The sequence below is a fragment of the Bombella sp. ESL0378 genome, from assembly GCF_009725845.1.
In the GTDB taxonomy this organism is placed as follows: domain Bacteria; phylum Pseudomonadota; class Alphaproteobacteria; order Acetobacterales; family Acetobacteraceae; genus Bombella; species Bombella pollinis.
Genome location: NZ_WNIF01000005.1, coordinates 230,687 through 288,357, shown reverse-complemented (window position 1 = coordinate 288,357; position 57,671 = coordinate 230,687). Strand labels below are relative to the sequence as shown.

At 54.3% G+C, this 57,671-nt stretch carries 46 protein-coding genes and 1 tRNA gene (2 of these 47 running past the window's edge); 22 read left to right on the top strand and 25 right to left on the bottom strand.

Features of this window, described 5'->3' with window-relative positions; all coding sequences use genetic code 11:
* Nucleotides 1-2,701, top strand: the 3' portion of a protein-coding gene (locus tag GM556_RS02910; protein WP_230873258.1) for an ATP-dependent DNA helicase. Its footprint begins 242 nt before the window's first position; 2,701 of the gene's 2,943 nt are visible here — the last part of the coding sequence; its start codon lies off the left edge, out of view; its stop codon occupies nucleotides 2,699-2,701.
* A 119-nt stretch (nucleotides 2,702-2,820) separates the two neighbouring features.
* Here the strand turns inward: GM556_RS02910 and groL are convergent, their stop codons facing one another.
* Together groL and groES are read right to left on the bottom strand one after the other, a co-directional pair.
* On the bottom strand, nucleotides 2,821-4,482 hold the full coding sequence (gene groL, locus GM556_RS02905; RefSeq protein WP_099026047.1) for a chaperonin GroEL: 1,662 nt from the start codon (nucleotides 4,480-4,482) through the stop codon (nucleotides 2,821-2,823).
* A 57-nt stretch (nucleotides 4,483-4,539) separates the two neighbouring features.
* Nucleotides 4,540-4,830: a co-chaperone GroES gene (groES, locus tag GM556_RS02900; RefSeq protein ID WP_099026048.1), complete on the bottom strand. Its 291-nt coding sequence runs from the start codon at nucleotides 4,828-4,830 to the stop codon at nucleotides 4,540-4,542.
* 297 nt (nucleotides 4,831-5,127) lie between these two features.
* Here groES and GM556_RS02895 point away from each other — a divergent pair, with 297 nt between their 5' ends.
* Nucleotides 5,128-5,916 carry an SDR family oxidoreductase gene (locus GM556_RS02895; RefSeq protein WP_155579199.1) on the top strand — a complete coding sequence of 263 codons (789 nt, stop codon included), beginning with the start codon at nucleotides 5,128-5,130 and terminating at the stop codon, nucleotides 5,914-5,916.
* A 100-nt stretch (nucleotides 5,917-6,016) separates the two neighbouring features.
* Here GM556_RS02895 and GM556_RS02890 read toward each other — a convergent pair whose 3' ends face one another.
* The gene (locus GM556_RS02890; RefSeq protein ID WP_155572997.1) at nucleotides 6,017-6,913 is read right to left on the bottom strand and encodes an S-methyl-5'-thioadenosine phosphorylase; all 897 of its coding nucleotides are present in this window, start codon (nucleotides 6,911-6,913) and stop codon (nucleotides 6,017-6,019) included.
* A gap of 309 nt (nucleotides 6,914-7,222) precedes the next feature.
* Between GM556_RS02890 and hemF the strand changes: the two genes are divergently transcribed.
* Complete coding sequence (gene hemF / locus GM556_RS02885; protein WP_155572996.1) at nucleotides 7,223-8,128, top strand: oxygen-dependent coproporphyrinogen oxidase; 906 nt, start codon at nucleotides 7,223-7,225, stop codon at nucleotides 8,126-8,128.
* A gap of 26 nt (nucleotides 8,129-8,154) precedes the next feature.
* Here hemF and GM556_RS02880 read toward each other — a convergent pair whose 3' ends face one another.
* The 7 genes from GM556_RS02880 to GM556_RS02850 form a co-directional block, all read right to left on the bottom strand.
* Nucleotides 8,155-8,931 carry an ABC transporter ATP-binding protein gene (locus GM556_RS02880; protein ID WP_155572995.1) on the bottom strand — a complete coding sequence of 259 codons (777 nt, stop codon included), beginning with the start codon at nucleotides 8,929-8,931 and terminating at the stop codon, nucleotides 8,155-8,157.
* The gene (locus GM556_RS02875) at nucleotides 8,932-10,008 is read right to left on the bottom strand and encodes an iron ABC transporter permease (RefSeq protein ID WP_230873257.1); all 1,077 of its coding nucleotides are present in this window, start codon (nucleotides 10,006-10,008) and stop codon (nucleotides 8,932-8,934) included.
* A 7-nt stretch (nucleotides 10,009-10,015) separates the two neighbouring features.
* Nucleotides 10,016-11,155, bottom strand: coding sequence for an ABC transporter substrate-binding protein (locus tag GM556_RS02870; protein WP_304488801.1), 1,140 nt, complete (start codon nucleotides 11,153-11,155; stop codon nucleotides 10,016-10,018).
* A gap of 151 nt (nucleotides 11,156-11,306) precedes the next feature.
* Nucleotides 11,307-11,879, bottom strand: a complete 573-nt coding sequence (locus tag GM556_RS02865; RefSeq protein WP_266137669.1) for a Smr/MutS family protein — start codon at nucleotides 11,877-11,879, stop codon at nucleotides 11,307-11,309.
* A 21-nt stretch (nucleotides 11,880-11,900) separates the two neighbouring features.
* Nucleotides 11,901-12,725 carry a site-specific DNA-methyltransferase gene (locus GM556_RS02860; RefSeq protein ID WP_155572992.1) on the bottom strand — a complete coding sequence of 275 codons (825 nt, stop codon included), beginning with the start codon at nucleotides 12,723-12,725 and terminating at the stop codon, nucleotides 11,901-11,903.
* Entirely contained in the window at nucleotides 12,722-13,945 is a 1,224-nt protein-coding gene (locus GM556_RS02855) for a murein transglycosylase A (protein ID WP_155579198.1), read from the bottom strand. The genes GM556_RS02860 and GM556_RS02855 overlap by 4 nt, the downstream gene beginning before the upstream one ends.
* Nucleotides 13,946-14,031: 86 nt before the next feature.
* Nucleotides 14,032-14,727: a Tim44/TimA family putative adaptor protein gene (locus tag GM556_RS02850; RefSeq protein ID WP_196424762.1), complete on the bottom strand. Its 696-nt coding sequence runs from the start codon at nucleotides 14,725-14,727 to the stop codon at nucleotides 14,032-14,034.
* Between the two features lie 329 nt (nucleotides 14,728-15,056).
* Here GM556_RS02850 and secB point away from each other — a divergent pair, with 329 nt between their 5' ends.
* Nucleotides 15,057-15,575, top strand: a complete 519-nt coding sequence (gene secB, locus GM556_RS02845) for a protein-export chaperone SecB (RefSeq protein ID WP_155579196.1) — start codon at nucleotides 15,057-15,059, stop codon at nucleotides 15,573-15,575.
* A 46-nt stretch (nucleotides 15,576-15,621) separates the two neighbouring features.
* On the opposite strand, the gene GM556_RS02840 is transcribed toward secB, so the two are convergent.
* Together GM556_RS02840 and hemC are read right to left on the bottom strand one after the other, a co-directional pair.
* Nucleotides 15,622-16,305, bottom strand: a complete 684-nt coding sequence (locus GM556_RS02840) for a uroporphyrinogen-III synthase (RefSeq protein ID WP_155579195.1) — start codon at nucleotides 16,303-16,305, stop codon at nucleotides 15,622-15,624.
* A 2-nt stretch (nucleotides 16,306-16,307) separates the two neighbouring features.
* Nucleotides 16,308-17,357: a hydroxymethylbilane synthase gene (hemC, locus tag GM556_RS02835; RefSeq protein WP_099026060.1), complete on the bottom strand. Its 1,050-nt coding sequence runs from the start codon at nucleotides 17,355-17,357 to the stop codon at nucleotides 16,308-16,310.
* Nucleotides 17,358-17,426: 69 nt separating this feature from the next.
* On the opposite strand from hemC, the gene tsaD reads away from it, so the two are divergent.
* Genes tsaD through murJ form a run of 4 tightly spaced genes read left to right on the top strand, consistent with a single transcriptional unit; the run spans nucleotide 17,427 to nucleotide 21,624 of the window.
* A complete protein-coding gene (gene tsaD, locus GM556_RS02830; protein WP_155579194.1) occupies nucleotides 17,427-18,542 on the top strand; it encodes a tRNA (adenosine(37)-N6)-threonylcarbamoyltransferase complex transferase subunit TsaD in 1,116 nt (371 codons plus the stop codon).
* Nucleotides 18,539-19,510, top strand: a complete 972-nt coding sequence (locus GM556_RS02825; RefSeq protein ID WP_155579193.1) for an NAD(P)H-dependent glycerol-3-phosphate dehydrogenase — start codon at nucleotides 18,539-18,541, stop codon at nucleotides 19,508-19,510. Before tsaD ends, GM556_RS02825 begins: the two co-directional genes overlap by 4 nt.
* A gap of 56 nt (nucleotides 19,511-19,566) precedes the next feature.
* Nucleotides 19,567-20,064, top strand: a complete 498-nt coding sequence (locus tag GM556_RS02820; RefSeq protein ID WP_099026063.1) for a glutathione peroxidase — start codon at nucleotides 19,567-19,569, stop codon at nucleotides 20,062-20,064.
* A gap of 3 nt (nucleotides 20,065-20,067) precedes the next feature.
* Nucleotides 20,068-21,624: a murein biosynthesis integral membrane protein MurJ gene (gene murJ, locus GM556_RS02815; RefSeq protein WP_155572985.1), complete on the top strand. Its 1,557-nt coding sequence runs from the start codon at nucleotides 20,068-20,070 to the stop codon at nucleotides 21,622-21,624.
* A 4-nt stretch (nucleotides 21,625-21,628) separates the two neighbouring features.
* On the opposite strand, the gene GM556_RS02810 is transcribed toward murJ, so the two are convergent.
* Nucleotides 21,629-22,102: a GAF domain-containing protein gene (locus GM556_RS02810; RefSeq protein ID WP_155579192.1), complete on the bottom strand. Its 474-nt coding sequence runs from the start codon at nucleotides 22,100-22,102 to the stop codon at nucleotides 21,629-21,631.
* 179 nt (nucleotides 22,103-22,281) lie between these two features.
* On the opposite strand from GM556_RS02810, the gene mutS reads away from it, so the two are divergent.
* Nucleotides 22,282-24,978 (top strand): DNA mismatch repair protein MutS, encoded by a 2,697-nt coding sequence (gene mutS / locus GM556_RS02805; protein ID WP_230873256.1) that lies wholly within the window; start codon nucleotides 22,282-22,284, stop codon nucleotides 24,976-24,978.
* Nucleotides 24,979-25,018: 40 nt separating this feature from the next.
* A complete protein-coding gene (locus tag GM556_RS02800; protein WP_230873255.1) occupies nucleotides 25,019-27,811 on the top strand; it encodes a [protein-PII] uridylyltransferase in 2,793 nt (930 codons plus the stop codon).
* Between the two features lie 64 nt (nucleotides 27,812-27,875).
* Here GM556_RS02800 and GM556_RS02795 read toward each other — a convergent pair whose 3' ends face one another.
* Complete coding sequence (locus tag GM556_RS02795) at nucleotides 27,876-30,113, bottom strand: TonB-dependent siderophore receptor (protein WP_155579190.1); 2,238 nt, start codon at nucleotides 30,111-30,113, stop codon at nucleotides 27,876-27,878.
* Between the two features lie 203 nt (nucleotides 30,114-30,316).
* Here GM556_RS02795 and GM556_RS02790 point away from each other — a divergent pair, with 203 nt between their 5' ends.
* Genes GM556_RS02790 through GM556_RS02760 form a run of 7 tightly spaced genes read left to right on the top strand, consistent with a single transcriptional unit; the run spans nucleotide 30,317 to nucleotide 38,186 of the window.
* A complete protein-coding gene (locus tag GM556_RS02790) occupies nucleotides 30,317-31,789 on the top strand; it encodes a PepSY domain-containing protein (protein WP_155579189.1) in 1,473 nt (490 codons plus the stop codon).
* On the top strand, nucleotides 31,786-32,064 hold the full coding sequence (locus GM556_RS02785) for a hypothetical protein (protein ID WP_155572980.1): 279 nt from the start codon (nucleotides 31,786-31,788) through the stop codon (nucleotides 32,062-32,064). The genes GM556_RS02790 and GM556_RS02785 overlap by 4 nt, the downstream gene beginning before the upstream one ends.
* A 27-nt stretch (nucleotides 32,065-32,091) precedes the next feature.
* Nucleotides 32,092-33,129 carry a hypothetical protein gene (locus GM556_RS02780; RefSeq protein ID WP_155579188.1) on the top strand — a complete coding sequence of 346 codons (1,038 nt, stop codon included), beginning with the start codon at nucleotides 32,092-32,094 and terminating at the stop codon, nucleotides 33,127-33,129.
* A gap of 26 nt (nucleotides 33,130-33,155) precedes the next feature.
* Nucleotides 33,156-34,553, top strand: coding sequence for a threonine synthase (gene thrC / locus GM556_RS02775; RefSeq protein WP_155579187.1), 1,398 nt, complete (start codon nucleotides 33,156-33,158; stop codon nucleotides 34,551-34,553).
* Nucleotides 34,554-34,601: 48 nt separating this feature from the next.
* Nucleotides 34,602-35,870, top strand: coding sequence for a pitrilysin family protein (locus tag GM556_RS02770; RefSeq protein WP_099026071.1), 1,269 nt, complete (start codon nucleotides 34,602-34,604; stop codon nucleotides 35,868-35,870).
* Nucleotides 35,867-37,213 (top strand): TldD/PmbA family protein, encoded by a 1,347-nt coding sequence (locus tag GM556_RS02765; RefSeq protein ID WP_155579186.1) that lies wholly within the window; start codon nucleotides 35,867-35,869, stop codon nucleotides 37,211-37,213. Before GM556_RS02770 ends, GM556_RS02765 begins: the two co-directional genes overlap by 4 nt.
* Nucleotides 37,214-37,220: 7 nt before the next feature.
* The gene (locus GM556_RS02760; RefSeq protein WP_155579185.1) at nucleotides 37,221-38,186 is read left to right on the top strand and encodes a Tim44-like domain-containing protein; all 966 of its coding nucleotides are present in this window, start codon (nucleotides 37,221-37,223) and stop codon (nucleotides 38,184-38,186) included.
* Nucleotides 38,187-38,384: 198 nt separating this feature from the next.
* Here GM556_RS02760 and GM556_RS02755 read toward each other — a convergent pair whose 3' ends face one another.
* From GM556_RS02755 to GM556_RS02745, 3 genes are all read right to left on the bottom strand, one after another.
* Nucleotides 38,385-39,305, bottom strand: a complete 921-nt coding sequence (locus tag GM556_RS02755; RefSeq protein WP_155579278.1) for a heme o synthase — start codon at nucleotides 39,303-39,305, stop codon at nucleotides 38,385-38,387.
* Nucleotides 39,306-39,357: 52 nt separating this feature from the next.
* The gene (locus tag GM556_RS02750) at nucleotides 39,358-40,587 is read right to left on the bottom strand and encodes a hypothetical protein (protein ID WP_155579184.1); all 1,230 of its coding nucleotides are present in this window, start codon (nucleotides 40,585-40,587) and stop codon (nucleotides 39,358-39,360) included.
* Between the two features lie 64 nt (nucleotides 40,588-40,651).
* Nucleotides 40,652-41,311 (bottom strand): class I SAM-dependent methyltransferase, encoded by a 660-nt coding sequence (locus tag GM556_RS02745; protein ID WP_155572973.1) that lies wholly within the window; start codon nucleotides 41,309-41,311, stop codon nucleotides 40,652-40,654.
* A 188-nt stretch (nucleotides 41,312-41,499) separates the two neighbouring features.
* Between GM556_RS02745 and GM556_RS02740 the strand changes: the two genes are divergently transcribed.
* Nucleotides 41,500-41,808 (top strand): hypothetical protein, encoded by a 309-nt coding sequence (locus tag GM556_RS02740; RefSeq protein ID WP_155579183.1) that lies wholly within the window; start codon nucleotides 41,500-41,502, stop codon nucleotides 41,806-41,808.
* Between the two features lie 12 nt (nucleotides 41,809-41,820).
* Here GM556_RS02740 and gshB read toward each other — a convergent pair whose 3' ends face one another.
* The 4 genes from gshB to uvrB all read right to left on the bottom strand — a co-directional run bounded on the left by gshB (nucleotide 41,821) and on the right by uvrB (nucleotide 46,419).
* Complete coding sequence (gene gshB / locus GM556_RS02735; protein ID WP_099026077.1) at nucleotides 41,821-42,807, bottom strand: glutathione synthase; 987 nt, start codon at nucleotides 42,805-42,807, stop codon at nucleotides 41,821-41,823.
* Nucleotides 42,808-42,869: 62 nt separating this feature from the next.
* A complete protein-coding gene (gene greB, locus GM556_RS02730) occupies nucleotides 42,870-43,370 on the bottom strand; it encodes a transcription elongation factor GreB (protein WP_099026078.1) in 501 nt (166 codons plus the stop codon).
* A 5-nt stretch (nucleotides 43,371-43,375) separates the two neighbouring features.
* Nucleotides 43,376-44,281, bottom strand: a complete 906-nt coding sequence (locus GM556_RS02725) for an aldose 1-epimerase (protein WP_155579182.1) — start codon at nucleotides 44,279-44,281, stop codon at nucleotides 43,376-43,378.
* 2 nt (nucleotides 44,282-44,283) lie between these two features.
* Nucleotides 44,284-46,419, bottom strand: coding sequence for an excinuclease ABC subunit UvrB (uvrB, locus tag GM556_RS02720; protein WP_155579181.1), 2,136 nt, complete (start codon nucleotides 46,417-46,419; stop codon nucleotides 44,284-44,286).
* 167 nt (nucleotides 46,420-46,586) lie between these two features.
* On the opposite strand from uvrB, the gene GM556_RS02715 reads away from it, so the two are divergent.
* Nucleotides 46,587-46,943: a hypothetical protein gene (locus GM556_RS02715; protein WP_099026081.1), complete on the top strand. Its 357-nt coding sequence runs from the start codon at nucleotides 46,587-46,589 to the stop codon at nucleotides 46,941-46,943.
* A 63-nt stretch (nucleotides 46,944-47,006) separates the two neighbouring features.
* Here GM556_RS02715 and GM556_RS02710 read toward each other — a convergent pair whose 3' ends face one another.
* The 4 genes from GM556_RS02710 to GM556_RS02695 all read right to left on the bottom strand — a co-directional run bounded on the left by GM556_RS02710 (nucleotide 47,007) and on the right by GM556_RS02695 (nucleotide 56,301).
* Nucleotides 47,007-48,365, bottom strand: coding sequence for an AarF/ABC1/UbiB kinase family protein (locus tag GM556_RS02710; protein ID WP_155579180.1), 1,359 nt, complete (start codon nucleotides 48,363-48,365; stop codon nucleotides 47,007-47,009).
* Nucleotides 48,366-48,412: 47 nt separating this feature from the next.
* Nucleotides 48,413-50,233, bottom strand: a complete 1,821-nt coding sequence (locus GM556_RS02705) for a M3 family oligoendopeptidase (RefSeq protein WP_155579179.1) — start codon at nucleotides 50,231-50,233, stop codon at nucleotides 48,413-48,415.
* A 72-nt stretch (nucleotides 50,234-50,305) separates the two neighbouring features.
* Nucleotides 50,306-54,868 carry a glutamate synthase large subunit gene (gene gltB, locus GM556_RS02700; protein WP_155579178.1) on the bottom strand — a complete coding sequence of 1,521 codons (4,563 nt, stop codon included), beginning with the start codon at nucleotides 54,866-54,868 and terminating at the stop codon, nucleotides 50,306-50,308.
* A complete protein-coding gene (locus GM556_RS02695; protein WP_155579177.1) occupies nucleotides 54,868-56,301 on the bottom strand; it encodes an NAD(P)-dependent oxidoreductase in 1,434 nt (477 codons plus the stop codon). Before GM556_RS02695 ends, gltB begins: the two co-directional genes overlap by 1 nt.
* Nucleotides 56,302-56,520: 219 nt before the next feature.
* Here GM556_RS02695 and GM556_RS02690 point away from each other — a divergent pair.
* From GM556_RS02690 to GM556_RS02680, 3 genes are all read left to right on the top strand, one after another.
* A tRNA-Leu gene (locus GM556_RS02690) sits at nucleotides 56,521-56,607 on the top strand.
* 60 nt (nucleotides 56,608-56,667) lie between these two features.
* Nucleotides 56,668-57,318: a ribonuclease D gene (locus tag GM556_RS02685; protein WP_155579176.1), complete on the top strand. Its 651-nt coding sequence runs from the start codon at nucleotides 56,668-56,670 to the stop codon at nucleotides 57,316-57,318.
* Between the two features lie 12 nt (nucleotides 57,319-57,330).
* On the top strand, nucleotides 57,331-57,671 hold the beginning of the coding sequence (locus GM556_RS02680; protein WP_155572965.1) for an SIS domain-containing protein. Its footprint extends 637 nt past the window's final position; the window shows 341 of its 978 coding nt (coding positions 1-341); the start codon lies at nucleotides 57,331-57,333; the stop codon falls past the right edge of the window.

Sequence of the window (57,671 nt, the reverse complement as noted above, 5' to 3'; positions counted from 1 at the left end):
TTTCCTTTTCATTCATCCTGCGCGTAATGTTACCCCTACCGCCCGTGGCCTCGCCTTAGAGCTTGGCCTCATCGCCCCCGAGGATACACAGCCCCTCCAAGCTGATAGCCTTTATGAAATCGCGCAGAAGCTGCTTGATGACCTCCCCGCGCGTCCACCTCATCACCTTGCCACAATTCGCCTCCTTCTTCCCTCCCTAAAGCAAGCAGGGTGGAGCTGGCATGACATCGTCACGCAGGCCCTTCCGCCATCGCCTGACACAACACCCCCCAACCGCGCGCAAGAGATTGATGCGCTGAAGATATGGAAACGTCTCCCCCAATGGGAGGAGCGCGCGCCTCGTCCCCAAGCCGCTAGCCAACCGGTGGACCCGCAAGAGGCCCGCAAACGCCTCGCCACCTTGCTCGGTCACACGGCAGAGCCACGGCCCGGCCAAGCGGATTTTGCCTCTGCTGCCAGCTATGCTTTTGCCCCACGCGATATTGCCAACGCCCCCAACATCATGTTGGCCGAGGCTGGAACAGGCACAGGCAAAACGATGGGCTATATCGCCCCAGCCAGCTTATGGGCGGAAAAGAACGATGGAGCGGTATGGGTCAGCACCTATACACGCCATCTACAACGCCAAATTGAGCAAGAACTCGCCCGCCTCTATCCCGACCCAATAGAGCGGCGGGAGCAAGCCGTCATCCGTAAAGGACGTGAGAATTATCTTTGCCTTTTAAACTTGGAAGACCTCACAAATGCGTGGCTTAACCGCCCCCCGCATGAGCAACATGGCCTTATCCCGCTTATCTTTCTTGCCCTTTGGGCTGAACATACGCAGGATGGTGACCTCATGGGGGGCGACCTCCCCGGCTGGTTTGGGGAGCTGTTTCAACGTGGTTTATTAAATATGCTGGCAGACCGGCGCGGTGAGTGCATCCATTCGGCCTGCCCACATTATCAAAGCTGCTTTATTGAGCATGGCATACGCCGTGCCCATCATGCCCAATTCGTCATCGCTAATCATGCGCTCGTCCTCTCCCAAGCGGCATGGAATGCCCTCCTCCCCCAAGAGCTTGCCCCCGGCAATTTGCCCGATGAAAACGGCATCCCCTCCCGTTATGTATTTGATGAAGGCCATCACATCCCCGATGCTGCCGATAGTGCCTTCTCCCTCACCTTCTCCGGGTTAGAAACCGCAGAGCTACGGCGTTGGATTCTCGGTGCGGAAGGGAGCCGCTCTCGCGCACGCGGCTTATTACGCCGGATGGAGGACCTCATAGAGGCTCTCCCTGCCCTAAAAGACCCCTTCCAAAAACTGGTCTATGCCACGCAGCAAGGCTTACCCCGCCCCGGTTGGAGCGACCGGCTCCATGAGGCACGGCAAAACCGCCTCAATGCTCCTATTATGGAAGCCGAGCATGAAGCCAACCTAGATGATGCCGCAGCACAACAGCCAGCAGAGGCTTTTCTTCAATCTCTTGATACCCATCTTGATGCCCGCTTGGCAGAAATCAGCCTACAAACACGAGGCGAGCATGGAGCCTATGCACGGCAAGAATGTGACCTCCACCCCATTCCCCCGACTCTGAAAGACCAAACCGAGGCCCTCCTTACTGCTCTGCAAGCGATTGTCACACCGCTTGATGACATCCTGCGTATTCTTCGTGAGGCGTTGGAAGACCAAGAGGAGCTCGACACCGCTTTTCAACAACGGATAGAAGGCGCAATACGCAGCCTCTACCGCCGTGCCCTCTCCCGTTTGCAGGGGTGGATTAGTATGTTGCGCTCTATCCTTGCAAGCTCTCCCCTCAGCCCAACACTCCCCACCTTTGTGGACTTCATCCATCGCGAACCCTTACCCACGGCACGCTTTGGGCAAGAGGGGCATGATATTGCCCTCAACCGCCATTGGTTAGACCCTACCATCCCCTTTGCCAGCACACTGCAAAGCACCACCCACGGGCTGCTTATTACCTCCGCAACATTGCGGGACCGCAAAGCTGATGATGATGAAAAAGACGGCTGGGAACGCGCTGAAAGGCGGCTAGGGACGACGCATTTCCTCAAGCCGCCTATGCGGGCTTCTTTAATGAGTCCCTTTGATTACGCCCATCAAACCCGCGCTTACATCATTACCGACCTCGCCAAAGGCCCTGCCGCGCAGGCGCAAGCCTTCCAAGCCCTTTTTGAAGTTGCTCATGGCGGCGCGTTAGGGTTATTTACCGCCATTAATCGGCTTAAAGAGGTTCATCGCCGTATTCATGAACCTTTGGGGATGAAACACATCCCCCTCTATGCCCAGCATATTGATGCGATGAATAACGCCACCTTGGTGGATGTTTTCCGCACCGAGACCAATAGCTGCTTACTCGGCACAGATGCGATGCGCGATGGCGTGGATGTCCCCGGTGAGGCCCTGCGTATGGTCGTGTTAGAGCGCACCCCTTGGCCACGGCCCGATATCCTCCACCGTGAACGCCGCCGCCATCTCTCCGGCGGCAGGCCTGGTGATTATGACGACCTCATCACCCGGATGCGCCTACAACAAGCCTTTGGGCGGCTTATTCGCCGTGCGGATGACCGCGGGGTGTTCATTATTTTAGACCGCCGCATGCCCTCCCGCTTACTCTCCGCCTTCCCCGAGGGAGTGCCCATCCAAAGACTCCCTCTTGCTGAAGCGTTGGAGGATATTAATGGGTTTCTTAACCCATAACGCACAAAAACAACGCATAAAAAAAAGCCCCGCTCCGGCAAGGAACGGGGCTTTTCTTTTGACCTGTCGTGACAGGTGGCCATCCCGGCCACATGACCGGGATGGGGAAGGATGAGCGATTAGAAGCCGCCCATACCCCCCATGCCACCCATTCCGCCCATGCCACCCATACCGGCACCAGCAGCATCATCGGACTTCTTCTCCGGACGCTCGGCAACCATAGCCTCGGTGGTGATGAGCAGGCCAGCAACGGAGGCTGCATCCTGCAGAGCCGTACGCACAACCTTTGTCGGGTCGATAATACCAGCCGCTACGAGGTCCTTATACTCACCCTTCTGAGCATCAAAGCCCTCGTTATAATTGCTCAGCTCCAGCACCTTACCAGCAATCACGGCACCATCTTCACCCGCATTATGGGCAATCTGACGCAGCGGAGCTTGGAGAGCCTTGCGCACAATATGGGCACCAGCGCGCTGATCGTCATTCTCGAAGGAGAGATCATCAAACAGCAGGCTTGCACGGGCCAGAGCCGTACCACCACCGGGGACGATGCCTTCCTCAACCGCAGCGCGGGTTGCATGCAGGGCGTCATCCACGCGGTCTTTACGCTCCTTCACCTCAACCTCGGTGCTACCACCAACGCGGATGACAGCAACGCCACCAGCAAGCTTAGCCAAACGCTCTTGCAGCTTCTCGCGGTCATAATCGGAGGTTGTGGCCTCAATCTGAGAGCGGATTTGTGCACAACGGCCCTTGATAGCCTCTGCCGCACCAGCACCCTCAACGATGGTGGTGTTCTCTTTATCGATATGCACCTTCTTGGCTGTGCCAAGCATATCCAGCGTTACAGATTCCAGCTTGATGCCAACTTCCTCAGAGACAACCTGCCCACCTGTGACGATGGCGATGTCCTCCAGCATAGCTTTGCGGCGGTCACCAAAGCCCGGAGCCTTCACAGCAGCAATCTTCAAGCCACCGCGCAGCTTATTGACAACCAGGGTTGCCAGAGCCTCGCCATCCACTTCCTCAGCGATAATGAGCAGCGGACGGCCAGACTGAACGGCACTCTCCAACAGCGGCAGCATCGGCTGAAGGGAAGAAATCTTCTTCTCATGAATCAGGATGTAAGGGTTTTCCAAATCAGCGGTCATCTTCTCCGTGTTTGTCACGAAGTACGGGGAGATATAACCGCGGTCGAACTGCATGCCCTCAACAACATCAAGCTCGGTATGCAGACCCTTGGCCTCTTCTACCGTGATGACGCCCTCATGGCCGACTTTCCCCATAGCTTCGGAGATCATCTTACCAACTTCGGACTCACCATTGGCAGAGATTGTGCCGACCTGAGAAATCTCATCCTGAGAAGAAATCTTCTTAGTGCGGTTTTTCAGCTCCTCTACAACGCGCAGAACGGCTTTATCAATCCCGCGTTTGAGGTCCATCGGGTTCATGCCCGCAGCGACAGCTTTAGCCCCCTCACGGATGATAGCCTGAGCCAGAACTGTAGCTGTTGTGGTACCATCACCAGCAACATCATTGGTCTTAGAGGATACCTCACGCACCATCTGCGCGCCCATATTCTCGAACTTATCAGCAAGCTCGATCTCTTTAGCGACAGAGACACCATCCTTAGTGATGCGCGGGGCACCGTAGCTTTTATCCAGCACGACATTGCGGCCTTTAGGGCCGAGTGTCACCTTCACAGCATTGGCGAGAATATCCACACCACGGAGCATACGCTCACGAGCATCTGCACCAAATTTTACGTCTTTAGCAGCCATAATAATATCACTTCCTTAAACAAAGGTCAGAACAGGATTTAAAGAGAGGGCGCAGCCTTAGCCAACAACGCCAAGAATGTCGCTCTCTTTCATGATCAACAGGTCTTCCCCATTGACCTTCACCTCAGTGCCGGACCATTTGCCAAAGAGGACACGGTCGCCCACTTTAACATCCAACGGCACAACCTGGCCTTGCTCGTTACGGGCACCAGAGCCAACAGCGAGAACCTCGCCTTCCATTGGCTTTTCCTTAGCGGTCTCAGGAATGATAATGCCACCAGCGGTTTTTTCCTCACCATCGAGGCGGCGGACCACTACACGGTCGTGAAGGGGACGAAATTTCGTCATGGATCACTCCATTCTAGGCTGGCCCTTCTCATAAAGCAGCGCAGCCGGGTTATTGCGCTCAATCTAGCAGCGCACCAAGAAAACTCCCCATTTTGTGGGGCGAATGAGAAATAGTGATGCCCTCTAGCAGCGTCAAGCAGGAGAGAGGCGTCCTTATGATGTTTTTTAATCGTTATTGCCTTTTAATATCTATTATTCATTAGATTTTCTTATTCTATGTCAAACACCATCTCCCTCTTGCGCTCCTCTCCGAGAGGATGAATGGTGTGAAGGTCTTTTAAAAGGGGGAGCCAGATTATGGACCTACATCTTACGCGCCGCTCGGCCATTATTATGGGGGGTAGCCAAGGGCTGGGACTAGGGGCCGCCCTAGCCCTTGCAAAAGAAGGGGTACGCCCTTATCTCCTCGCCCGCAATGAGGCGACCCTCCAACAGGCTGCAACAAAAATCACGGCTGAGACAAGCATCACACCACAGTGGCATAGTGTAGATTTTGCCTCTCAAGAGAGTGTCCAAACGTGCCTCAAAACCTTAAAAGCAGATTTGCCAGAAGTTGATATTATCATCGGCAATGGCGGCGGCCCGCCCCTTGGCCCTGCAACAGAGTGCGACCCAGCCCTATGGCAGCAAGAAGCCACAACCATGCTGCTGCCCATTATGCAGCTTGTCAGCCAATATCTACCGGGGATGAGGCAACGGCAATTTGGGCGCATCCTTATGATTTCCTCCACCAGTATTGTGGAGCCTATCCCTAATCTTGTTCTCTCTAGCGCGTTACGCTCTGCTTTAGCGAGTTGGGGCAAAACGCTTGCGCGTGAGGTAGCGCAGGATGGCGTGACTGTTAACACCATTCTCCCCGGTCGGTTTGAGACAGAACGCACTGCAACGCTTAATAAAATCCGTGCCGAAAAGGCGGGTATTCCCCTCGCAGAGTTTCGCAAACAAAAAGAAGCTGGGATCCCCGCAGGCCGTTATGCCCAGCCTGAGGAGTTCGGCCATCTCGTAGCATTTCTCGCAAGCCCGCTTGCCGCTTATATCACCGGGACGCGCATCCCGATTGATGGCGGCTTGCTTCACGGATTTTAGGCCCCATTCATCCTAGAAAAAGATAAAAAAAGCCCCTCTGCTTACGATGGAACAGAGGGGCTTTTCTACAGCGTCATTCCTGCATCATTACAGGCTGGACTTAGCCCATCAAAACACGGCCTGCGACCGCATCCAAACGTGAAATAGCCGCAAAATCCCGTGCTTCTGGCGGGGTGATAATGGCGTTATCCAACGCACGCTCTGCCGCACCGGGGCCTGTGCAAATAGGCCGCGGCTTCCCAAGGGCAGGAATAGCGCGGCGGACAAGCTCCCGCGCATGGGTGGAGTTGCTCTTCATCGTCCGAATTACAGCCTCCACCGTGACATGCTCATGCTCCTCATGCCAGCAATCATAATCCGTCACCATCGCAACGGTAGCGTAGTTCATCTCTGCTTCCCGCGCGAGGCGTGCTTCTGGCATGTTTGTCATCCCAATGACAGACGCCCCCCAAGAGCGATAAAGCTCACTCTCAGCCCGTGTGGAGAATTGAGGCCCCTCAATCACCACATAAGTCCCGCCCTTCGTGACGGAAATATCCAGCTTTTCAGCTTCTTCCGCTAATGTTTTAGCCATCCGTGCTGAAACAGGCTCACCCATGGCCACATGGGCCACGCAGCCTTCCTCAAAGAAGGTCCGGGGGCGGCCTTGTGTGAGGTCGATAAACTGGTCAACCAACACAAAATGACCGGGAGCTAAATCTTCCTTCAAAGAGCCAACAGCGGAAAGGGAGATAATATCCGTCACGCCTGCGCGTTTTAACGCATCAATATTGGCACGATAATTCAAATGGGAAGGTGGGATAGGATGCCCACGGCCGTGACGTGGTAAAAAGACGCATCGCACACCCTCCAGCGTACCAAAAAGCAGCTCGTCCGAAGGTTTACCCCATGGCGACTCACAGCGACGCCATTCCCGGTTTTCCAGCCCATCAATCTCATAAAGGCCGGAGCCTCCGATAACACCGATGACAGGCTCGATTGTATCTTCTGCAACCATAAATCCTCACTTCATCCTGCCTGAACTCGCCTTACTGATGGGCACATTGCCCCCATACAGGCTGCTGACAGTCTCTCCTCTGATAACGGAGAGTTTTTCAGCAGGGCACCCCTAAAATCAAGAGCAAAAATTATTACGCCCTCCTTCTGCCCTTACACCATAAAATGAAGGAAAGCATAATCATTTCCTTTACTAATGACAGCATCAGGAACAGCCAGTAAGCGAACACGGCTTTTTGTCTTGTGAGGCATCCCCCCTATGGTAAAGTAAAAGAAATCACATCCTTCTATGAAGAATAGGAAGATTATTATGCCTTCCTCCACGAGCTTTGTTCTCCCCGATCTCCCTCATACTGGGCTAACAAAAGACGCCCAATATTGGTTTGAGAACCTGCGTGATCGGCTTTGTGCTACTTATGAAGCTTTGGAGGATAAAGCTGTTGCAGAAAATGCCCCAACATTGAAGGGGCGTGCGGAGGCTGGTCGCTTCCAACAAACATCATGGAAGCGTGCTGAAGGTGGCGGCGGGGTTATGTCCGTCATGAAAGGGCGCGTTTTTGAGAAAGTGGGCGTCAATATTTCCACCGTGTGGGGGGAGTTCACGCCGGAGTTCCGCAAATCCATCCCCGGGGCAGAAAATGACCCACGCTTTTTTGCTACTGGTATTTCTCTCGTAGCTCATCCCTGTAACCCGCATGTCAGTGCAGCGCATTTCAACACACGGATGATCCTGACCTCCAAGGGCTGGTTTGGCGGTGGTGGCGATATCACCCCCATGTTCCCCGAGAGCCAAGAAGCTCTTGATGATGCGGCTATGTTTCATGCCGCCTTTAAGCAAGCGTGCGATAGGCACGACCCTGCTTATTACCCACGCTTTAAAGCTTGGTGTGATGAATATTTCTTCCTCAAACATCGCAATGAGCCACGCGGGCTTGGGGGCATCTTTTACGATTGGCTCGATAGCGGTAATCTCGCAAGCGACTTTACCTTCACCCGCGATGTCGGCGATGCGTTTTTGGAATGTTATACCGCCATTGTTCGCAAGCGCATGTTCACCCCGTGGACCGAGGAAGACCGCTTAGCGCAGCTCAAACGGCGTGGTCGTTATGTGGAGTTTAACCTCCTTTACGACAGAGGCACGCTCTTTGGGTTAAAAACAGGTGGCAATACGGAGGCTATCCTTATGTCCATGCCGCCAGAGGTCATCTGGCCCTAATCCCCTTATAAGAGGATGCCCTTCTTTTAAGCATCCTCTCCTATAATGCCATCCACCAGCACATGAGGCAGGCCACGGGGGCAGACCTCGAGACGGGTCTCAACCCCATAAACATCACCGAGAACCTCAGGTGTGGTAACACCCATCACGCTACCCTGTGCGACAAGGCGACCATTGCGCATATAGACGACATCATCAGCGCGTTGGAGAGCGATGTTGAGGTCATGCACAACCAGCAATGTGACGATATTGCGTTTACGCGTCTCCCGCCTCACAACATCCATCACAGCAAACTGATAGCGTAAATCTAGCGCGCTTAAGGGCTCATCCAGCAACAGCATCGCGGGACGGCGCACTAAGGCTTGTGCCAGACCAACCATCTGACGCTGCCCGCCGGAGAGCTCATCCATATAGCGGAGGGCAAGATGGCCAATCCCCAGCTCCTCCAACACATCAGTGCTATCGCGCAACGCACATTCAGCCGAGACAGCCTCGCCCGCTCGGCGCGCTACCATCACTGCTTCAATCACCTGAAGATGCACTGTTGGAGGAAGGCTCTGCGGTAAATACGCCGCTAAGCGTGACCGCTCCCCCACGGCAAGGCTAGAGAGGTCCTTCCCCCCTAGGCGAATACGCCCCTCTGCCCGAATAAGCCCCGCAATACCGCGCATAAAGGTCGATTTTCCCGACCCGTTCGGCCCCAAAAGGGCTGTAACACGCCCTGCTTGCATGGGGGCCAATGTCATACGGTGTAGCACTTCCCGCCGCCCATAATGGACGCAAAGGCTCTCAATCTCCAGCATCTACGCCCCCTTTCGTAAAACCACAGCAAGGAAGAAAGGAATCCCCACTAAGGAGGTCACAATCCCGACAGGAATCACAACCCCCGGCATGATGTTCTTTGCCGCGATGGAGGCAAGAGACATTATCAAGCACCCACATAAAGCAGAACCGGGAAGATAAAAACGATGATCCTCCCCCAAAAGCCGCCGTGCAATATGCGGGGCTACCAGCCCGACAAACCCAATCGTCCCCACAAAGGACACCGCCAAGGCCGAGAGGATGCTAATCCGCAATAAAGACATCATCCGCAAGCGTTTAACGTCCACCCCATAGCTCGCCGCACGGTCCTCGCCTAGACGCAGAGCCGTCAGAGCTGGGGCCGCACGGAAGCAGAAAGGCAAGACCACCGCACAGCCTACCGCCATGACGCTAATCTTCCCCCAATCAGCGCGTGTCAAACTGCCCATTGTCCAAAAAACGAGGTCTTGTAGGGCATCCTCATCAGCAATGAACTGCATCAACGCCACAAAAGCATGGAAGGTAAACACAAGCGCAATACCAAATAAAACCACCATCGTGGTGGAATGGCCCCGTGCCCGTGCCACAACCTCCAGCAAACAAGCTGATCCAACAGCAAATAAGAAGGCCTCTAGCGGGACCATCCATGTCTCTGGCACATAAGGAATGTGCCAATGCAGCACAATCGCTAAAGATGCCCCAAAGGCCGCAGCCGCAGACACGCCAAGCGTGTAGGGGCTGGCCAATGGATTATCCAACACAGTTTGCATCTCGCCACCGGCAATGCCTAAAGCACACCCAACAAGGATAGCCATAAGCGCGTAAGGCAAACGAATATGCCAGACAATCACACCATTTGTCCCGGAGGAGGGGTTAAGGAGCGCATGTACTAAAGCGCGCGGCCCCAACCCTGCTGGGCCTAAGGAGAAGTCCAACAATAATGAGAGCAGTATCAACCCACCCAATATGCCCAACAAAGCCACCCTATGACGCGTAAGCTGTGCGTAGGCCGTTTGTATGCCCGTCAAACGTGCGGCTAGACGGGTCATCTCCGCAGATGAAGCATCACTGTCTTTCATAACATCCTTATTGGGCATGCGCCTTGATCCAATATGTCCCGCTATTTGGCATAGCCGTAAAGCGGCTCTGCACAAGGCTACGATCCGCCTCTGGATCTAAATCCTTAAAACGCTCTGGGTAAAACCACTTAGCCATGACCTCAATCGCTAGGATATTGAAGGGGCTATCATAAAATGTATGCCAAATGCCATAAGCACGCCCATTCCGCACCGCTTTCAACCCTGCAAGCTCCGGGGCTTGTAGGAGGCTATTTAATGAGGCTTCTGCCATCTCCGGCGTGACTTGAGAGCCCATCTTTAGGCCCGGACCACTATGGCCGGGGCCGCGTGTCCCATCCAAGATAAGCACGTCAGGGTCTTGGGCGATAACCATCTCGGCAGAGACATCCCCAATATAACCGGGCAAAAGAGATGCCGCGATATTACGACCACCAGCGGCCTCAATAAACGCACCCATATTCCCACGCCCAGCTGTATGGCAGCAGCTTTGGCGTGCCCCGGCTAGCATATTGATGAATACAGTCGGCTTTTGTGCCTCTGGGATGGTCTCCACGACCGAACGAATAGCCTTTAACCGTTCTTCATAAAAATCTGTATAGGCCTTGGCCTCGGCCTCACGACCAAGAGCTTGCCCTAAAATGAGCATACTCGGCACAGTCGTCTTTACCGGGTCTTGGCGGAAATCCACAAATAAAACAGGAATGTGCGCTGCTCTAAGCCGCGCTGTTACATCGCCAGATTGCCCCGGCCCGTGGCCTGTTGTGCTAAAAATGGCAAGGTCTGGGTGGAGGTCTAGCACCTTCTCTGGGCTAATCGTATCGGCTGTTGTGCGGCCAATCACTGCAACACGCGCCGCCTCTGGGAAGGTTTTGAGCATTTGCTCATAATTCTGCGTATCTGCCTCGCGGAACTCCCCTTGCCAACCCACAATATGGTCAAACAAATGGCGGCCTTCTAAAGGCTCCAGCGCGTAAATCAGCCGTCCTTCACCAAGGATAATCCGCTGCGGATGGTCCGGGACAGAGACAACCTCGCCCGTAATATCACGCACATCCTTCGCCTGTGCTGATAACGGAAGCATAGCCCCCGCCAGCATGGCTACTGTTAACCCTACAGGATTAAAGAAGCTTTTGAGTGAGACCATCATTATTACGCCTTTATCCGCTAGAGACGCCGGCCCATCGTTGCTTCTGCTCGATGGTCTGGACTTTATGCCTCAATTAATAATCATTCGCGTTACGCTATCTATAAAAGAGCCTAAGCCCTTATCCAAGGGTAAATAACATCTTTCTCGTCAACTAACGCTTTTTCCGTAATAAAACCCTCAAAGCCCCCTGATTCCCACGATGACTATGAACAACCCCCAACACCATGGGCGCAATATCACCGCGCTGCAACCACAAGGGCAATTCCTGACGTATGGTTCCGCCGCGCGCCCCGCTGCCTAGCCCTGTAACAATTTCCACACATCGCCACCCCATCACGCGGCCGCGTTGCATAAACCGATGGAACGCCTCAAAAGCCTCTTGCACGATATAGCCATGTAAATCGAGCCGTGCATCAACGCGTAATTGCCCCCGTGAGAGACGCCGCCATTGTGTATCATCCAACCCAGCCGCCCTCACCCCCACATGCGGCACAGGCCGAGGTTTGATGAGCGGTTTAGCTGGCGATACGGCAAGCTGCATCATCACCATTGGGGCAGGCTGCGCCCGCGTTTCTACCCCCGCCTCTTGCTTTAACTCTGGCTTATGAGGGGACTTAGGCGGACGCACCGCCCTAACAGCCTGACGAGAGCGCAATGGCGTGACATCCTGCATCACGGCACGCCAAAGGGCGGCTTCATCCTCACCTAATGCTCGCTTTGCCACGCTCTTACCGCCCCACTTCCATCATACATCCGCCTCTTGGCCTTGCTCTATCATCGCACGCAGACGCTTACGCGCAAAGCGGACATATGTTGTATCGGCTTCAATCCCGATGGACCGCACCTTTAACGCCTCTGCGGCGATAAGGGTGGTGCCTGTGCCCATAAAGGGGTCTAATACCATCATATCAGGCCTCAAGCCATGCAGGCGAATACAACGCTCTGGCAAGGCAACGGGAAAGATACCGGGATGGCTATACCGCGCGTGACGACTCCGTACCGTCTCGTAAGGGATGAACCATGTATCCCCCCGACACCGCCTATCCTCTTGATGTTGGCGGCGATGAATATTGCTCTTATCCGTAAAGGGCACCCCCGCCCCTAGCCTATCAAGCTCTACTGCACCTTGTTTGGTGAGGTGAAAAATATGTTCATGATTACGATTAACATAGCGCGGGGAGTTTACAGGCTTAAAATGCCCATGCGTGACCTCACCAATGGCTATAGATTTGACCCATGAAATATGATTTTGCAGCACAAAGATACCACGCAGCCGGACCATAAGCTCAAAAGGTAACCAAGGCTGTGCGGAGGAGCCTGCAATATTAAGAAAGAACGAACCATCTTCTTTAAGAACACGGGCTATCTTTTGGCAGATAAGCTCCATCCAATCCAAATAGCTTTCTTCAGAGAGGCTATCTTTATAACTGCGATAGGCAAGACCAAGGTTATAAGGAGGCGATGTCACCACGACATCCACACTCCCTATAGGCATACGCCGCATCACGCTGAGGCAATCACCCCGGATTAAAGCATGTTCTCCTAGCGTCTCGCGACGCGCACGTATCATTTGGCCGTCTGTCCCCCACTGGCAGAGGCTGTGCTAGCACCCACATTCGGTGCGTTAGGCAAAGAGAGGCGCGGGGCTAAGACAAACATCCGGCCATATACCTTCATATCCCCTGCAATCGTGGCAGCTTTCTCCCCTTCCCCAAGGAAGAGGTCCCCACGACCTGCCCCGCGTATATCGCTCCCCGAATCTTGAGCAAAGGTCATATGCGCCCATGAAACAGCCTGCCCATCACGGCCTTTATCATTTATCTCCACCCAAACGGGCATACCATAACTTACAAAATGCCTATCAATAGCCAAAGAGCGTTGTGCTTGCAGAGCAATACCAAATCCGCCTACAGGTCCTTCCCCCGCTTTACGCTCCACCGAACGGAAAAAGACGTAGCTTGGATTGGATTCTAAGACCGATTTTACTTGGTCTGGATGAGCCTCCAACCATGCCCGGATGGTTTTGACGCTAACATCTTCTGCACGCATCGCGCCACGGCGCACTAAAATACGACCGACTGGGACATAAGGCCGACCATTGCGCCCATCATATCCGACAAATAACTCCCCACCATCAGGTAGTCTCAAACGGCCAGAGCCTTGCGTTTGTAGAAAAAGAAGGTCCACAGGGCTTTTCAACCATGCAAGTTCCAATCCTTTTCCCTCTAACGAACCTGCATTAATCGTGGCGCGGTCATCATACGGGCGGAAAACAGCATCAACCCAGTGGCCGAACTCTAACTCACCTGCCGCATTACGACCATGAAGCAAATCCGCTGGACGGCGATAGAGCGGAACCTGATACTCTCCCCCTTTTGTAAGGGATGCGGGGACCTCTGGATCATAATACCCAGTATAGAAAGCCTGTTTTGTAATCAGGTAAGGCTGAAACCATGCCTCAAAGAACTGCCGTGCCTGCGCTGGCTGGTCGACTGCCCCCGTTTTTACAGCGGTACAAACACCCTTCCATTCCTCCACATTCTTACCAGACGGCAACGTACTCGCCCCACCAAGGAACGTCCCGGCAGGTAGGTGGTCTATACGCTGACACTCCTCCGCTAGCATCTTAAAAAGCTGGAGATGATCCTCCCGCTCCCAACCGGAGAGCTGGCTATAATCGGCGGGTTTTACATCCATCTGCGCAGAAGGCAAACCCGGCATACACCCCGCTAGTGCTATGCAAAGTGGGACCATTACCAAACATACTAACGGAGAATAATGCTTTGCCATACGAACACACCATAACCCAGTCTAATAGACGCTAGTTTCTTAGCATTACGCCCCGCAGGGAGGCCCTTTAGCGCAGAAGGAACCTCTTAGTCAGCTTGTGTAGCAACAATCATCCATTGCCCATTCACTTTAGGCTCAAACACCCAACGGTCACGGAACTCCGTGAGAGCTTCTGTTCCCTCTACGATAACATCCTTCTCATCGCGGCAATAACTCACCTGCCATGAGACAATTCTTACCCCTATCTGGCACGGGCCTTCCCCTACCTCCACACCAGTAATGGAGACATAATCCAGCCGCTCAATCTGCCTTAGCTCCAGATGCACACGCTCATGCCGCTCGGCACGCTCATCCAAAACCTTTGTAAAAGACTCTAAAACCGCAGGAGCAAGCACAGACTTCAACACAGCTTTATCAGCACAGGCAAAGGCTTTAACGGTGCGCGCAAACATATCTTCCGCATTTTTAAGAAAATAATCTGCTGAGAAGCCATTCACTACGCTACCGACTCGCGCCAGAGATTGTGCAAGAGCTGTTCCCTCCGCTGGGAGGCCGTACTCTGTTGCCTTTTGCTCTAGCCCTACGCTCTTTGGTAATGGTGGCGGCTTGAGGGCATCTGTCGCACCCGGTTGCTTAGGAAGCTGCGCCGGACGGGGCGAGGAGATGGTCTCCCGCCGGAAGGCCTGCGCCCCTATACGCCGCCTTAATACGAAAAACACGGCACTGCCAATAATGACAGCCAACACGGCCCACATCACAATGTCCCAAGGGAAGTCCGCCATTTTATGTCCTAAATTATTCATCCTAATAAGGAAGGAGCCTCAACACCCCACCCAACAATAGCTCAAAGGTAGGACGCCCCCGCCACAATCTCAAGTGCCTCTATTACATCCCCGTAAATGATGCATATATAAAGGAGATGCTTTTACCCCCGCTAAATAAACATATCGGAGCCCCAATAAAAGATGTTTCCCTCGCTTGGCCCTGTCTCCAAGACATGCTACCGGCAAAAGAAGATAGACGCCTCTGCCCATGGTGAAGGTCACTTCACTACAGTATGCTTACATCATTTTTACGAACCTACTCTCTACATCATGCAAGGATGACCCCCATGTCAGCTTCTAACGGCCCGACCGCTGCACAAGATAACACCCCGCCAACCCTGCCTTTGGCCATTAATCTGCAATATACAAAGGACCTCTCTTTTGAAGTCCCCCGCGGGGCAGCGACCTTTGCTTCCCTCCAAGCACCACCGCAAGTAGGTGTGAATATTGATGTCCAAGCCAGCCGGATTGAGGAAGAACAATCCATCTATGAGGTCACGCTCATCATCCGTGCAGAAGCCACCGAGGCCCCTGCTGAGGGTGAGCAAACGGCTGGGCCTGTCGTCTTTATTGCAGAGCTCTCCTATGCCGCCATCATCACGCTAGAGAACCCACCCCAAGAGCTGATTGAGCCGATTCTGTTGGTTGAAATCCCTCGTTTGCTCTTCCCCTTCGCCCGCGCCATCATCAGTGATGTAACGCGTGATGGGGGCTTCCCGCCGGTTGTTCTCCAGCCGATTGATTTCGCAGCCCTATGGCAAGCAAAGCAGGAACAAAACTTCCCCGAGCCAGAAGGCGAAGCATAATCACCGAAGGCCTAGCCTCTTGGCCTCCTTTTACCCTCCATAGCCGCTATATGTGGCCCAAAAGGGTAAGAGGAGGCCCAAACTCCACCTCGCCCCATATATCATAGCTTCGGGCATGGGCTGCGATGGCCTCCGACAAGCAAAGCGCACGGCAATGGCGTAATACAGCGCGTAGCTCTGCGGGGCAGAGCTCCATAAAAAGCGTTACCGTCTCACGCGAATAAAAGAAGATGGCCGCTACTTCATCATGAGCAAGAGCCCTCAGGGCTGCATCACTTAAAGACGGAACCGGCCGCACATGATACGCCTCGAGCCGTTGCACCCCCAAGGACTGCACTAGCCCTGCCCCATAAAGCTGGCCATCACGCCCACGTCCACATGCCAAAACAAGGCTCGGCCCGCGCAAGCCTTTTTGTTGGCAAAGAGTCTCTAACGCTTCTTGGTCACCACTTGCGGCCTCGACATACTGAAAGCCCATCGCCCGCGTATGACGCGCTGTGGCGTCCCCCACAGTCAGGACCAAACGCTCTCGATTCTGATGCGCCAAAAAAGGGAGGGCCTGCCGACTCGTCACCAACATCGCCTGACAGGGATAATCAGCAATAGGCGGGGTGGGCTGTATGTGCATCACAGGGCTTGCCACACCGTGCCAACCTTGTGCCTGCACACGCGCAAGCGTCTCCCGCAAGCCCGGCTCTGGCCGGGTGATAAGAACAACCCGGCGCATCATCTTTATGATTGAACAATCTTTGCAAAAATCGCCGGTGGTGTATCGCGCCTTAGCTCACAAGCAAGCTCATACCCCATCCGCGCGGCATCCTCTGGGAGGCCCTCATACTCACGCCGTAGCAAGAAGGTGCCATCCTCACTCGCCACAAGGCCAGAGAGATGCAACCGCCCTTCTTTCAACTGGGCATAACCCCCAATCGGGGTCCGGCACGAGCCATCAAGCTCTGCCAATAAAGCACGCTCAGCCGTTGCAACAGCGCGGGCCTCCGGGTCCTCAATAGCTGAGAGAAGCTCCCGTAATTCATGATCGCTCTCGCGCACGGTAACGCCGACAATCCCTTGGCCAGAGGCAGGCAACATCACCTCGGGGGAGAGAGGAACATCAATCCGGTCCTCCATGCCTAACCGTTTTAGCCCCGCATAAGCCAACAAGGTGGCATCACATTGCCCCGCACCCAGCTTATCCAAGCGAGTCTGCACATTTCCACGCAGAAGGGTGAAGCGGAGGTCTGGCCGGACATGGAGCATCTGCGCCTGCCGCCGTACAGACGCACAGCCCACTAAGGCCCCTTCTGGCAGGCAATCAAACGGCTTGGCCGGGTCCACCTTTACCCCACGCTTACGTAGCATGAGGACATCGCGCGCATCTTCACGCTTCATCGTACAAGCTAGCACAAGCCCCGGCGGGAGATGCGTCTCAAGGTCTTTGAGACTATGGACGGCAAAATCAATCCCACCGACAGCGAGAAGCTCATGAATTTCCTTAGAGAACAGCCCTTTTCCGCCAATCTCAGCGAGCCTGTCTTTTAGATTCAGGTCGCCAGAGGTTTGCATCTGCTCCTCTTTAAAAGCCCCCATATCCCGCAATACGGGGCAAAATCGCGTTAGCCGCGTTAAAAAATGCCGCGTTTGCACAAGGGCCAGTGGGGATGCCCGCGTCCCCACTCGTAAGGGGAGTTTACGGCGGTCCGGCGGGGTTTGCGCGTGCGAACGGCGCGCTGCCTCAGCAGCGACCTTTTGGAGCGAAGCGGAAGAAAAAGAAGAAGCATTCATGGTCTGCCCTCCATAACCGATTTTCTAAGGGGTGTCATGCTTCTGGAGAATCCGGCATAATAAGGCACTATGTCCGACCTATCCTCCCTCACCCCCCTCTTAGCTATTGAGACCTCCTGCGATGATACCGCCTGCGCGATTCTCGATAGTCATGGCACCTTGTTGGGGGAAAGCGTCCTCTCGCAAGAGGACCACGCAGCCTTAGGGGGGGTCGTGCCGGAAATTGCCGCCCGTGCCCATCTTAAAGCTTTGCCCAGCCTTGTGGACCTCACCTTAGAGCGTGCAGGGCTAGCCCTTAGCGATATTGCCCTTTTTGCCGCCACGACAGGCCCCGGTTTAATTGGCGGTTTGATTGTTGGTAGCTCTTACGCCAAGGGGCTAGCCATGGCGCGCGGGAAGCCCTTTATGAGCATTAATCATATTGAAGCGCACATCCTCACACCACGCCTACCGGCCTCTCTCCGCCCAGAAGAAACCGCACCAAACTTCCCTTACTTAGCCTTGTTAGTCTCTGGGGGGCATTGCCAATGCATCCTTGTGGAAGGCGTCGGCCAATATCGCCGTCTTGGCGGTACGATTGATGATTCTGCGGGGGAAGCCTTCGATAAAGTTGCAAAGATGCTTGGCCTTGGCTGGCCCGGCGGCCCCGCTTTGGAGGCACTGGCAAAAGAGGGTAACCCCCGCGCTTACACCCTGCCCCGCCCGCTCAAAGGTCGCCCCGGCTGTGACTTCTCCTTCTCCGGGCTTAAAACAGCCGTCTCCCGCCATCTTGAACCCTTTGGCCGAGAGGCTCTGCCTCGACACATCGCCGCAGACCTTGCCGCATCCTTTCAGCAAGCTGTCGCTGATGTAATGACAGACCGTGTAAAGCAAGCTCTCGCTATGGTCCCACCTGTCACGGCTTTGGTCGTAGCGGGTGGGGTGGCTGCGAATCAAACGCTGCGCCAACGCTTAGAGAACATTGCACAAGAGCATCATATCGCCTTCCTTGCCCCGCCTTTGCGCTTCTGCACCGATAATGCAGCCATGATTGGCTGGGCCGCTTTGGAACGCCTATATCAAGGTGAGCAACCCGGTGATATTGCCCTTGCCCCACGCCCTCGTTGGCCGTTAAGCGAACGCTGTGCGCCTTCTGCTCATCCTTCTGCTTCAACCTCCCCCTCGTTAATGGAGCCATCATCATGACTGCCCCGCCACGCATTGCCGTCATCGGGGCTGGAGCGTGGGGAATCGCCCTCGCCTGTAGCCTCGCCCCTATTGCTACGGTCAGCTTATGGACGCGCACCCCCGTCCCCGCAGGGACGCGTAACATGCCGCATCTCCCCCAAGTGACCGTCCCCGAGAGCGTTACAATTTCCAGCTCATTGCCTAGCGAGGCGGATATTGTGTTGCTGGTCGTCCCCACTCAGGGGCTGCGTGATACAAGCCTTGCACTACAAAAGCAGCTTGCTGCTCATGTCCCTGTCGTCACATGCTGCAAAGGGATGGAGCAAGGCACCTTCCTCCTCCCGCTGGAGGTCCTTGCCCAAACCATGCCCGGCCGCCCTGCTGCGGTTTTATCCGGTCCCAATTTTGCTATCGAAGTCGCCCAAGGTATGCCCAGCGCGGCCACGCTAGCTACAGAGGATGCCGCATTAAGCGCACAACTTACGCAGGCCCTCACGACACCGAGCTTACGTCTTTATGCCAGTACGGACCCGCTTGGTGTGCAACTTGCTGGGGCTGCGAAAAATGTCATCGCCATTGGGGCGGGCATTAGTGTGGGGGCAGGCATGGGAGAAAATGCCCGTGCTGCCATCATTACCCGTGCTTTAGCCGAGACCGCCCGCCTTGTCGAAGCTATGGGCGGGCAAGGGCGCACTATGTACGGCCTCGCTGGGATGGGAGACCTCATCCTCACTGCCACGGGGGCGGGCTCACGCAATTATAGCCTTGGTGTGGCAATGGGTAAGGGCGAGAATATTGATGACATCCTCGCCCGCCGCAATACAGTGGCAGAAGGCGTTCTCACCGCCCCAACCCTACGCGAACTTGGCCGCCGTTTTGAAATTGATACGCCCATTATTAATGTCATCACCCGCTTACTCTCCGGGGAGCTGACCCCCCATCAAGCCCGTGATGAATTATTGGACCGTCCTCCTTGTTTTGAATAATATGCCGCCCCGAGTCCGGCTCTTATGGCCTTATGCTGCTTTCAGGATATACCCTCATGACCAGCCTGTATGATTTCAAACTACCCGCGCTTGAAGGGGGAGAGATTGACCTCTCACAATGGCGGGGGCGTCCGGTTTTAATCGTCAATACAGCATCAGAATGTGGTTTTACCAAGCAATATGAGGGCCTCCAACAACTCTGGCGGGAGATGGGCCATTCTACGCCGGATGGGCTTATCATCTTAGGCGTTCCCAGTAATGATTTTGGCCAGCAAGAGCCGGGGGATTCAGGGCAGATTAAGCAATTCTGCCAACGGCGTTATGGTGTGAGTTTCCCCCTTGCCGCGCGATCCATCGTCAAGGGACATGCGGCGATTCCGCTCTTTCAATGGTTAGCAAAGGAGGGCGGCTTCCTCTCCCGCCCGCGTTGGAACTTCTATAAATATCTTATCAATCGGGAGGGGCATTTACAACGCTGGTTCACCCCCCTCACAACCCCGCATGCCCCCCGTCTGTTGGAGGAAATCCAACGGGTAAGCGCACAACGCCGCTAATTTATGCTGCGGAACCTCCTCACTGTTGGCGGGTGGACCATGCTCTCCCGCCTGCTCGGCCTTGTGCGAGACCAGCTCCTTGCTATGTTCCTCGGTGCGGGAGCGGTGCAAGATGCGTATCAAATCGCCTTCCGCCTGCCCAATATGTTCCGCCGCTTATTTGGCGAGGGCGCGCTTAACGCAGCCTTTGTGCCGCTCTTTACCGCACGTTATGAGGAGCAGGGCCGCAAGCAAGCTCTCTTACTCGCAGGGCAAGCCTTCTCTTTATTGCTGCTATGGCTCACCTTCCTCACCCTCCTTGCTGAAATCTTCATGCCATGGGTGATTAACCTCATCGCCCCCGGCTTCCGCCATTCTGGGGCAGAGCGTTTCACCCTCGCAGTCCAGCTCACGCGCATTACAATGCCCTATACGGTGCTGATTTGCGGCGCGGCCCTTGTGGCGGGCATCCTCAATGCACGCAGCCATTTTGCGGCGGCCTCTGCTGCTTATATCAGCTTCAATATTGTTGGGATTGCGGCCATCTTAATCGGGGCTTATTGCGGGCAACATAGCGTCGCCCCAGCCAGTGCTTGGGGCATTACCCTCTCTGGTATTGTCCAACTCGCTGGCCTTTTATGGGCCGCTAAACGCGCCGGGGTCATGCCCCCTTTGGTCCGCCCCACTCTTTCAGCCGACATAAAACGCTTACTCCGCCGTATGATGCCGGGGCTTATTGGCTCTGGCGTAACGCAAATCAACCTCACGATTGATACCATCATCGCCACCTTATTACCCACAGGCTCTATCTCGTGGCTCTATTTTGCTGACCGCGTTAATCAGCTGCCTTTAGGCGTCTTAGGGGCGGCGTTAGGCACAACGCTTCTCCCCCTCTTTACACGCCATATCACCGCCAATGACCGCCCCGCCCTCCAAGCAAGCCTTAACCGCGCTCTGGATTACGCGCTGCTCCTTAGCCTACCGGCAATGATTGGCCTATTCAGCCTCGCCCCAGAAATTATGGCAACCCTATTTGGCTATGGGCACTTCACCCCCCGTGATGTTCACAACTCCGCAGCGGCTTTGCGTATGTATGCGCTTGGCCTGCCCGCTTTTATCATCGTGAAATTATTAGCCCCGGCCTTTTTTGCTGAGGGCGATACCACAACGCCTGTGCGTATCGGTTTCGTCACGCTAGGGCTCAATCTCGCCCTCAATCTCCTCCTTTACCGCACATTAGCTCATCTTGCCCCGCCCCTTGCCAGCACCTTAGCCGCACTCGTGAATATGCTCGCCCTCGGCTGGATGTTATGGCGGCGAGACTCCTTCCGCCCCACCATGACAAGCCTGACGCGCGCGGGGCGTATCCTAGGGGCAGGCGTGCTGATGGGGCTGTGGGCATGGGGTGGAGCCGCCCTCTTTACCCCTAACCTCCCCAACTGGCATGCCCTACCCAAATTAGGGATGTTGATGCTGCTCATCAGCAGCAGTGCGGCCCTTTATGGGGGGTTGCTCCTTCTCCTCGGTGTTTTAAACCTCACCGAGCTACGCGCACGTCTCCTCCAACGCTTAAAACGCTAAGCCTTCAGCCAGCGAAATGCGCTTCTATCAAACGGACTAATGATTCAAGCTGCTCTTGGTCATCTGCTGAAAAACGATTCGTCACGGGGCTATCAATATCCAACACGCCATAGACCTGCCCGTCGCGCATAATCGGGATAACAATCTCCGAGGCTGAGGCCCCATCGCAGGCAATATGACCGGGAAAGGTATGCACATCCGCCACGCGCTGGGTCGCACGCTCTGCTACGGCTGTGCCGCACACGCCTTTACCAACAGCAATCCGCGTACAAGCAACCCGCCCTTGGAAAGGCCCAAGCACAAGATCGCCGGCTTTCATCATGTAAAACCCAACCCAATTTACTTGAGCCATTGCCTCAAACAACAAAGCAGCGATATTGGCGAGGTTAGCAATCTCATCACATTCGGCCTCTAGCAATCCTTGGGCCATCGGCAGAACATCATCAAATAAAATTGGATTTTGCGGTGCAGTACTCATGAACACACCATGCCGTTCTCAATACTGTGATGACAAGAGGGAATATATCATATCTCCCCCTATACCCAGCCTTTTCCCCATTTTAGGGCAAGAAAATAGTCGCTTTAGCGGTTGAATCCTTGTTAATCTTAGCTAACCTAGTCAAATTATTACATATTCGTTAGGGCTCCCTTCTCTGCATGGTCGACCAGAAACCACATATCCCCCCAATCCCCGCTCAAAAAACGGGCAAGGTCACACCGACCATGGAGCAGTGGTTTAGCCTAAAACACCAAGAACATGACGCGTTACTTTTCTTCCGCATGGGGGATTTTTACGAATTATTCTTCGGTGATGCGGAAGCCGCCTCTCTGGCTTTGGACATCACCCTCACCCAGCGCGGTATGCATGATGATGCCCCTATCCCTATGTGCGGCGTCCCTGTTGGCACGGCGCAGATTTACCTCTCCCGCCTCATCCGCCGTGGCTTTCGCGTTGCTGTTGCCGAGCAGACAGAAACCCCAAGTAAAGGCCAAAAAGGCCCGCTCCGGCGCGAGATTATCCGTGTTATAACTCCCGGCACCCTCACAGAGGATGAACTCCTAGAAGCTGGGCGGGCTAACACCCTCCTTGCCGTTATTGCCCCTGATAAACGCCGTAAAGAGCAGCTTGGCGCAGCGTGGATTGATATTTCCACCGGCACGTTGGAAATGCTTAGCCTCAAACGCGATACGCTAGCGGAACTTCTTGCCCGCCTCGCCCCCTCCGAGATTGTAGCTGAGCCATCCCTCATCCCTGCTGATTATGCTGGCCTTCTCACCCCCTCCACGGCCTGCCCAGACCAAGCCGCAGCAGAGCGCACGATAAAAGAGGCTTATCACGTTGCTCAAATAGATTCGTTAGGGGATTTCAGTACAGAGCAAAGCATAGCTTGTGCGGTATTGCTAAATTATGTCCGCCGTAGTCAGGCTGGCGGCCTCCCCCGCTTAGCCCCACCCATCGACCATGGTTTAGACACCATCATGGGGCTAGACCCTGCTACACGCAGCAGCCTTGATATTCTCCAATCCCGCGATGGCGGGACAAAACACACTCTTTTTAGCAGTGTTAACCATACCACAATGGCAGCGGGGACGCGTCTGCTCGCCTCATGGCTTAGCAGCCCTAGCACAGACCTCACCCTCATCACGCAACGACAAGAGGGGTGGGATTGGCTGCATCAACACCTTCAGCTTGCCACTACGTTACGCGACATCCTCAAACAGGCACCTGATTCAGCGCGTGCTTTAGGGCGTATCTCTAGCGGACGCCCCCTCCCACGGGACCTTGCAGCACTCCGCGATACGCTCAGGGCGGCTAACCTGATTACAGAGGCCCTTAAAGCTTTCGCAACAGACGCAATGCCCGCTCGCATCCGCCAAATCGGGGCAAGTCTTTATGGCCGTGCTGATACCTTACTTGAACGCTTAGACGCTGCGCTAAACCCGGACCTCCCCGCCAAGATTGAGGATGGCGGGGTCATCGCCCCCGGCTTTGATGCGGAATTAGACCATCAACGGGACCTCCGCGATAATAGTCGCCGTTTGGTGGCTCAGCTTCAAGTACGTTTGGCAGAGCATTACAACATAACGAGCTTGCGTATCCGCCATCACAATCAACTTGGTTATGTTATTGAGGTCCCCACGGCGGCCGGTCGTAGCTTACGCCAGCATGAGGAGTTAAGCTTCCGCCAAGGGACGGCAAGCCTCGCGCGTTTCTCCAACGAAGAACTCACATCCCTTAATCAAGCTATTTTAGAAGCATCTGAAAAAGCAGACCAATTAGAACGCCACCTCTTTACCGACCTCGCCCAGCAATGCCTAAACACCCCTGCCCTTGATGAAATCGGCCTTGCTTTGGCCGAGCTGGATGTTCTGCTCTCATGCGCTACTCTCATGGCACGCGGCTCATGGTGCCGCCCGGTCATGACCGAGGGGCAGGATTTCAGCCTCCATGCCTGCCGTCACCCTGTGGTGGAAGCGGCTTTGCAGGATAACCCCGCCCATAATAGCCCCTTCATCGCGAATGATTGCGCCCTACCGCCAGAGAAGCACGCTATCTTACTCACCGGGCCTAACATGGCGGGGAAATCGACCTTCCTCCGCCAAAATGCTCTAGCGGTCATTCTTGCCCAAGCCGGCCTCCCCCTCCCTGCTCAAGAGGCCAAAATTGGGATTGTGGACCGTCTCTTCTCCCGCGTTGGAGCCGCTGATGACCTCGCGCGTGGCCGCTCCACCTTTATGGTGGAAATGACTGAGACTGCCGCTATCCTCAACCAAGCGGGGCCGCGCTCCCTGGTCGTGGTGGATGAAATTGGTCGTGGCACCTCAACGCTGGATGGGCTTTCCATCGCATGGGCAACGTTAGAGGCTCTCCATTCCCAATTACGCTGCCGCACCATCTTTGCCACGCATTATCATGAGCTTGGCGCATTACTGGACACACTCCCCCGCCTTGGGGCCTATACAATGGCCGTGCGGGAATGGAAGGGAGAGGTCATCTTCCAACATGAAGTCCATCCCGGACTCGCACAAAAAAGCTGGGGACTGCATGTTGCAAAATTAGCGGGAATACCGACTACTATTATCCAACGCGCCCGTACGCTTCTAACCCGTTTAGAAGAAGACCACAGAAGCAACCACCATGCCGCCTCCCTTCCCCTTTTTGAGCAACAAGACCCCTCTCCCCAACCAGCGTTACCACCCACCGCGCTAGACACCATAGAGCATACGCTAAAAGAACTAGACCCAGACTCCCTCTCCCCACGAGAGGCCCATAACGTCCTTTATCAGTTAAAAACCTTGCTTGAAGGGCACCCCACCGCCAACACGCCGCATGATGAGAGTGCAGCCTCATGACCACCCCCCGGCCCACCGCCCCGATAGATGGGAATGCCCTATGACCAACACGCCTTACACCTCCGCCCCCCCATCGTCCTATCAGCCCCTCATCCCAAGGGAGGAAGCCCTCACACGTTTGCGGACAGAGCTTGGGACACGGCGTGAGCATATCCGCCAAGCCTTTGAGCAACGCGAGAAAAACGGGGTCGAAACAGCCCGTAACCTCGCTCTTTTGATGGACCATATTATCGAGACACTCGCCCGTTATGCAGGCCTCCCCGGCTCTGAGACGGAACAGCCTGCACATAGTGAAGCCTTCTGCCTTTGTGCGACAGGGGGATATGGGGCGGCCCTTATGGCACCTTTTAGCGATGTGGACCTCCTCTTTCTCACCCAGACGCCCCCTTCAGCCGATCTCATCAAATCTATTGAATATGTCCTCTATACGCTTTGGGACCTTGGCTTGCGCGTTGGCCATGCGACCCGCACCATAGAGAGCGCAATGGAGATGGCTAAAACCGACCAAACAGCCTGCACCACCCTCTTAGATATTCGTCCTCTTTATGGCCAAACCGCTTTGGCCCATACATTACGCAAACAGCATGATATCTACCTTAAAGGCCCCTCGCTTAAAAAATTCATCCGCGGGGCCATCGCTCAGCGAGAGGAGCGTCACCTCGCTTTTGGTGATACCCCATACCTTGTCGAGCCCCATATTAAAGAAGGCAAAGGGGGATTGCGGGACCTACAAGTCCTAAACTGGATAGGCCATGCAGCTCTTGGCTATGATATACCAGAGCAATCCACCCGCCAACATGCACGCGGTCTTGCGCCTATCAGCACCTTATTAGGCTTACTCACAAAGCGTGAGGTCGCCCGTACCCGCATTTTATGGAACTTCTTTTGGACAGTCCGCCTTCACCTCCATTACATCACCGGCCGTAATGAAGAACGGCTAACGTTTGACGTCCAGCCCATTATTGGCGCGCGGATGCGTTATGGTAATCATGGCCATCAACGTGGGGTGGACCGCTTTATGCGGCATCATTTCCTCATGGCACGCGCGGTGATGCGGCTATCGCATGTTTTCCAACCGGCTCTCATTCTCTATCTACGCCATCAAATCCAGCAAAGCCCCCCGCATATTGAGGCCGGGCCTGAGGCTTTTAAACGTATTGATGGCTATCTTAGCCTGCCGAACCCTCTCGCTTTGGTTAAAGAGCCGGTGACGGTTTTCCGTTTTCTTGATTGTGCCCGCCGCCATCAGCTCACCCTTCATCCAACAGCCCTACAGCAACTCATCCGCTTTGAACGCCATAGCGCGGCCCTACGCGAAAACGCAGAGGCTGCCTCCCTCTTTTTAAAGCTCCTGTGCGACCCATTAAAAGAGGCCCATGCCCCAGCAGACGCCCCTACTCATGAGGCAATAAAAGAGCGCACCTTCTGGCTGCCTTTGCTTAATGAGACGGGGATACTCTCACACTTCCTCCCCGGCTGGTCTCGCATTTTAGGGCGGACACAATTTGACGGCTATCACCTTTATAGTGTTGATGCCCACATCATTGAATCTATCCGTATTTTACGGCTAATTGAGCAAGGGCAAATGGCTGATGAGCTTCCTCTTGCTTATAAAATTGCCCGCACCATTACCCAAAGGACAATCCTTTATCTCGCAGCCTTATTGCACGATATTGGCAAAGGACGTGGGGGCGGACATTCCGAAATTGGCGCACAAATTGCTACACGCATTTGCCAACAACTTGGTCTCTCTGCTAGCGATAACGATACAGTCTCATGGCTTGTGCTGCATCATTTACTTCTCTCCCGCACCGCCTTTAGCCGGGATATTGATGACCCACAAACCATCTTAGACCTAGCCGATATTATCCAGTCCCCCAAGCGGCTCCGGCTTTTATTGCTCCTCAGCATTATTGATATTCGCGCCGTTGGCCCACACGCATGGAATGCGTGGAAGGCGACTCTCCTTGGCCGCCTCTATAGCCGTATAGCTGATGTCTTAGAGGGTGGATTACAAGCCCAAGAAGATGATGAACGCGTAGAGCAAAATAAAATCTTTGTCCAAGAGGCATTGCAGGCAGAAGGCATGACCCCTGCTGATATTGCTCATTTCATCAAGTTAGGCCGCCCGGGCTATTGGCTCGGCTTTGATGGAGATAGCCAGCTCCGCCATGCACGGCTTGTTAGCCGCTATCGTGCCGAAGGGCGGGATGATGCCATCCTCTTAGATATCGCCCCCCTACCAGAGCGCGGCATTACAGAGCTAACTGTTTTTTGTAAGGATCAACCGGGGCTATTCTCCCGCATTACAGGGGCGTTAGCGTTATGTGGGGCTTCCATTGCCGATGCGCGCATCCATACGCTTAACGGCAATATGGTGCTCGATACATTCTGGTTCCAAGACCCCTATGGGGAAGCCTTTATAGAGGAAGAGCATCTGGACCGCTTGCGTGAGACGGTCATCCAAGCCATTCATGGTGAGATTGACCTCAGCGAGACGCTCAAGGCAGCGCAATTCCCGCTTACACGGCGGCTAGAGGCCCTGCATATCCCCTCGCAAGTACTTATTGATAATGAAGCCTCAGAAAGCTGTAGTATTGTGGAGGTCAATGGGCGGGACCGGCCTGCTCTTCTGCACAACATCACAGCCACGCTCAGCCGGATGAAGCTGCATATCTCCTCCGCCCATATTATGACCTATGGGCTACGCGCGGTGGATGTCTTTTACATCACTGATGCAACGGGCCATAAACTCACCTCCCCAGCGCAGGAAGAAGCCTTGGCGGCTGCGTTAATCAACACCCTCCATCAAACAGCAGAGCCACCAACCTAGCTTTACCCGCCCCTTAAAAAGGACCATGCCATTTTACTGCATGGTCCTTTTCCATAAGCTGGTCTTATAAATCCATCGTCAACGAGGCTTTAAAGGTCCGCGGTAGCCCCTCTGTCAGATAGCCACCATAAGAGGATGCCCAATAATGGCTATTGGTCAGGTTCTCTACACCAAAGCGTAATGTCATAGGCTGTTTACGCGTCATCAAGAACGTATATCGCCCGCCGAGGTCGTAAGTCGTCCAGTTGGCAATACGCTGTGTGTTCTGTGCATTCGCCCATTGATGGCCAGTATGAATCACGCGCCCCGTTAAGGTCAGCCCTTTAGCAAAAGGGATGTCATATTCTATATTCCCATTGATCGTATAACCGGGCACCCCGATGGCCCGTTGCCCTTCATAGGTTCCTTTCATCTGTTTGGCATCAATGAGGGCCGTTCCCCCATTAAAGCGCAGGCCCTTGATAATTTCCCCATTGATATTGAACTCAATCCCTTGGTTACGCTGCTCTCCATCCACGGTGAAAATACCTTGCCCTGTATTGCCATAAGGGCGGACATAGCTATTAGGCTGCGTTAAGCGGTAAAAAGCTAAAGACGCGCTAAACCGTCCAATATCGTACTTCCCGCCGAACTCATATTGCACTGTCCGCACTGGGGCAAAGAGCTGGCCCATATTAACAATATTCGCCCCTGTTGCCTGTGGGCCCGGCGCCAACCCTTCAACACGGTTAAAATAAAAGGAGGAATGTTTTGTCATATGGATGACAAGCCCTACCACAGGGGTGATGGCATCACGGTCATAATGGTCCGTCAAAACCTGCTTATAGCCGTAGGATTTTGTCATAATGTTCTGATAACGGAAGCCCCCTGTCAGCGCGATGCGGTCATGCCAGAAGGACACAGTATCGGAGAAGAACACGCTATAAAGCCGTGTCATCATATCTCTTTTAGGATGATGAACATTCCCCCCTGTTAAGGTCGTCGCTGGCAAAGGCGAATAAATCGGCGCATAGAGGTTGCTCGCACTCGACTTCCCAAAACCCCATGCGCGTGCAACCTCATTCCACAAGCTGGATGCCCCAAGATTAATCTCATGCTTTAATGGCCCGGTATTAACATGCACACGCGCCCCGCCACGCGTACTCTCATTCGTCTCCTGATACGGCACATAAAGGAAGCCATCTGTCCCCGCCCCTGTTTGGGCGTTCGTCACGGTGAGAGAGCTATAATTCCCTTCCTCTTTCCCTGTTAACCCGCCAAACGCTCCGTAAAGCGTGATGTGCTTGTTAAGGTCATGCTCTACATTCACCATCCCAAAGACATAATGCATGTCTTCATAGCTCCAACGCTGGCCCCAATTATGAGACGGTGCCGTTGGTTTGGGGACAGAGGTTAAGGCAGATGATAACAAAACCCCACCGCGCCCCTGCTGGACGTTCTGATTCTGGTAGTTAATATCCATCGTAATGCGGGTTGTCTCTGCCTCATTATGCCAATCCGTATCCAACCCTAATGCCACGGAATGTCGCCGCTCCCCGTGGATGGAGGTCTGCCCGTCCATTCCAGCAGCATTAAAGCGAACACCAAATTGCTGACTTTCCCCAAACCGCCGGCTCATATCCACATTACCGCCGCCTTGGCCTGTCCCGGTATAATCGCCTGTCACGCGTAATAGCGGGTCTTTCCCGGCATGTTTGAATTGAAGATTGATATTCCCACCAATAGAGGTCCCACCGGGAGCCGCCCCATTGAGGAAGGCATTCGCCCCATTCATCACCTGCACAGAATCATAAAGCTGCGGTGAGACAAGCTGGCGCGGGGTAATGCCATAAAGCCCATTAATGGCAACATCATCCCCATAAATAGGCAGACCACGAATGATGAATACTTCCGAGAAATTGCCGTAGCCATAGGTTGTCCGTACGGAGGGGTCATTCTCCAAAACCTGACCTAATGTCTGTGATTGCTGATTCAAAATCATGCTGGAGGTATAGCTGCGGAGGTTAAAGGGGAGGTCTAACCCCTTTTTAGTCCCCAACACACCAGCTTGCCCCCCAAGCTGAACCTCCATCCGCTCACGCCGCCGCGCTTTAACGATGATCGTCTCTTGTGGAGGGTGTTGCTGTTTTAGGTTCGCTTTCGCCACTTTGGAAGAAGGGTGTTGTGCGTCACTCTTTCCTTTACCAACAGGAGCATAGTGAGATGATTCCGCAGCCCATAAAGGTGTGCTTGCCACGCTACTCCCAACCACCAATCCCCATAAACCAACAGTTTTATAAGACATACGAAATAGAGACACCATCTCTTCAATCATCCTAAATAAGGGAGCCAGGGAGTGCTGTTTATATGTAAATGAAAATTATTCGCAATGATTCTTTATCAGCACTCTCACCTTCCCCCTCCCTCTGTTGCCGACATTTAACAATCTTTCTCACCGCCATTTACAGCGTTTAGAAAGCTCATTAAAGATGCGAACAATTCTCATTCATATGTTGTCGCACCCCTATGTCCCCTAGGCTCCGCACCATTTTGCGCGTTATCCACCGTTGGGTTGGCTTTCCCTTTGGGGTCTTTTTATTCATCCTCTGCTTTACAGGGAGCCTTGCTTGCTTTGGGCCAGAAGTCCAAAACTGGATGCAGCCAGAGGCAGCCTTGCGCCCCTCCTCCCCTCTCATGAGCCAAACCGGCCTTATAGAGGCAAGCCATCAGCTTAAAGCCCAGCTTGATAAAGGCCAGTTCGCCTTTTTAAAACTGCCCTCACAACGAGACCCTGTTTTCCGCCTATGGCATTATGATGGCCATATTTTCCGCGGCCCTGCGCTTGCTGCCGATACCGGCTTGCCTCTCCTCACATCGGATGTTGTCGGGGGCTCCTTTTTCACCACCCTCCATAGCAGCCTGTATCTTCCTACGCCGTGGGGACAATGTCTCACTGCCTTAGCTGGCTTGACCTTGATGGTAGCCCTCATCAGCGGTTTATGGCTTCAACTCCGCCGCTTTCTCCCTGACTTGCTCCTTTTCCGCCCTCATGCGGCACGCCATCGCCAATGGTTGGACCTCCACCTCCTTGGGGGAACGCTCAGCATACCAATTCTTTTCATCGTGGGGGGCTCTGGCCTTGTGCTGCAATCCCAAAAACTCCTTCATTTTATCAATCCGCCCTCCCACACAGCACGACCTGCAAACCGCCATCAGGCCCATAGTCAGACATCACCCCCTATCTCTGATGCACTCATCACCAAATTAGCCCAAAACGCACAACAGCAATGGGGTGATGAGGGCGATGGCTTCTTCATGCTTGCGGGCAAAGAGCTCGCCTTATATGCCCCTGATACACTGCATTTCTGCCTTTACCGCCAAGCCATAACAGCTTCACGCCCGCGCCTTCCCCCTCACAATTTATGCCCTACTCTACATAGCGTTTTCCTCGGGGTGCATAACCTGCGCTGGGCGGGGTTCGTCACACGTTGTCTTTATGGGCTCACTGGCCTTTTAGGGTGCTTAATTATCGGCTCTGGCATGAGGTTGTTCTTACAATCGGAGCAAAATCACCTCTGCCATCATCACGCCATCACTTACAGTCAGCATATTCAGCAACGGCTCTATCGCGCGGTGAGCATGGCGACAATATTCGGCTTACCCCTCGCCACCCTTGCTCTTTTCTGGAGTACACGGCTCCCTGCCCCCCTCCCCCCCACCTTATGGGAGGAAGGGCTTTTCTTCACCTTATGGGGTGTCTCACTTCTTTACGCCTTGATAAGCCGCCATGCTGCCCGCCATTTATTGATGATGTTGATGCTCTTAGGCCTTGGCACAAGCGGGCTAGACCTTGCCACTCGTCCCTTCCATACAGGCCGCCCAGCTCTTTTTCTTAGCGTTGATGCTCTTGCTGCCTGTCTGGGAGGGGCGTGCCTATTGGCCCTTCTTTACCATCCTCATTATGCCAAAAAACGCGCTATCGTAGGACCAAAACGATGATAACCCTCCTGATACTCCTCCCCCTATGGGGATTCATTGGGCTATGTTATCTCAACAGCCTGCCTCCCCATAGGCGGCAGAACCCATGCCATCTTCCACGCTCTACCCCATGGCAACGCTCCTGCTATATCGCAGGCCCTTTCATCGCCTTAGCCCTAAGCTATCGCCTTGCAGGGCTAGATGGCCTTTTTCTCTGGGGCTTTAGCGCGCCACTTATGGGTGTTTTCCTCGGCATTGCCTTGCCTTACCTTCCCCAAAAGCTCATGCGAAAATGAAACCTTAGCGGAACACTACTTGCAAAAATGACAGGAAGCCTCAAAATACCCGTTATGAAAGTCTGTTTCTCTCGCCTTCTGGCCTCAGCCTTAATCCTCCCTGCCACCCTCTTGGGCGTGAGTACTGCCGCACATGCGGACCGCCCTTGGCGGGATGTTCCCACGCCTGCGCAGGTGGTAAAGGAGTTCCCCCTCAGCCAACCGCTCGCCCCTGTGCTCACAGCCCTCCCCGCTGGGGCTCCCTTTACGTTAGACAAAACAGGCAAGCTCTACCGCTTAGACCCCGTTGATGGCCGCCTCACCACCCTCATGGATGAGCTTCCCCCCCTCAGTGCCGTCACCGCTACAGCACAAGGCTTATGGGCTGTAGCCCCAGCCCCTAAGCCAGAGCTCCTCAATCTCGCGCCTGATACTGGTGTTATTCTTAATCATATTAGCATTACAAAAGTTCTCACAACGGGTAGCCATATCGCAGCGATGCGTATTGCGCATGATACCGCCATTCTTGCTGATGATGGCGTCCCGGCCTTTATCATCATCGACCTAAAAACAGGCAAAATGCAACGGCTGTTAGAAGGCTCCCCTACCTTGAGCGGGCACGGCCCTCTTATGCGCCGGGGGCAGCCTGTTACCACCGCTAGCGGCCAAGCAGAGACAGGCGGGAATATCCGCTTCCTCGCTTTAGATCACAACCGCCAATGGCTTTTTTATCAGGCTCCAACAGGGCCGCTTTATCGCATTGGTACAAACCTACTCACCGACCCGAGCCTCGGCCCAGCTGAACGCATTGAGGGCATGGCGAATTGGCGGCGCACCCCTAGCCTTGGTGGCCTAACGATAGATAGCCACGATGTGCTTTATATGGCTGATATTGAGCATGGCGACCTCCTCGCCTTTGGGCCAGACCGAATCCCGCTGCGTCTCCTCCATGATGACCGGCTTTATGATGCCCAAGCCCTCACTGTTTTAAAGGATAAAACCAGCCCACAACGCCATTTGGCGGTCCTGCTTGGCCCAACAGCAGCAGATAGCCATTATCATCTTCTGGAAATTGCTCTGCCCTAATGGCATTTCAGTGTTATAGAGGTTCCATGCGTTATCGATCTACTCGCGGCACATTAGATGCCGCTGCTCCTGATTTTTCCGATATCCTTCTCAGCGGATTGGCCGATGATGGCGGGCTATATATGCCCGACCATTGGCCCCACATCCCGCGTGAGACCTTAACAAGCTGGCGTGCCCTCCCTTATGCTGACCTTGCTGCAGAGGTCATCGGCCTCTTTACCGAAGGCAGCATAGACCGCGATACACTCCGCACAATGGCGCGGGAGGTTTATGACACCTTCGACCATGCCGCTGTTACCCCGTTAGTTGAGGTGGATGACGGGCTGTTCTCGCTAGAATTATTCCACGGCCCTACCCTCGCTTTTAAAGATATGGCCATGCAGATGCTTGGCCGCCTTTTTGAATATGTGTTGAAGCAACGCAACCACCATGTAACCATCGTTGGGGCTACTTCTGGCGATACAGGCTCTGCCGCGATTGAGGCCTTCCGCGGGCGAGAGCATATCTCCATCATCATCCTCCACCCCCATAATCGGACATCCGAGGTCCAGCGGCGGCAAATGACCACCGTGTTGGAGGATAACGTCCTCAACATCGCCATAGAGGGCGATTTTGATGATTGTCAGGATATGGTGAAAGCCATGTTTGCTGATGAGACCTTCCGTCAGGAATGTTCGCTCTCGGCTGTTAATTCCATCAACTGGGCACGGATTGCCGCACAAATCCCCTATTATGTACATGCAGCCCTCGCCCTTGGTGGGCCGGATAGGCCTGTCTCCTTTGCTGTGCCGACGGGTAATTTTGGCAATATTCTCGCCGCATGGGTCGCCAGCCAGATGGGCCTACCCATTGAGCATCTCTGCGTTGGCTCCAACCGTAATGACATTCTCACGCGCTTCCTCCTCAATAACGACATGACCAAGCGCAAGGTGGAGCCGAGCCTCTCACCCTCGATGGATATTCAAGTCTCCTCCAATTTCGAGCGGTTATTGTTTGAGATGCTAGGCCGGGATTCCAACCGCTGCCGCGCTATTATGACGGAGTTCCGCCAAACCGGGTGCATGGCGGTCCCCCATGATGCGTGGGAGCAAATTCGGGAGATCTTTTCTGGCATGGCCTTGGATGATGAGCACACTGCCGAGACTATGCGCGCACTTTATAAAAGCAGCCATTATCTAGCGGACCCTCACACGGCCATCGGCCTTGCTGCGGGTAAACGCTTCCGCGAGGCAGGCGTGCCGATGGTTGCCGCTGCCACGGCGCATCCAGCAAAGTTCCCCGATGCGGTGAAAAAAGCAACGGGGATTCACCCAGCCCTTCCCCCTCATCTGGCCGACTTGTTCTCTCGTAAGGAGCGTTATGACGTCCTGCCAAACGATATAGACAAGGTCAAAGCGGCTGTGCGCGCTCATCGGGGCCGTTAAAGTGCGCATATCCCATTCTTTTACACGCATGGACCATCACGAAACTGCATGAACGAACAAATCAAACGTACAACTCTTGATAATGGCCTCAACATCGTCACAGAGCGGATGGAACGGGTCGAGACGGTCTCTTTTGGGGCCTATGTTGCCGCTGGCAGCCGTCATGAGGAGGCAGAGACAAACGGGGCGGCTCACTTCCTTGAGCATATGGCCTTTAAGGGCACACAACGCCGCTCTGCCATCCGCATTGCCGAGGAGATTGAGAATGTCGGCGGGTATATCAACGCCTATACGGCGCGCGAAAATACTGCTTATTACGTCAAGCTCCTTAAAAATGACCTCCCTTTAGGGGTGGATCTCATCGGCGATATTCTCACCCACAGCACCTTCCTCCCAGAGGAGGTAGAACGTGAGCGGGGCGTTATTCTGCAAGAAATTGGCCAAGCCAATGATACGCCTGATGACATCGTTTTTGACCATTTTCAGGATTGTGCTTATCCCGACCAACCAATGGGCCGCCCCATCCTCGGGACGGAAAACGGCATCGCTACTATGAGCCGTGACACTTTAATGGCTTATATGCACCGCCATTATAGCACGCAAAATATGGTCATCGCCGCAGCAGGGAATCTCCATCATGATGAGGTGGTCGCATTAGTCCGCAAACATTTTGCCGACCTCCCCACACATACGCCCCCGCAAGCCGTTCCCGCCCATTATAAAGGGGGGATGAAGCAGACAGAACGCAAGCTAGACCAAGTGCATATCCTTATGGGCTTCCCCGCCCCTGGCTATCGGGAGCAAGGCTATTATAGCGCGATGGTCCTCTCCACCTTACTCGGTGGGGGCATGTCCTCCCGTTTGTTCCAAGAAATCCGGGAGCGGCGCGGTTTGGTTTATAGCGTCTATTCCTTCGCTAGCCCCTTTGCTGATAGCGGCTTGTTCGGCCTTTATGCTGGGACAGGGCCAGATAAAACCGATGAGCTCATCCCCGCCGCCCTTGCTGAGCTACGCAATCTGCAACATGGCATCAATGATGAGGAGCTCAATCGCGCCCGCACGCAGCTAAAAGCCTCTTTGCTCATGTCGCTGGAAAGTACAGGCAGCCGTTGCGCCCAAATTGCGCGGCAAATCCAGGTTCATGACCGCATCATCTCGACAGAGGAGATTGTCCGCAAGATTGACGCTGTGACAGAGGGCGATGTTCTCGCTATGGCACGCACCATCTTTGAAGGGGCACCAACCCTCACCACTATGGGGCCCGCACGCAACATTCCAACGCTGGATAGCCTCCATAACGCTTTGAAGGCGGCATGACAGACCTCCTCACTCCCCTTCACGATGCTCTCACACGTGCGCGCCATCACGGAGCGGACCATGCTGATGCCCTCATTATGCGGAGCCAGAACCGCTCTGCTATGATTCGGCAAGGCAAGGCGGAGGGCATCCGCCATGCAGAGGGGCTCTCCCTCAGCTTGCGTGTCTTTCATCAAGGGCGTGTTGCCAGTGTGTCAGGCAATGACCTCACCACACACGCACTCGACCAGCTAGCCGAACGCGCTTGTGCGATGGCTCAAGCCGTTCCGCCCTCCCCAGAGGATGGATTAGCCGAGCATCCGCTCATCCCGCTCCCACAAGAGGCCATCACAAAGCTAGACCTCTTTGACTCCACACCCACACCAGAGATAGACGCCCTCCTCGCCACAGCGAAGGAAATGGAAGGTACGGCCCTCGCCCATAAGGGCATCACAAATAGTAGTGGGGCCGCAGCGAGTGCCAGCACGCATGACATTGCCCTTGCCACAAGCGCAGGTTTTGCGGGGCAGTATCAACGCAGTGGGCATAGCCGAAGCATCAGCGTTGTGGCAGGCACAGGTCCGCATATGCAGCGTGATTATGCCTTCCATAACGCGGTGCATCAGGCCGATTTGCACAATCCGACTCACTTAGGGGATGAAGCAGCCCGTCATGCGTTGGCTCGTCTCAACCCTATCCGGCCTAAAACGGGCTTTTATCCCGTATTATTCGCCCCACGCGTCTCCTCCTCTCTCTTAGCGCATTTCGCCGCAGCTATTAATGGCGCGGCCATTGTACAAGAGGCCTCCTTTCTTAAAGATAAGCGCGGAGCGGCCCTTTTTCATAAGGGCATCACCTTAACTGATGACCCAACCCTCCCTCGCCTTGCGGGGTCTCGCCCCTTTGATGGTGAAGGGAGCGCGACTCTTCCATTAAATCTTGTTGAGAATGGCCAACTCAACCACTGGTTGCTAGATAGCCGCTGCGCGCGTAAGCTAGGCTTCCCTACAAGCAATGGGCGGGCTGTCCGCAGCGGAGGGAGTGTACGGCCGGGTCTTTCCACATTCTATCTCCATCCCGGAGACCATTCCCCCTCTGCGTTGCAATCTGATATTAAAGAAGGCGTGTTACTGACAGAACTTATGGGCAATGCCATCAATATGCTCACTGGGGATTATAGCCGTGGTGGCTCTGGCTTTATGATTCGCAATGGTGAGATTGCCGAGCCTGTCTCTGGCATTACCATTGCTGGCAATCTGCTTGAGATGTTTGCCCGCCTTATCCCGGCCAATGACCTCGACCTCATGGCTGGTTATCACGCCCCGACCATTCGTATCGACCATATGAGTCTTGCTGGAGACTAACCCGATTATGCGTATTCGTCTTATCCCTCTTGCCACAGCGGTGCTGTGCCTGCCGCTCTTTGCCCTCGCCCCTGCCGCTGAGGCCCGCGCTGGGATGGGCTCCTCCCTTGGCAGCCGTGGCTCCCGTACATGGAGCGCACCGCCCCGCACCAGCGTTACCCCTAGCTGGACACGGCCTATGGACCGTAGCATGACCCCACGCACCCCCTCTTACGGCACGGCAGAGCCTTCCATGGGCAGTGGCTTTAACCGTCCTGCTTTTGGTGGTGGGATGCGCCCTCCCTTTGCGGCACGTCATCCCTTCCTGACCAGCTTGGCCGGTGGCTTCTTAGGGGCTGGCCTTTTTGGAATGCTTAGCGGGCATGGCTTCTTTGGGGGCTTTAGTGGTGGCGGTTCCTTCTTTGGCTTTATCTTCCAAGCACTGCTCGTTGCGTTGCTGATAAACTTCATCATCAAATTATGGCGGCGATCCTCAAGCACGAATAATGGCCCTACAACGGGGTTTACGCCCGCTAATGGTGGGGCATCTCCCTTCCCCAACCAACCTCAGGCGACACCAGCACAAGATGTTACCTTAACACCAGAGGATTATCAGAGCTTCCAACAACTCTTGCTCAATGTCCAAGCGGCATGGAGCGCGCAGGACATGGCCTCCCTGCAACGTATGGCCACGCCGGAGATGGTGAGTTACTTCAATAACCAACTCTCCGAGCTTACAAGCCGTGGGGCGCGCAATATCGTCTCTCAGGTACGTTTCATCCGTGGGGACCTCGCCGAGGCATGGCGGGAAGGCAATATCACTTACGCTAGCGTTGCTCTGCAATATTCTGCTGTCGATGTCACGACCGATAGTATGGGCACAGTGCTTGATGGCAGCAAAACCGAGCCGCAAACTATTACAGAGCTTTGGACCTTCCTCCGGGCCGATGGGCGCGGTAATTGGATTCTCTCTGCCATCCAACAAGCAGGGTAATCTTACACCTGCTAAGCATGGGTAAAAAAAACCCGCATCCTGCCTATGCTGGTGAGATGCGGGGTTTTTTATAAGCCCTTATGAAGGCACCTTACAGCCGGTAAAGAGCTGCCACAAAAAGGGAAAGAGCAAAGAAGGACAAGCCAACAACAATGCCAAAAAGGCGGCCTTGCCGACGGGGGGTCGTATTAAGATCGCTCATATCAGAAGAACCCTATCAATCAATAGACCACAAAATAGAAAAAAGAGATATGCCAGCGAGTAGCGAAAAGCGTAGCGAGCTGGTTTATCCTTTGTCAGGCTGTTACCCTTATCATCTTGCTTATCACAGAGAACGCGCAGCCCGTAATAGATAAAGCCGAGGTCTAACAGGCTGGTGCAAACTGTGTAGAACCAGCCACATTGACCCACCACACTCGGCACGAGCGAGACAAGGGTTAAAATCACAGTATAAATGACAATCTGCCAGCGCGTATGGCGTGCACCTTTTACGACTGGCAACATGGGGATGCCCGCACTCTCATAATCCTTACACGCATAAAGGGAGAGAGACCAAAAATGCGGCGGCGTCCATAAAAAGACAATCGCGAACATCACTACAGGCAACACATCTAGCGAGCCCATGCTCGCAGCCCAGCCTATCATGGGGGGGAAAGCCCCCGCCGCCCCACCAATCACAATATTCTGCGGCGTGCTACGCTTAAGCCACATCGTATAAATCACGCCGTAAAAGAAGATGGAGAACGCCAAAATCCCCGCTGCGAGCAGGTTTGTCGCCAACCACAGCACCACAACCGACGCCACGGAGAGAATCACGGCATAAACCAGCGCGCTCGTCGGCTCTACACGCCCGCCTGGCACAGGGCGAACCTGCGTACGCTTCATAATCGCATCAATATCGCGGTCATACCACATATTGATGGCCCCAGCCGCCCCAGCCCCGATGCAAATACAAGCAATGATAACAAGACCAACGGGGATAGACGGCCATTTAGGGGCCACAGCCATGCCTGCAAGCCCCGTAAATACAACCAGCGAAATCACCCGCGGTTTGAGCAAGGCGATCCAATCTTGCAAGGCGGCATCACCATTTTGTCCCTCTACACGCAGCATAGCCATAAACCGCGTTAGTAGCGATGAGGATGGTGTGGATGATGCCTGCATGATGCGATTACCCTTTACACTCAAGCTCGGCTCTAATGTTGGCACGCGCCACTAACAGAGCGTACCAGAGCCGCCCTGCGACCAAGCCGAACATGACCAGACTCGCCGTCATCAAGATAACCGCGGGGAGAGCAAGCTGCGGCATGACCGAGCAGACCGCCCCTATAAATGTCAAAAAAGCATGAAGGGAGCCAAAAAAGGCCAGCCCTTTACTATGCTGAGCCAACCCCGTAGAGCACCACGCATAAAATGCCGCGCCTAGTGCCAATAAGCTACCAAACATAACTAATTGATGGCTCGCCGCGCCTGAAAGCCCAAAGGGGAGTGACTGCACATCCCCCAACACCATCAAAATCCAGCCCGCTAAAAGCAACACCAAACCACCAGAGGCCCAGCTTGCCACAGGGCCGGATGGCAAACGTGCGCGCCACATATCAACTAGAAACGCTCCTAAAAGAGCCAAGCAGGGCATCGCGAGCCCCACCACAAGCCCGACCCTATACGCCGTGGAGGATAGCCCCCCAAATAGATGGTCTGCCCAGCATAAAACAGGCACAAGCCCCATCACCCCAAAAGCATAAGGGGCGCATCGTACGACCATGCCACGTTCCGCTTTGGCAGGGAGCAGGGCTGCAACAATAATCCCTAAAGAAGGAACGCTCAGCAAGCTCATCTCGACCCCACCATGCAGGACTGCCAGCAAAGCTGTTGCCCCACCACCCGCAAAGCCACTACGCACGAGGAAAGCCAAAAGAACCGGTGCTACGATGAGAACGGACAAAGCACTCCCCACAAAAGCCCAAATGAGGGGAGGAAACGCCCGAAAGGTGATAGAGCGCATCTCCAATATTGTGGCGAGAACATTGACGGCCAAAGCCAACATCCCCAAGGCCCAAAGGGCTAACCCCCCATAGGGCATAACAGGCAGCAAAAACACACCGACAGCTAACAGCACAAACCCAATATGAGAGGCAGTGGGGAGGGCCATCCCCTCACCCTTTAACAGCTTGGGGAGAAACCATTGCGCCATGCCCCCCAACATCACAGGGCAGACGACATAAAGCGTCATCAACAACGCATGAGCCACCACAACACCAGCAGAGGGTTGCACATGGAGGAAAGGCAGCCCTAACATTCCCCCTAACATGCCCGCAAAAAATGCCAATAGGAAGAACGCCCCGCCCCCTTGATACGCTGGAACGGAGGATGTTTTATGAAATAAGGGCCTTGCAGTCACGTCTTTGATGCCAGTTTGTTCTTGTCTCAATCCAATCTAACCATCCTTAAACGGATGGAAGACCTTATTCTTTAGACGGCTCTGGCGGCAATGTCACGAGGGTAAACAACCCCGCTGGAGGAACAGGTGTAATCGTCGCACGCGCTAAATCCTCCGGGGGCAGGAGTGATTCAATCGCAAAATCAGGATGCCAACCTAGCGCACGCGAGGCCCGTGCCATCACACGCTCCACATGCAAACGAATCCCCCCCCGGGCTAGGAAGTGGTTGACAAAAAGGATATGCCCCCCCGGCTTTACCACCCGTTTTAGCTCAGCCAACAGGCGATCAGGATGCGGCACCACAGAGGCCACAAACATCCCTACGGCAATGTCAAAACTATTATCAGCAAAGCTTGTTTGCTCTGCATCCATCACCAAAAGTTCATCAATATTACGCAGGCCATCGCGCTTTACGCGCTCTTTGGCTAAGGCCAGCATATCTTCTGAAAGATCGATTCCTGTAATGCGTTTTTCAGCCCGATAAGAGGGCAAAGCAAGCCCGGTACCAACACCAACCTCCAGCACGCGCTCTCCCGATAGGGCATTCACCGCGGCTACAGCCCGCCGCCGCCCAAAGGCAGAGACACCACCAAAGACTTTGTCATACATCCGTGCCCAACGGCGATACGCCTCACGCACACTATCTGCATCAAGAGAAGAACGAGGGTTAGGGGAAGACACCATGAAAAAAACGCAGCCTCAACAGTCTGCCCCCAATTAAAGCGGGGAGCATAATCGCTACTGACACCAGTCAGTTCGCCTCCTTCTTGCCTCTCATCACCCTTAGATGACAAGGTCACGGAGCAGTATAATGTAAAAAAAATTGCGTATCTGCCTTGCATCGCCTTGGTCTAAGAGGCAGGACTATGAGGATGAAGCATCTTAACCTCATTCTCGCTCTGCTCTGCCTGCTTACATGGGTAAGCCTGTATCTCGTTTATTATAAAGAGAAACTCATCCCCTGGGCGATTAACCGTTTTACGCGCGATAAAATGCCTAAAAGTATCGACATAAAGGACGGCTATTTCTCTGACGGTATAGCCGTCCCCTTCCGCGAAAATCTCCACCCCTCTAAAAAGCCCTCACAAGCAGAAGAAGGGGAAAACACAGAGCCATCGCCTCAACAGATGCAGAAGCATGGTGCAGAGAGTGATGCGCCGCCTCCCCCGCACCAACCATAGGGTATAAAGAGGTCAGGCTAGACGCCCCTCAATACACTCCCAAATTAGCCCAGCACTATTAATGCCATCAAAGCGATCCAGCTCTTGTAGGCCTGTTGGGGACGTGACGTTGATCTCCGTCAGCCAATCGCCAATCACATCAATGCCGGTGAAGATAAGCCCGTGCTCTTTAAGGTAAGGGCCTATCGCTTTGCAGATCTCCTTATCCCGCGCTGTCAGGGCCACACGCTCGGCACGACCACCGACATGCATGTTAGAGCGCGCATCACCCTGGGCTGGCACGCGGTTGATCGCCCCAATCGGCTCCCCATCTACAAGGATGATGCGCTTATCGCCTAACCGCACAGCAGGTTCGTAACGCTGCACCATTAAAGGCTCACGCGAGCGAGAGAAGTGCATCTCCAAAAGGGATGAGAAGTTCTCATCATCCTCCTTCACCCGAAAGATGCCCACCCCACCATTGCCGTACAGAGGCTTGAGGATAATGTCCTTATGCGTCTGGCGGAAAGCGGCAATCGCCTCCTTATCCCATGTAACCAAGGTTGGCGGCATAAGCTGGGGAAAATGCGTGACCAGCAACTTCTCTGGCGCATTGCGCACCGAGATAGGGTCATTCACCACCAATGCCCGCCCCGGCCCTGTGCCATGAATATGCTCTAACATATGGGTCGCTGTGATATAGCCCATATCAAAAGGCGGGTCTTGCCGCATGAGAATGACATCAAAACTGCCGAGGTCTAATACCTCCTCTGGGCCAAAAGCCGCATGGTCCCCCTTTTTACGCTGGACACTCACCTTACGTCCCCGCGCTTGGAGGCGGCTTGAGGTGCCCTTCCCCTCCAATAAAGACAATGTGGTGGGATGATAAACATAAAGCTCATGACCACGCCGTTGGGCTTCTAACATCAATGCGAAGGTGGAATCGCCATCAATATTAATCTCCTCCAACGGGTCCATCTGCACAGCCACACGGCATGAGGACGATGATAACGACACCATAACTTATTACTCCGCAAAGCAGGTCACAAAGGCGCAAGCCAGATGGCTCTCTTAGGCCGGACTTAAGCCGGATGAGGATAGGTGATAGATAGGACCTCTACCAATACAGGGCCAGAGGGGGTGTGCATAGTCACTTCATCATGCACAGCCGCCTTCATCAAGGCCCGTGCAGCAGGGGCTTGCAGGCTAATCTCCCCATGCTCCAACCGCGCTTCATCCACACCGAGGATGGTCACCGTATAATGGCGGTCCTCCTCATCAGCGTAACATACAGTAGCCCCAAAAAAGACACGCTGGCGATTGGTCTGCGCGGCGGGGTCCACAATCACGGCCTGATCCAGCCTTTTGGTTAGGAAGCGGATGCGCCGGTCAATCTCGCGGAGGCGGCGTTTACCATATTGATAATCCGCATTCTCGGAGCGATCCCCATTACTCGCCGCCCAAGAGACAATCTCCACAACTTGCGGGCGTTCCTTTTGGGTTAGCTCTTTAAGCTCCGCCCGCATCCGCGCAGCCCCTTGAGGGGAGAGATAACGATGCAGCGCAATCTTCTCACCAGCCATACAGCCTAGCCTTCTGCCGGGCGGCGTGGGGCCTCAACATGGAGATGCAGCATCCCCCCACAGCTTTGCCCCGGCGCAAGAACATGTACGCCCCGCCCTGCACTATCAGGCCGATTAAGCGCGTCCGTCATGCTCGTTACAGGCTCAATAGCCACATAGTCATCAGCGAGTTGGGAGAACACCACCAGATGAGAGAATATTCCATCCGCCTTTATCGTCACAGACGGAATTGTAGGGGATGGCTCCAAAAGCGCAGAACCGGTAAAGCCTGCAAAACCGTTATCCAACACGCGCCCTGCCAAAGCCTGCCCTTTGGAGAAATCCCACTCCCCCTCACAGGCTTTTTGCGTCTCTGGCAGGCCTGTCTTATCCGTCAACCACACGGAGTCCGCGTTAAAGGTTAAACGGGCTGCCTCTGTTGCATGGAAGAAGGGATGAAAGCCAAACCCTACAGGCTGGTCACGCTCATCACAATTCTTCATCACTAAAGAGATATGCAGCCCATCAGCGCGTAACTCATACGAGATGACAGCCCGATACGCGTAAGGCCATTCCCGCTTCGCCGCCTCATCCTCTGGCTTATGTTCGAAGGTCAAAATAGCGTGGCTCTCCGTCTTATGAGAGACCTGCCATTCATGCTCCCACCCATTACCGTGGATAGAATGAGGGCAGCCTTCCATATTCAAAGCAAGCTGATGCGCCTCCCCCCCAAAAGCGAATTGCCCCTTCGCAAGACGATTCACATAAGGCAGAAGCGGGTAAGCCCCCACCGCTATACCCTTTTGCCCGCGTAAAGCCTCATTAGCGACAGGGCGAAGAATATCATGCCCCCGCACCTGCCATTGCACCAAAGCGGCCCCGACATCAGGCAGGATAGTAAGGCTCTGCTCGTCTCTCTTTAGGGTTAACATGGCTAATCCTTCTTTCTGCGTTTGCTTGTCCGTTTGGTCGTCTTACGGGCTGGCCCTTGGGGGGCGGCTTTGGCGGGCATGGGGGGAGCTACCAAGCCAATATCACTTGCCTCCCGCCGGTGAATCTCATCACGAAAGGCCGCTGCTTGCTCGAAGTCAAGCTCTGCTGCGGCTTCTCGCATCTTTTTACGCAATTCATCAAGGGTAAGCTGTGGGTCTGCCTCGGCAGAAGGCTCCTTGCCCGCGATTTCTTCTTGAAAGAGCGTATCACTAATACGGCTTCGCACAGTTTGCGGGGTGATGCCGTGGGCCTCATTCCACGCCATTTGCTTCTCACGGCGGCGGGCTGTTTCCTCAATCGCATAACGTAGGCTATCGGTCTCCTTATCCGCATAAAGTAAGACACGGCCATTCACGTTACGAGCGGCACGGCCAATAGTCTGCACAAGCGAAGTACGCGAGCGCAAAAAGCCCTCTTTATCCGCATCAAGAATCGCCACAAGGGCACATTCGGGAATATCCAACCCCTCCCGCAGGAGGTTAATGCCCACCAGCACATCAAACGCGCCTAACCGCAAATCTCGAATAATCTCCATGCGCTCCAACGTATCAATATCGGAATGGAGATAGCGAACCTTTACGCCATGTTCAGAGAGATATTCTGTCAAATCCTCGGCCATGCGTTTTGTGAGGGTTGTGACCAGAACACGACCATTCTCGGCAATCGTGGCTTTGGCCTCATGCAACAAATCGTCCACCTGCCCTTCTACCGGGCGGATAATGGTTATCGGGTCTGTTAAGCCTGTGGGGCGGATAATCTGCTCAGCAAAGGCCCCTTCTGTTTGTTCCATTTCCCACGGCCCTGGCGTGGCGGAGACAAAGATACTTTGCGGGCGGAACGCATCCCACTCCGAAAAAGATAAAGGCCGGTTATCCAAACATGATGGCAAACGAAAGCCGAAATCCGCCAGCGTTTCCTTCCGTGCGCGGTCGCCTCGCTCCATCCCACCAATTTGCGGCACGCCCACATGGCTCTCATCAACAATGAGCAACGCATCTTCGGGGAGATATTCAAAGAGGGTTGGTGGCGGGTCACCGGGCCTACGCCCAGAGAGATAGCGGGAGTAATTCTCGATCCCCTTACACACGCCTGTTGTCTCTAGCATTTCAAGGTCAAAATTGGTCCGTTGGAGGATGCGCTCCTCCTCCAGCGGTTTCCCCGCATTTTGGAAATACCGAATCCGCTCTTGCAACTCATCTTTGATGCTCACCATCGCTTGATTCAGCGTTGGCCGGGGCGTGACGTAATGAGAGCTGGCATAGAGGCTTACCTCCTCCAACTCTGCCGTTTTCTCCCCTGTTAACGGGTCGAACTCTGTAATACTCTCCACCTCATCACCAAAGAGCATTACACGCCAAGCACGATCCTCATTCTGGATGGGGAAAATATCCACCTGCTCCCCCCGCACACGGAAGGTGCCACGCTCAAAAGCGAGGTCATTGCGTTGATATTGCAGCTCCACCAAATGACGGATGAGGTCGTCACGGTCGATAATCTCCCCCGGCACGAGGCGAATCTTCATCCGCGCATATGATTCGGGCGATCCAATACCGTAAATACAAGAGACAGACGCTACGATGATGACATCATTGCGCTCCAACAATGCTTGTGTGGCGGCATGGCGCATCCGGTCGATGCGCTCATTACGCTGGCTATCTTTCTCAATGAACGTATCTGAGCGCGGAACGTAAGCTTCTGGCTGGTAATAATCATAGTAGGAGACGAAATATTCCACCGCATTATCGGAGAAAAACTGCTTCATCTCGCTATAAAGCTGGGCGGCCAAGGTCTTATTGGGGGCCATGATGAGCGTAGGGCGTTGGGCGGCCTCAATCACCTTCGCCATGGTGAAGGTCTTACCAGAGCCTGTCACGCCCATAAGCACTTGGTCCCGCTCTCCAGCGGCCAACCCTTCTACCAAACTTGCAATCGCTTGGGGTTGATCACCAGAAGGCTCATAGTCCGACTGCACAACAAGCCGCTTTAGCTTTGGCTTTGCCGGTTGGCGTTCAGGGAAAAAATCCGTCTGACGCGGGGCGATAGGTTTTTTCTTCTTACGAGAGGATGAGACTACCATGCCCCCTAAAATGGGACTATCTTTCTGCTATCACAAGATGCTAATAACGGAATAAATGGCTCGCCCTCCTCGGGCTGCTCCATCCTATAAAACTAGTAGCTCTTGAGAGATTATTTACCGCGAGCCCGCTTCTTCAAACGTCACATCTCTAAAAAGGTTGGACCCTTATGGATATTGAACAAATTACGCGGAGCTACACGCAGTTTCGCAACACAGCGCAAGAGGCTTTTCAACTCATTGACCGGTTAACCGGCCAAATGCAGGAAGCCTCCCAAAATGGCGATGCGCAAGCTGGTGAATGGGCCGAGAGCCTCCAGAAAATTTCCTCCATCTTCCAAAATGGTCAAGGCCATGCGGGCGACCTTGTGGGGCAGCTTGCTGGGCTTGTTAGCCATCTTGGTGAAAAGACAGACGGGGCAAGCTCTGGGGAGCAAGGCGGCGATGTCGCAAACTTCGGCAAGTCTCTTCAGCAAGATGTTATCCAAGAGATTGGTGGCGCATTGCTAAAGAAGTTCCTCCGGTAAGGACCGGCCATAATCTGCATTATGATGAGGCCCAACACGTATTAAGCGCGTTGGGCCTTATTTTTACTGAGCGGGACTAACCTGCGCTTTCTCCAAGGCCTCTTTTTGGCGGGCTGTGAGGGCTTCCACCGTGAAGCCCTGCGTAAGCTCCATAAAGAGCCGGTGCCAATTCACCTTCGCCCCCAACCGTAAGAAGGCACTGCCTAACCCAATGGCAGAGCGGTCTAACATCACGAACTCACGCGGTAAGGTGATGCCGCCCGTCCGTTTTAACCCCTCATAAACACGCTCTAACACTTTACGGGCCTCTTGGGGGTTATTGCTCTCCCCTACATCACAAACATGGTCCGTCATCAAAGGGCGGTAGAAAAAGCGTGCCCATTCATTCAACACCGCTGCACGCTCGCGGGAAATATCCTTAAAGCCCCAAGCATAATAAGCCTCATAAGCGCGCTCCTCATCCCCATCCCGCAGAGCATGAAAAAGCGCAAGGACACCCTCTACAAAACGAGGCGAGAAAATCCGCACCGCGCCGAAATCCAACAGATTCAACCCGCCATTTTTTCGCACGGTAAAATTACCCATATGCGGGTCACCATGAATCACCCCATAGCGATAAAAGGGCGTGTACCATGCTTTAAACAACGCTACCGCAATCGCATTGCGCTCCTCTTGGGAGCGTTGCTCAGCCAAAACGGACTTCATGGAGCGACCCGGCACCCAATCCATCGTCAAAAGTCGCCCTGTTGTTAGCTCTGCCACAGGATGAGGGACGGTAACCTCTGGCACATCGGCCAACATATGCTGGTAAAGCCGCACATGGCTGGCCTCACGAATATAATCCAACTCCTCGCGCATCCGCTCCGCAAGCTCGGTATAGACCTCATCTTGCCTAATGGCATTACCCACAAGACTAAAGACCCCTAAACCGCGTTTAAGCTGCTTTAAATCCTGCTCCATCGCGCCGGCCATACCGGGATATTGCAGTTTGCATGCAACCTCGCGCCCATCGGCCAAAGCCGCGCGATGCACCTGCCCTAATGATGCCGCTGCAACAGCCTCATGGCTAAAAGAGCGGAAATGCCCCTCCCAGCCCGGCCCTAGCTCGGCCTTCATCCGCCGTTGCACGAAGCTCCACCCCATAGGCGGCGCATTGGATTGGAGATGTGCTAACTCCTCCGCATATTCATCCGGCAAAGCCCCGGGGATGGTGGAGAGAAGCTGCGCGGCTTTCATCATCGGCCCTTTTAATGAGCCTAAAACAGCGCGTAACTCCTCCGCATGGCTCGTTTTATTGCTGCGCAGCCCCAGCTTATGGCCTGCCATGCGCACTGCAACACCGCCCACCATGCCAGATGCCTGAAACATACGCTGCATGTTATCGACAAAGCCGGTCTTATCGATGTCACGTTCACGCGCCATGCTCATCATCCTTCTTTACTCTGCCCATGAGGGCGGGGAATGACCTTTTAGGAATGAGGCGTGGCCTCAAGCTGGTCAATAAGGCCAGAAATCACATCCAACCCACGCGTCCAGAAGGATGGATCACCCGCATTCAACCCAAAAGGAGCGAGCAGCTCTTGGTGACGCAACGTCCCCCCAGCGGCCAACATCTCCTTATACTTACCGGCAAAACCTGCGGGACTATCCTGGTACACACCATAAAGGGCATTCACCAAACAATCGCCAAACGCATAAGCATAGACATAAAAAGGCGAATGAATGAAATGTGGGATATATGACCAATAAAGGTCATAATCCGGGGTGAAATGGAAGGCCGGCCCTAAGCTGCGCGTTTGCACATCACGCCAGATTTCCCCTAAACGCTCGGCAGGGATTTCCCCTTTGCGGCGTTCATCATGGACCTGTACCTCAAAGAGGTAAAAAGCAATTTGCCGCACCACAGTATTGAGCATATCCTCCACTTTGGATGCGAGGAGATGATGGCGGCATTTAGCGTCACTCTCCCCATCCAATAGAGATTGGAAAGTCAACATCTCCCCAAAAACTGAGGCTGTCTCTGCCAACGTTAAAGGCGTATTGGAGCGTAAATAGCCCTGCTTCTGCCCTGCTAACATCTGATGAATCCCATGACCCATCTCATGGGCTAAGGTCATCACATCGCGCGGGCGGCCATGATAATTCATCAATAAATAAGGATGGACAGACGGCACAACAGGATGCGCAAACGCCCCGGAGGACTTACCCGGCACTGCTGCCGCATCAATCCATGGATTGCTCAAAAAACTATGAGCATGACGGCCCATCTCCTCATCAAAATCCTGATAAGCGCGATGAACAATAGCCTTGCCCTCATCCCAGCTTAGCCGTTTATCCTGAACATCTGGCAGAGGGGCGTTACGGTCCCAATGCTCCAGCTGCTCTAACCCCAGCCAACGGGCCTTCATGCTGTAATAGCGGTGCGATAAACGCGGGAAAGCCGCCTGCACAGCATCCACCAGCGCATCAACAACCTCATCCTCCACCATATTGGCCCGGTTACGGCTGCTCACAGGGCGCGGATAACCGCGCATGGCATCAGTTGTGGCTTTATCCTTTGCTAAGGTGTTGGTAATACCAACAAGCAGCTTATTCTCCGCTGCTAATGTCGCACTAATGGCCTTTGCCGCGGCCTCCCGCCGCTCACGCTGACTATCGGTAAGGTAATTGAACACATCACCAAGGGGCTGGTCTTTCCCCTCAAAATGGACCATCAACCCGGCCATGGTCTCATCAAAAAGACGCACCCACGCATTACGACCAGACACGGCCATATCCATCAATACACGCTCTACCTCATCAGAGAGCTGATAAGGCCGAAAGACACGTAAATCCCGCAGATAAGATTGCCATGAGGCGAGGTCTTTATTCTCCTGAAAGCCAGCCTCTAAAACAGCATCATCAAGCCGGTTTAGCTCCAAGGGGAAAAAGAGCAGATGAGCCGAAAGAGCCGTTAGACGCTCACGCACGCTCTGGGCAAACCGCCCTACGCTGGCCTCTGTCGTATGGGCCGCAAAGAGAAGCTGAGCATAAGAGCCAATCTTCCCGAGCCCCTCCTCTATCACCTCATACCCTTGCAGGGCATGGGCCAGCTCCGCAGCGGAGGCTTTGCCAAGTTTACCCTTCCAGCGGGTCTCAAAGCTCTGAGCCTCCGCTGTTAAGCGGATGAAGTCCGACTCAAGGGCTGGGTCCTCTGGTGAGATATAGAGGTCTGACAAATCCCAGCGTGGGGCCGCAACCGGGCCAGAGGCTGAGACAGACGAAGGCGAGGTGAGAAAAGATGTTATCATGCTGTCAGACTACCGCAAGCAAGCAGCCTCTGAAAACACCCTTTATCACTCTCCCAACCTCATTAGGCTAAATTAGGCCGAAAGATTTTTTAAATCCGCCTCCTCATAGCCAATGATGCGAGCATAATCCTTCGGCACGACATGCCAAAAATGCGGCATCATCTCATCCCAATGGTGCAGTAAGTCCGCTGCATAGGCACTGCCTGTCTCACGCTCGTGCCGCTCTACAAAGGTGCGTAGCTCGTCCTTCCAGCGTTGTGCTGTCACGGGCTGGCACATCACCGTGTCGTGATTCACCCGTTTGAGGAAGTCCCCTTCCCGGTCCAGCACATAAGCTGTTCCACCGGTAAAGCCTGCCCCAAAATTATCGCCCGCTTTACCCAGCACAACGACTGTCCCGCCGGTCATATATTCACAACCATTAGAGCCACAGCCCTCCACCACGGCAATAGCACCGGAGTTACGCACAGCAAATCGCTCCCCCGCTTGCCCAGCGGCAAATAATGCCCCCGCCGTGGCCCCATAAAGCACCGTATTGCCGATGATGGCGTTCTTCTCTGTCGCACAAGGTGTGGCTTTGCTAGGCCGCAGCACTAAGGTCGCCCCAGAGAGGCCTTTGCCAACATAATCATTCGCATCCCCCTCTACCTCAATGCGTAGCCCTTGCACGGCAAAAGCCCCTAGCGATTGCCCCGCAGAGCCGCGCAACGACAATGTGAGGTGCCCTTCTGGCAGACTTGCCATCCCAAAGCGGCGGGTGATGAGGGAGGAAAGACGCGTCCCCACCGCGCGATGTGTATTGCGGACAATATAATGAAGATGCAATTTCTCGCGCCGCTCAAAGAGTGGTTGAGCATCAGCAATAATCTGCGCATCAAGCGTGTCAGGCACTTCATTACGGCCCTCTAGGGTGCAATGGCGGGCAAAACCACCCGTATCGGCCTGTACGAGCAGCGCGTTTAAGTCCAAATCATCCAAATAATCCGAGCCACGATAGACCTGATGCAGCAAATCTGTCCGCCCGATAATCTCATCAAGGGAGCGGAAGCCTAAACGTGCAAGGATATTACGAACATCCTCGGCAATGAGGGTAAAGAGGTTAATCACCTTCTCTGGTGTGCCCTCAAACTTCTTACGCAGCTCCTCATCCTGCACGCATACCCCAACAGGGCAGGTGTTGGTATGGCATTGCCGCACCATGATACAGCCCATCGCTACCAGAGCCGCCGTACCGATGCCGAACTCCTCCGCCCCTAACATCGCGGCCATGACGACATCACGCCCGGTTTTAATCCCGCCATCCACACGCAACTTCAACCGATGACGCAAGCGATTAAGCATCAACACCTGATGCGTCTCACTCAACCCCATCTCCCATGGTAAGCCTGCATAATAGATGGAGGATTGGGCACTCGCCCCTGTCCCGCCTGAATGACCAGAAATCAAAATCGCATCCGCTTTGGCTTTCGCCACACCAGCAGCAATCGTGCCGATGCCTGTCCGTGCCACAAGCTTGACCGTCACGCTGGCCTCTGGATTGATTTGTTTGAGGTCATAAATCAGCTGGGCGAGGTCCTCGATGGAGTAAATATCATGATGCGGGGGTGGAGAAATCAACGTCACACCCGGTGTTGCATGGCGCAAGCGTGCAATCAGCTCTGTCACTTTAAAGCCCGGAAGCTGGCCCCCTTCCCCCGGTTTTGCCCCTTGAGCAACCTTAATCTCCAGCTCGCGGCAATTATTGAGATATTCTGCCGTAACACCAAAACGCCCCGAGGCAACCTGCTTAATCGCAGAGGACGCATTATCCCCATTTGGCCGCGGCATCGCCCGCGCCGGGTCCTCCCCCCCCTCGCCGGAATCAGACTTCGCACCGATGCGATTCATGGCGATGGCTAAGGTCTCGTGCGCTTCAGGGCTTAAAGCCCCGAGGGAAATACCCGGTGCCACCAAGCGGCGGCGAATTTGAGTGATGCCTTCAACATCATCAACATCAATAGGCCGCGCGGTGGAGCGGAAATCCAACAAGTCACGCAGAGCAACAGGCTCTTGGGCTTCCAACGTCTCAACATAACGGCGAAAGAGCTTGTAACTATTGGCCTGCACTGCCGTTTGCAGCATATGCACAGCACTCGCCGAGAAGGAATGAGCCTCCCCACCGGGGCGGATTTTATACCGTCCCCCAATGGGCAGGGGTGAAATATTCGCCGCTTGCCATGCGCGTTTATGCGCCTTGATGACATTACGCGCGATGCCCGGCAGCCCAATACCCGAGATACGCGAGGCCATACCGGGGAAGAACTCCGCCACCAAAGCACGCGACAGGCCAATTGCCTCGAAATTATAGCCCCCACGATAAGCCGAGACGACCGAAATCCCCGCTTTGGACATAATCTTCAAAAGGCCTTTATCCACGGCCTTACGGTATTGCTCCATCGCTTGGCGAAGGGTCATTTTGCCAAACAGGCCCCGGCGGAGACGCTCTGCAATGCTTTGCTGAGCCAACCACGGATTCACAGTCGAGGCCCCAACACCAACCATCACCGCTAGACTATGAACATCCAACACATCTGAGGCCCGTACATTCACGGAGGTGAAGGTCCGCAAACTATGCGTGATGAGATGCACATGCACCGCCGCTACAGCCAGCACCATCGGCACGGCGGCACGCTCTGCCGTACTATGCTCATCTGTGAGGAAGAGATGCGCACAACCGCCGCGCACGGCCTCCTCAGCCTGTTGGCATAGATGGGTCAAAGCCGCGCGCATGCCCTCCTCCCCATCTGCTACGGGGAAGGTGCAATCAATCGTTGCCCCCTGCGAACCGCACATCTCCTGAAGGCGATGGAACTCCCCATTGGTTAAAATCGGGCTAGAGAGTTGAAGAAGCCGGCATTGGCTTGCTTCCTCCGCAAGGATATTGCCCAGATTCCCCAAGCGGGTCACAAGGCTCATAGCCCGCGTCTCTCGCAAACTATCAATCGGGGGGTTAGTAACTTGGCTAAAGCCTTGGCGGAAATAATGCGATAGGCCACGATAATAGCGCGAGAGCACCTGCAAGGGCGTATCATCACCCATAGAGGCCAAGGCCTCGCTCCCATTTTCCACCATCGGGTGAAGTGTGGCTTCCATATCCTCATAAGTGAGGTTAACCGCTAATTGACGGCGGCGGAGTGTTTCAGGGTCGATGCCCTCAGGCTCACTCACCTGTGCCATTATAGGAGCAAGGTCTTGGATGCCCTCTTTAATCCAGCCCTCATAATCCTGCCGTGTGATGAGCTGCTCTTGCACATCATCAGGTGTGTAAAAACGCCCTTCATCCAAATCGAGCGCGAGGGTTTGGCCCGGTCCTAGCCGCCCCCGTTGTGCGATGGCCTCATCAGGCACGCGGACCATCCCCGTCTCAGAGCCAACAATCAGCAACCCATCCTTTGTGAGGCTGTAGCGCAAGGGCCTAAGACCTGCCCGATCCAACCCCGCAATCACCCAACGGCCATCTGTACCACATAAGGCCGCAGGGCCGTCCCATGGCTCAATAACGGCATTGCAATAACGGTAAAACGCCTTCGCCCGGCTAGAGAGGGACGAGTTCGCCCCCGCAGCAGCGGGGATAAGTAACGCTTTAGCAAAAGGCGCATGACGCCCCGCAAATGTCAGCAGCTCGAACACATTATCCAACGCCGCAGTGTCGGAACCTGCAACCTGCACAACCGGTTTTAGGGCGTCCATATAAGCATCAAGCTTAGGGCTGCTCAGGCGCGTCTCATGCGCGCGCATCCAATTCACATTGCCCGAAAGCGTATTGATTTCTCCATTATGAGCAATCTTGCGGAAGGGCTGCGCGAGCTTCCATGTTGGGAAGGTATTGGTGGAGTAACGCTGATGGTAAATCGCAAAGCGAGAGATGAAACGCTCATCAAGCAAATCAGGGTAAAAATCCGTCAGATTTTCCGCAAGGAACATGCCCTTATAAATCAAAGAACGGCATGAGAGAGAGCAGATATATAAATCCACATGCGCCTGTGTGGCCACCTTCTCAATACGCCGGCGGATGATATAAAGGTCACGCTCGAGCGTCTCCTCATCACGCCCCAGCGCGTTACGAATCATAATCTGCTCAATCTCGGGGCGGGTTTCATTCGCTTTTTCGCCAATGCAGGCTGTATTAATCGGCACTTGCCGCCAGCCATAAATCCCGTACCCAAATTTGAGGATTTCTGTCTCAATAATCTGCCGGCACCGCTCCTGCGCGGCAAGGTCTGTACGAGGCAGAAAGACCATCCCGACAGAAATACGGCCCTGAATCCGTAAATCCCCCGCATTATGAATGGCATCTTCAAAGAAGTTCTGCGGGATTTCGACATGAATCCCCGCCCCATCCCCGGTTTTGCCATCGGCATCTACCGCACCGCGATGCCAAATATTACCTAACGCCTCGATACCCGCTTTCACCACGGCACGGCTGGGTTTGCCATCCATCGCTGCGACCAGCCCAACACCGCAAGCATCATGCTCTTGGCGAGGGTCGTACAACCCTTCCAACCGTTGGAGATTCGCCTGATAAGAGGCCACAAAACCCTGCGCTGTCTCGGCTGAAGAGGATGCGCTTTTAGAATGTTTATAAGAGGCTGACATTAGGCACACTCCCCAACGGATGGTTCTTCACTCACAGAGCAGGCAGAAAGATGCTTCATGATGGCGTCTGCCGCCCCTCGCCCATCACGAATAGCCCACACAACCAAGCTCGCCCCGCGCACAATATCCCCCCCAGCAAACACACCGGGTAGGCTCGTCTCATAGCCACGCTCCCCCACAGCTAATGTCCCCCACGATGTCACCGCTAAGTCTGGCTCTGCCCATAAGGTGGGGAGAGGCTCTGCCTCAAACCCCAAAGCGCAAATCACCATATCGGCTTTAAGGTCTCTCACCTGCTCGGTCGGCTCTACGGCTCGACGGCCTGTCTCATCAGCCGCGCCAAGGCGCATCTCACGCAGCCGCACAGCTTCCACCTGCCCATCGCCTAAGAAGGCCTCTGGAGTGAGCATCCATTCAAACCGCGCGCCTTCTTCCTCGGCATTGAGCACTTCTTGGCGAGAGCCGGGCATATTGTCACGATCCCGCCGATACGCGCAGACCACATCCGCCGCCCCTTGCCGAATAGCGGTGCGCATACAATCCATTGCCGTATCACCACCACCTAACACAACAACGCGCTCCCCCCGCGCTGTAAGGCTCTCTGTTGTGGCTTCATCACTTTGGGAGGCTTTAAGATAAGGCAGGGCCTCCACCACATTGGCTAAACCCACACCGGGGGCTTTGACCTGCCGCGCCCGATACACACCTGTCGCTAGAAACACAGCATCATGCTGCTGGCGTAAGGTCTCTAACGCAATCGCCCCTTCACCATGCCCAATCGCTTGGCCTAGATGAAAGATAATGCCTTGTGCCTCCAGCAACTTCCAGCGGCGTTCCACCACGCTTTTATCCAGCTTAAAGCCGGGGATGCCGTACATGAGCAACCCGCCGGGCTTCTCCTGCCGCTCATAAACATGCACCTCATACCCCGCCGCGCGCAGCCGCTCGGCACAGGCTAAACCTGCCGGGCCAGAGCCAACAATCCCGATACTCTGCCCTATCTCATGGCGCGGTGTGCGTGGTTGCACCCAGCCTTCCTCAAAAGCGGTCTCGGTAATGTACCGCTCTACTGCCCCGATGGTCACGCTCTTAAAGCCGGGTTGGATGACGCAATTCCCCTCACAAAGGCGATCTTGGGGACAAATACGCCCGCAAATCTCAGGGAAGCTATTGGTTTGGGAGGACAGCGCATAAGCCTCCTGTAACCGTCCCTCTGTCGCTAAGCGCAACCATTCGGGGATGATATTGCCTAACGGGCAATGCACCGTGCAATAAGGGATACCGCATTGCGAACAACGAGAGGCTTGCTCCCGCGCAGCGTCCGAGCGGAAACCTTCATAAATCTCCCTAAAATCCCGGCGTCTCTCCGCAGCAGAGCGTTTTGTGGGGCGTTTTTGAGACCATTTTACAAATTGCAACATCTGCTCAGCCATTTTACGCCCCATCCCTCGCTATATAATCTAAGCCCTTTTCATAAACAGATGCGAAATAGAAAAATAGACAGCATTGCTGACTAATTTTATCTTCCTATTCTTACTAAGAATGATTCTTAACTTGTTTCTCTTTATAAAATAGTTCCGAATCGGACCTTTTCTCTCTGCCTTGTTTAGCATCTTGCAAAAAAGACCAGTTCCTCTTAGAACCCTCCTCAAGCCCAGATGGCGGAATTGGTAGACGCGCAGGCTTCAGGTGCCTGTGTCCGCAAGGACGTGGAAGTTCGAGTCTTCTTCTGGGCACCAAGGCTTTCTCCCCGCTCATGTGGGGGGATGTGTTCTCCCCTTAGACAATCCGGTGGTTTTATGAGTACTCCGCACAACGCCATTCATCTTCATGAGGGCGACCTCCCGGACGGATTGGACCTAGGGAAAATTGTCGCGATTGATACCGAGACAATGGGCCTTAACCCTCACCGCGATAGGCTATGCCTTGTTCAACTCTCAAGCGGGGATGGGCAGGCACATCTTGTCCAATTCATCCCGGAACATCTTGGCGGGCGCGGCTATCATCATTGCCCGAATCTCAAAGCCTTATTGCAAGATGCCTCTGTCACCAAACTGATGCATTTTGCTCGCTTTGATGTCGCTGTATTGCAGCATTATTTGGGCATCACGCTTAACGCAATCATCTGCACAAAAATCGCCGCACGGCTTGTTTATACATTCACCGATAAGCATGGCCTTGCCTATCTCAGCCGGGAGCTTCTCGGTATTGAGATGTCCAAACAGCAACAAAGCTCCGATTGGGGGAACCCGCATTTAACAGAGGAGCAGCTCCACTATGCAGCCTCTGATGTGTTGTACCTCCATGCCCTTTGGGAGAAGCTAGAAGCTATGCTCATCCGCGAAGAGCGGCGTGAGCTTGCTCAAGACTGTTATGAGTTTCTACCCACCCGTGCAAAGCTAGACCTTCTCGGCTATGATGTGTCGGATATTTTTGCTCACCGCGCTTGATACGACTGCTTCATGACCTCTCCCTCCCTCGCAACAGCCTGCCACGCCTTATTGATGGAGCGTCAGGGGCTTGAGCAGCTTGAAGCCGCTTTGCAAGGGCCTATGCAGGTAGGGTTTGAGGCGGCTTTAGAGGCTATCCTCACTATGAAAGGCCGCCTTGTTCTCACAGGGATGGGGAAGTCTGGCCATATTGGGCGTAAAATCAACGCGACCTTAGCCTCCACGGGAACCCCCTCGCTCTTTCTCCATGCTGCTGAGGCAGCACATGGGGACCTCGGCATGGTCGAGCGTGGCGATGTCATCCTCTATCTTTCCAACTCCGGCGAGACGGATGAATTAGCCCCGATTCTCCT

Bases quoted from the DNA above. Each gene is read 5' to 3' on its own strand.
- groL (WP_099026047.1), bottom strand. From the start codon at position 4,482: ATGGCTGCTAAAGACGTAAAATTTGGTGCAGATGCTCGTGAGCGTATG.
- groES (WP_099026048.1), bottom strand. From the start codon at position 4,830: ATGACGAAATTTCGTCCCCTTCACGACCGTGTAGTGGTCCGCCGCCTC.
- GM556_RS02895 (WP_155579199.1), top strand. From the start codon at position 5,128: ATGGACCTACATCTTACGCGCCGCTCGGCCATTATTATGGGGGGTAGC.
- GM556_RS02890 (WP_155572997.1), bottom strand. From the start codon at position 6,913: ATGGTTGCAGAAGATACAATCGAGCCTGTCATCGGTGTTATCGGAGGC.
- hemF (WP_155572996.1), top strand. From the start codon at position 7,223: ATGCCTTCCTCCACGAGCTTTGTTCTCCCCGATCTCCCTCATACTGGG.
- GM556_RS02880 (WP_155572995.1), bottom strand. From the start codon at position 8,931: ATGCTGGAGATTGAGAGCCTTTGCGTCCATTATGGGCGGCGGGAAGTG.
- GM556_RS02875 (WP_230873257.1), bottom strand. From the start codon at position 10,008: ATGAAAGACAGTGATGCTTCATCTGCGGAGATGACCCGTCTAGCCGCA.
- GM556_RS02870 (WP_304488801.1), bottom strand. From the start codon at position 11,155: ATGATGGTCTCACTCAAAAGCTTCTTTAATCCTGTAGGGTTAACAGTA.
- GM556_RS02860 (WP_155572992.1), bottom strand. From the start codon at position 12,725: ATGATACGTGCGCGTCGCGAGACGCTAGGAGAACATGCTTTAATCCGG.
- GM556_RS02855 (WP_155579198.1), bottom strand. From the start codon at position 13,945: ATGGCAAAGCATTATTCTCCGTTAGTATGTTTGGTAATGGTCCCACTT.
- GM556_RS02850 (WP_196424762.1), bottom strand. From the start codon at position 14,727: ATGGCGGACTTCCCTTGGGACATTGTGATGTGGGCCGTGTTGGCTGTC.
- secB (WP_155579196.1), top strand. From the start codon at position 15,057: ATGTCAGCTTCTAACGGCCCGACCGCTGCACAAGATAACACCCCGCCA.
- GM556_RS02840 (WP_155579195.1), bottom strand. From the start codon at position 16,305: ATGATGCGCCGGGTTGTTCTTATCACCCGGCCAGAGCCGGGCTTGCGG.
- hemC (WP_099026060.1), bottom strand. From the start codon at position 17,357: ATGAATGCTTCTTCTTTTTCTTCCGCTTCGCTCCAAAAGGTCGCTGCT.
- tsaD (WP_155579194.1), top strand. From the start codon at position 17,427: ATGTCCGACCTATCCTCCCTCACCCCCCTCTTAGCTATTGAGACCTCC.
- GM556_RS02825 (WP_155579193.1), top strand. From the start codon at position 18,539: ATGACTGCCCCGCCACGCATTGCCGTCATCGGGGCTGGAGCGTGGGGA.
- GM556_RS02820 (WP_099026063.1), top strand. From the start codon at position 19,567: ATGACCAGCCTGTATGATTTCAAACTACCCGCGCTTGAAGGGGGAGAG.
- murJ (WP_155572985.1), top strand. From the start codon at position 20,068: ATGCTGCGGAACCTCCTCACTGTTGGCGGGTGGACCATGCTCTCCCGC.
- GM556_RS02810 (WP_155579192.1), bottom strand. From the start codon at position 22,102: ATGAGTACTGCACCGCAAAATCCAATTTTATTTGATGATGTTCTGCCG.
- mutS (WP_230873256.1), top strand. From the start codon at position 22,282: ATGGTCGACCAGAAACCACATATCCCCCCAATCCCCGCTCAAAAAACG.
- GM556_RS02800 (WP_230873255.1), top strand. From the start codon at position 25,019: ATGACCAACACGCCTTACACCTCCGCCCCCCCATCGTCCTATCAGCCC.
- GM556_RS02795 (WP_155579190.1), bottom strand. From the start codon at position 30,113: ATGGTGTCTCTATTTCGTATGTCTTATAAAACTGTTGGTTTATGGGGA.
- GM556_RS02790 (WP_155579189.1), top strand. From the start codon at position 30,317: ATGTCCCCTAGGCTCCGCACCATTTTGCGCGTTATCCACCGTTGGGTT.
- GM556_RS02785 (WP_155572980.1), top strand. From the start codon at position 31,786: ATGATAACCCTCCTGATACTCCTCCCCCTATGGGGATTCATTGGGCTA.
- GM556_RS02780 (WP_155579188.1), top strand. From the start codon at position 32,092: ATGACAGGAAGCCTCAAAATACCCGTTATGAAAGTCTGTTTCTCTCGC.
- thrC (WP_155579187.1), top strand. From the start codon at position 33,156: ATGCGTTATCGATCTACTCGCGGCACATTAGATGCCGCTGCTCCTGAT.
- GM556_RS02770 (WP_099026071.1), top strand. From the start codon at position 34,602: ATGAACGAACAAATCAAACGTACAACTCTTGATAATGGCCTCAACATC.
- GM556_RS02765 (WP_155579186.1), top strand. From the start codon at position 35,867: ATGACAGACCTCCTCACTCCCCTTCACGATGCTCTCACACGTGCGCGC.
- GM556_RS02760 (WP_155579185.1), top strand. From the start codon at position 37,221: ATGCGTATTCGTCTTATCCCTCTTGCCACAGCGGTGCTGTGCCTGCCG.
- GM556_RS02755 (WP_155579278.1), bottom strand. From the start codon at position 39,305: ATGGCTATGCTGCGTGTAGAGGGACAAAATGGTGATGCCGCCTTGCAA.
- GM556_RS02745 (WP_155572973.1), bottom strand. From the start codon at position 41,311: ATGGTGTCTTCCCCTAACCCTCGTTCTTCTCTTGATGCAGATAGTGTG.
- GM556_RS02740 (WP_155579183.1), top strand. From the start codon at position 41,500: ATGAAGCATCTTAACCTCATTCTCGCTCTGCTCTGCCTGCTTACATGG.
- gshB (WP_099026077.1), bottom strand. From the start codon at position 42,807: ATGGTGTCGTTATCATCGTCCTCATGCCGTGTGGCTGTGCAGATGGAC.
- greB (WP_099026078.1), bottom strand. From the start codon at position 43,370: ATGGCTGGTGAGAAGATTGCGCTGCATCGTTATCTCTCCCCTCAAGGG.
- GM556_RS02725 (WP_155579182.1), bottom strand. From the start codon at position 44,281: ATGTTAACCCTAAAGAGAGACGAGCAGAGCCTTACTATCCTGCCTGAT.
- uvrB (WP_155579181.1), bottom strand. From the start codon at position 46,419: ATGGTAGTCTCATCCTCTCGTAAGAAGAAAAAACCTATCGCCCCGCGT.
- GM556_RS02715 (WP_099026081.1), top strand. From the start codon at position 46,587: ATGGATATTGAACAAATTACGCGGAGCTACACGCAGTTTCGCAACACA.
- GM556_RS02710 (WP_155579180.1), bottom strand. From the start codon at position 48,365: ATGGCGCGTGAACGTGACATCGATAAGACCGGCTTTGTCGATAACATG.
- GM556_RS02705 (WP_155579179.1), bottom strand. From the start codon at position 50,233: ATGATAACATCTTTTCTCACCTCGCCTTCGTCTGTCTCAGCCTCTGGC.
- gltB (WP_155579178.1), bottom strand. From the start codon at position 54,868: ATGTCAGCCTCTTATAAACATTCTAAAAGCGCATCCTCTTCAGCCGAG.
- GM556_RS02695 (WP_155579177.1), bottom strand. From the start codon at position 56,301: ATGGCTGAGCAGATGTTGCAATTTGTAAAATGGTCTCAAAAACGCCCC.
- GM556_RS02685 (WP_155579176.1), top strand. From the start codon at position 56,668: ATGAGTACTCCGCACAACGCCATTCATCTTCATGAGGGCGACCTCCCG.